47 protein-coding genes and 1 riboswitch (2 of these 48 running past the window's edge) are annotated in these 57,671 nt (G+C 34.6%); of the genes, 9 read left to right on the top strand and 38 right to left on the bottom strand.

Going from position 1 to position 57,671, the window contains the following annotated elements; genetic code table 11:
- From ISP08_RS01995 to ISP08_RS01975, 5 genes are all read right to left on the bottom strand, one after another.
- On the bottom strand, nt 1-498 hold the 5' portion of the coding sequence (locus ISP08_RS01995; RefSeq protein WP_195719174.1) for an amino acid ABC transporter substrate-binding protein. It extends 297 nt beyond the left edge of the window; only the first 498 of its 795 coding nucleotides appear in the window; its start codon is at nt 496-498; its stop codon lies beyond the left edge, outside the window.
- A 253-nt stretch (nt 499-751) separates the two neighbouring features.
- On the bottom strand, nt 752-1,054 hold the full coding sequence (locus tag ISP08_RS01990) for a PTS lactose/cellobiose transporter subunit IIA (RefSeq protein ID WP_196931192.1): 303 nt from the start codon (nt 1,052-1,054) through the stop codon (nt 752-754).
- A gap of 28 nt (nt 1,055-1,082) precedes the next feature.
- Nucleotides 1,083-1,403 carry a PTS sugar transporter subunit IIB gene (locus ISP08_RS01985; RefSeq protein WP_195719172.1) on the bottom strand — a complete coding sequence of 107 codons (321 nt, stop codon included), beginning with the start codon at nt 1,401-1,403 and terminating at the stop codon, nt 1,083-1,085.
- Nucleotides 1,404-1,417: 14 nt separating this feature from the next.
- Nucleotides 1,418-2,314, bottom strand: coding sequence for a DUF7916 family protein (locus ISP08_RS01980; RefSeq protein WP_195719171.1), 897 nt, complete (start codon nt 2,312-2,314; stop codon nt 1,418-1,420).
- Between the two features lie 24 nt (nt 2,315-2,338).
- Entirely contained in the window at nt 2,339-3,667 is a 1,329-nt protein-coding gene (locus ISP08_RS01975) for a PTS sugar transporter subunit IIC (RefSeq protein ID WP_195719170.1), read from the bottom strand.
- A 134-nt stretch (nt 3,668-3,801) separates the two neighbouring features.
- Here ISP08_RS01975 and ISP08_RS01970 point away from each other — a divergent pair, with 134 nt between their 5' ends.
- The gene (locus ISP08_RS01970) at nt 3,802-4,998 is read left to right on the top strand and encodes an ROK family transcriptional regulator (RefSeq protein ID WP_195719169.1); all 1,197 of its coding nucleotides are present in this window, start codon (nt 3,802-3,804) and stop codon (nt 4,996-4,998) included.
- 48 nt (nt 4,999-5,046) lie between these two features.
- Here the strand turns inward: ISP08_RS01970 and bioB are convergent, their stop codons facing one another.
- The 11 genes from bioB to xylB form a co-directional block, all read right to left on the bottom strand.
- Nucleotides 5,047-6,033, bottom strand: coding sequence for a biotin synthase BioB (bioB, locus tag ISP08_RS01965; protein ID WP_048793809.1), 987 nt, complete (start codon nt 6,031-6,033; stop codon nt 5,047-5,049).
- 131 nt (nt 6,034-6,164) lie between these two features.
- Nucleotides 6,165-7,298, bottom strand: coding sequence for a zinc-dependent alcohol dehydrogenase family protein (locus ISP08_RS01960; RefSeq protein ID WP_048793808.1), 1,134 nt, complete (start codon nt 7,296-7,298; stop codon nt 6,165-6,167).
- A 44-nt stretch (nt 7,299-7,342) separates the two neighbouring features.
- Complete coding sequence (gene ahlS / locus ISP08_RS01955; RefSeq protein ID WP_048793807.1) at nt 7,343-8,191, bottom strand: AhlS family quorum-quenching N-acyl homoserine lactonase; 849 nt, start codon at nt 8,189-8,191, stop codon at nt 7,343-7,345.
- Nucleotides 8,192-8,351: 160 nt separating this feature from the next.
- On the bottom strand, nt 8,352-9,398 hold the full coding sequence (gene argF / locus ISP08_RS01950) for an ornithine carbamoyltransferase (RefSeq protein WP_267904790.1): 1,047 nt from the start codon (nt 9,396-9,398) through the stop codon (nt 8,352-8,354).
- Nucleotides 9,399-9,643: 245 nt separating this feature from the next.
- Complete coding sequence (locus ISP08_RS01945; protein ID WP_195719168.1) at nt 9,644-10,903, bottom strand: MFS transporter; 1,260 nt, start codon at nt 10,901-10,903, stop codon at nt 9,644-9,646.
- Nucleotides 10,904-11,110: 207 nt separating this feature from the next.
- Entirely contained in the window at nt 11,111-12,112 is a 1,002-nt protein-coding gene (locus tag ISP08_RS01940; protein ID WP_195719167.1) for a ThiF family adenylyltransferase, read from the bottom strand.
- Complete coding sequence (locus ISP08_RS01935) at nt 12,109-12,876, bottom strand: thiazole synthase (protein ID WP_195719166.1); 768 nt, start codon at nt 12,874-12,876, stop codon at nt 12,109-12,111. The genes ISP08_RS01940 and ISP08_RS01935 overlap by 4 nt, the downstream gene beginning before the upstream one ends.
- 1 nt (nt 12,877) lies before the next feature.
- Nucleotides 12,878-13,078: a sulfur carrier protein ThiS gene (thiS, locus tag ISP08_RS01930; protein WP_195719165.1), complete on the bottom strand. Its 201-nt coding sequence runs from the start codon at nt 13,076-13,078 to the stop codon at nt 12,878-12,880.
- The gene (gene thiO, locus ISP08_RS01925) at nt 13,062-14,180 is read right to left on the bottom strand and encodes a glycine oxidase ThiO (RefSeq protein WP_195719164.1); all 1,119 of its coding nucleotides are present in this window, start codon (nt 14,178-14,180) and stop codon (nt 13,062-13,064) included. Before thiO ends, thiS begins: the two co-directional genes overlap by 17 nt.
- Entirely contained in the window at nt 14,173-14,757 is a 585-nt protein-coding gene (locus tag ISP08_RS01920; protein WP_195719163.1) for a thiamine phosphate synthase, read from the bottom strand. The genes thiO and ISP08_RS01920 overlap by 8 nt, the downstream gene beginning before the upstream one ends.
- Before the next feature lie 79 nt (nt 14,758-14,836).
- A riboswitch (TPP riboswitch) is annotated at nt 14,837-14,946 on the bottom strand.
- 91 nt (nt 14,947-15,037) lie between these two features.
- Nucleotides 15,038-16,546: a xylulokinase gene (gene xylB, locus ISP08_RS01915; RefSeq protein WP_195719162.1), complete on the bottom strand. Its 1,509-nt coding sequence runs from the start codon at nt 16,544-16,546 to the stop codon at nt 15,038-15,040.
- A 361-nt stretch (nt 16,547-16,907) separates the two neighbouring features.
- Here xylB and ISP08_RS01910 point away from each other — a divergent pair, with 361 nt between their 5' ends.
- A complete protein-coding gene (locus ISP08_RS01910; RefSeq protein ID WP_195719161.1) occupies nt 16,908-18,134 on the top strand; it encodes an ArgE/DapE family deacylase in 1,227 nt (408 codons plus the stop codon).
- Nucleotides 18,135-18,198: 64 nt separating this feature from the next.
- Here ISP08_RS01910 and argB read toward each other — a convergent pair whose 3' ends face one another.
- The 6 genes from argB to ISP08_RS01880 all read right to left on the bottom strand — a co-directional run bounded on the left by argB (nt 18,199) and on the right by ISP08_RS01880 (nt 26,426).
- Complete coding sequence (argB, locus tag ISP08_RS01905; protein ID WP_195719160.1) at nt 18,199-18,957, bottom strand: acetylglutamate kinase; 759 nt, start codon at nt 18,955-18,957, stop codon at nt 18,199-18,201.
- 12 nt (nt 18,958-18,969) lie between these two features.
- A complete protein-coding gene (gene argJ, locus ISP08_RS01900) occupies nt 18,970-20,208 on the bottom strand; it encodes a bifunctional ornithine acetyltransferase/N-acetylglutamate synthase (protein ID WP_195719159.1) in 1,239 nt (412 codons plus the stop codon).
- Between the two features lie 16 nt (nt 20,209-20,224).
- A complete protein-coding gene (gene argC / locus ISP08_RS01895) occupies nt 20,225-21,250 on the bottom strand; it encodes an N-acetyl-gamma-glutamyl-phosphate reductase (protein WP_195719158.1) in 1,026 nt (341 codons plus the stop codon).
- Nucleotides 21,251-21,287: 37 nt separating this feature from the next.
- A complete protein-coding gene (rocD, locus tag ISP08_RS01890) occupies nt 21,288-22,472 on the bottom strand; it encodes an ornithine--oxo-acid transaminase (RefSeq protein WP_195719375.1) in 1,185 nt (394 codons plus the stop codon).
- 329 nt (nt 22,473-22,801) lie between these two features.
- Entirely contained in the window at nt 22,802-24,451 is a 1,650-nt protein-coding gene (locus ISP08_RS01885; protein WP_048793795.1) for an APC family permease, read from the bottom strand.
- A gap of 589 nt (nt 24,452-25,040) precedes the next feature.
- Nucleotides 25,041-26,426 carry an MFS transporter gene (locus ISP08_RS01880; RefSeq protein WP_048793794.1) on the bottom strand — a complete coding sequence of 462 codons (1,386 nt, stop codon included), beginning with the start codon at nt 26,424-26,426 and terminating at the stop codon, nt 25,041-25,043.
- A 348-nt stretch (nt 26,427-26,774) separates the two neighbouring features.
- Here ISP08_RS01880 and ISP08_RS01875 point away from each other — a divergent pair, with 348 nt between their 5' ends.
- Together ISP08_RS01875 and ISP08_RS01870 are read left to right on the top strand one after the other, a co-directional pair.
- Nucleotides 26,775-29,693, top strand: coding sequence for a CDP-glycerol glycerophosphotransferase family protein (locus ISP08_RS01875; RefSeq protein ID WP_195719157.1), 2,919 nt, complete (start codon nt 26,775-26,777; stop codon nt 29,691-29,693).
- Between the two features lie 109 nt (nt 29,694-29,802).
- Complete coding sequence (locus ISP08_RS01870; protein WP_195719156.1) at nt 29,803-30,744, top strand: nucleoside hydrolase; 942 nt, start codon at nt 29,803-29,805, stop codon at nt 30,742-30,744.
- 49 nt (nt 30,745-30,793) lie between these two features.
- On the opposite strand, the gene panD is transcribed toward ISP08_RS01870, so the two are convergent.
- The 3 genes from panD to panB are packed head-to-tail and all read right to left on the bottom strand — an operon-like array spanning nt 30,794 to nt 32,842.
- Nucleotides 30,794-31,177: an aspartate 1-decarboxylase gene (gene panD, locus ISP08_RS01865; protein ID WP_048793791.1), complete on the bottom strand. Its 384-nt coding sequence runs from the start codon at nt 31,175-31,177 to the stop codon at nt 30,794-30,796.
- A complete protein-coding gene (gene panC / locus ISP08_RS01860) occupies nt 31,170-32,030 on the bottom strand; it encodes a pantoate--beta-alanine ligase (RefSeq protein WP_195719155.1) in 861 nt (286 codons plus the stop codon). The genes panD and panC overlap by 8 nt, the downstream gene beginning before the upstream one ends.
- Complete coding sequence (panB, locus tag ISP08_RS01855; RefSeq protein ID WP_048793789.1) at nt 32,027-32,842, bottom strand: 3-methyl-2-oxobutanoate hydroxymethyltransferase; 816 nt, start codon at nt 32,840-32,842, stop codon at nt 32,027-32,029. Before panB ends, panC begins: the two co-directional genes overlap by 4 nt.
- Before the next feature lie 72 nt (nt 32,843-32,914).
- On the opposite strand from panB, the gene ISP08_RS01850 reads away from it, so the two are divergent.
- Nucleotides 32,915-33,775 carry an oxidoreductase gene (locus tag ISP08_RS01850; protein ID WP_195719154.1) on the top strand — a complete coding sequence of 287 codons (861 nt, stop codon included), beginning with the start codon at nt 32,915-32,917 and terminating at the stop codon, nt 33,773-33,775.
- Nucleotides 33,776-33,826: 51 nt separating this feature from the next.
- On the opposite strand, the gene ISP08_RS01845 is transcribed toward ISP08_RS01850, so the two are convergent.
- Nucleotides 33,827-35,134 carry an MFS transporter gene (locus ISP08_RS01845; RefSeq protein ID WP_195719153.1) on the bottom strand — a complete coding sequence of 436 codons (1,308 nt, stop codon included), beginning with the start codon at nt 35,132-35,134 and terminating at the stop codon, nt 33,827-33,829.
- 208 nt (nt 35,135-35,342) lie between these two features.
- Nucleotides 35,343-35,780: a GNAT family N-acetyltransferase gene (locus ISP08_RS01840; RefSeq protein ID WP_195719152.1), complete on the bottom strand. Its 438-nt coding sequence runs from the start codon at nt 35,778-35,780 to the stop codon at nt 35,343-35,345.
- A 120-nt stretch (nt 35,781-35,900) separates the two neighbouring features.
- Between ISP08_RS01840 and ISP08_RS01835 the strand changes: the two genes are divergently transcribed.
- Entirely contained in the window at nt 35,901-37,268 is a 1,368-nt protein-coding gene (locus ISP08_RS01835; RefSeq protein ID WP_195719151.1) for an MFS transporter, read from the top strand.
- 96 nt (nt 37,269-37,364) lie between these two features.
- Entirely contained in the window at nt 37,365-37,688 is a 324-nt protein-coding gene (locus ISP08_RS01830; protein ID WP_048793784.1) for a hypothetical protein, read from the top strand.
- 211 nt (nt 37,689-37,899) lie between these two features.
- Here ISP08_RS01830 and betA read toward each other — a convergent pair whose 3' ends face one another.
- Together betA and betB are read right to left on the bottom strand one after the other, a co-directional pair.
- Nucleotides 37,900-39,585 carry a choline dehydrogenase gene (gene betA, locus ISP08_RS01825; RefSeq protein WP_195719150.1) on the bottom strand — a complete coding sequence of 562 codons (1,686 nt, stop codon included), beginning with the start codon at nt 39,583-39,585 and terminating at the stop codon, nt 37,900-37,902.
- Between the two features lie 42 nt (nt 39,586-39,627).
- Entirely contained in the window at nt 39,628-41,124 is a 1,497-nt protein-coding gene (betB, locus tag ISP08_RS01820; RefSeq protein ID WP_195719149.1) for a betaine-aldehyde dehydrogenase, read from the bottom strand.
- Nucleotides 41,125-41,325: 201 nt separating this feature from the next.
- Between betB and cudC the strand changes: the two genes are divergently transcribed.
- On the top strand, nt 41,326-41,883 hold the full coding sequence (cudC, locus tag ISP08_RS01815; protein ID WP_195719148.1) for a choline uptake/conversion transcriptional regulator CudC: 558 nt from the start codon (nt 41,326-41,328) through the stop codon (nt 41,881-41,883).
- Between the two features lie 124 nt (nt 41,884-42,007).
- Here the strand turns inward: cudC and ISP08_RS01810 are convergent, their stop codons facing one another.
- Both ISP08_RS01810 and ISP08_RS01805 read right to left on the bottom strand, forming a co-directional pair.
- Nucleotides 42,008-43,624, bottom strand: a complete 1,617-nt coding sequence (locus ISP08_RS01810) for a BCCT family transporter (RefSeq protein WP_195719374.1) — start codon at nt 43,622-43,624, stop codon at nt 42,008-42,010.
- Between the two features lie 395 nt (nt 43,625-44,019).
- Complete coding sequence (locus ISP08_RS01805; RefSeq protein ID WP_195719147.1) at nt 44,020-45,252, bottom strand: acetylornithine deacetylase; 1,233 nt, start codon at nt 45,250-45,252, stop codon at nt 44,020-44,022.
- A gap of 264 nt (nt 45,253-45,516) precedes the next feature.
- Here ISP08_RS01805 and ISP08_RS01800 point away from each other — a divergent pair, with 264 nt between their 5' ends.
- The gene (locus tag ISP08_RS01800; RefSeq protein WP_195719146.1) at nt 45,517-46,410 is read left to right on the top strand and encodes a fructose bisphosphate aldolase; all 894 of its coding nucleotides are present in this window, start codon (nt 45,517-45,519) and stop codon (nt 46,408-46,410) included.
- Nucleotides 46,411-46,471: 61 nt separating this feature from the next.
- Here the strand turns inward: ISP08_RS01800 and ISP08_RS01795 are convergent, their stop codons facing one another.
- The 7 genes from ISP08_RS01795 to ISP08_RS01765 all read right to left on the bottom strand — a co-directional run.
- Nucleotides 46,472-47,851, bottom strand: a complete 1,380-nt coding sequence (locus ISP08_RS01795; protein ID WP_195719145.1) for an NAD-dependent succinate-semialdehyde dehydrogenase — start codon at nt 47,849-47,851, stop codon at nt 46,472-46,474.
- A gap of 141 nt (nt 47,852-47,992) precedes the next feature.
- Nucleotides 47,993-49,294 carry a 4-aminobutyrate--2-oxoglutarate transaminase gene (gabT, locus tag ISP08_RS01790; protein ID WP_195719144.1) on the bottom strand — a complete coding sequence of 434 codons (1,302 nt, stop codon included), beginning with the start codon at nt 49,292-49,294 and terminating at the stop codon, nt 47,993-47,995.
- A gap of 177 nt (nt 49,295-49,471) precedes the next feature.
- The gene (gene gabR, locus ISP08_RS01785) at nt 49,472-50,857 is read right to left on the bottom strand and encodes a MocR-like transcriptional regulator GabR (protein ID WP_195719143.1); all 1,386 of its coding nucleotides are present in this window, start codon (nt 50,855-50,857) and stop codon (nt 49,472-49,474) included.
- Nucleotides 50,858-50,997: 140 nt separating this feature from the next.
- Nucleotides 50,998-52,488, bottom strand: coding sequence for a cardiolipin synthase (gene cls, locus ISP08_RS01780; protein ID WP_195719142.1), 1,491 nt, complete (start codon nt 52,486-52,488; stop codon nt 50,998-51,000).
- A gap of 223 nt (nt 52,489-52,711) precedes the next feature.
- Nucleotides 52,712-53,542, bottom strand: a complete 831-nt coding sequence (locus tag ISP08_RS01775; RefSeq protein ID WP_195719141.1) for a pyruvate, water dikinase regulatory protein — start codon at nt 53,540-53,542, stop codon at nt 52,712-52,714.
- Complete coding sequence (gene ppdK / locus ISP08_RS01770) at nt 53,532-56,168, bottom strand: pyruvate, phosphate dikinase (protein ID WP_195719140.1); 2,637 nt, start codon at nt 56,166-56,168, stop codon at nt 53,532-53,534. Before ppdK ends, ISP08_RS01775 begins: the two co-directional genes overlap by 11 nt.
- A 394-nt stretch (nt 56,169-56,562) precedes the next feature.
- A protein-coding gene (locus ISP08_RS01765) for an FAD-dependent oxidoreductase (protein ID WP_195719139.1) crosses the window boundary here: on the bottom strand, nt 56,563-57,671 show its 3' portion. 40 nt of this gene lie beyond the right edge of the window; only the last 1,109 of its 1,149 coding nucleotides appear in the window; its start codon lies off the right edge, out of view — the gene reads right to left on this strand; the stop codon is at nt 56,563-56,565.

The following is a 57,671-nucleotide window of genomic DNA, read 5'->3' as shown; positions in this document are numbered from 1 at the left end:
AGCGCCTTTTGATTTCGCTAACTTACCATAGTTAGAAGTAAAGGTTTGTGCTAATTTTTTACCTTTAACGTCATCAAATGATTTAATATTTTTATTGTTTTTGTTAACTACTAATACCGCTTGTGAATATGTGTACGGCTCTGAAAATTGATACTTTTCTTTACGTTCATCGTTAATACCTACTTGGTTTGCAATTACATTGAAACGACCAGAATCTAAACCTGCAAACATTGAATCCCATTGTGTTTCTTTAAATTTAACTTTATAACCCATTTCTTTCGCTACTGCCTTCATTACGTCAACGTCATAACCAGTTAATTTATCGTTTTTATCATGGTATGAGAATGGCGCATATGTCCCTTCTGTACCTACGATAAATGTTTTTTGCTTACCAACTGTTTTAGTTTCACTACTCTTCTTATTGGAGCTATTATTACCACACGCAGCTACCGCTATAACAATAACTAAAGCTAATAAACCAAAAAGAATCTTTTTCATCACATTACCTCTATTCCTATTATTCTTATCAGATTAAAAATATTTTAGCCCCATCTACATCAATAGTCAATAAAAATTTTTAAAAATTACACAACTTTTTTATTGTGCTTAATTATTTGGACAAACTTTATTGTTATAAATGGGGTTATGCTACGCATATTTCTTTTGAAGCCACTAAAAAAGGCAATGACATAGATAGTCATTACCTTGTAAATGTATAACGTTACTTATATAAAACATTAAATATTTAAATTTATCCTTTGACTTCTTTATATAAATCAATCATTTCTTTAGCAATGTCATTGAAGGCGATGGCTGTCATTAAGTGGTCTTGACTGTGCACCGTTAATAAAGTAAGTTCTTGATGATTACCTTGAGCTTCTTCAGTTAACATAGTAGTTTGAATTTGATGCGCTTCTGTTAGTGACCGTTGTGCTTGTTCCACTTTTTGTTCCGCACTGGCAAAATCACCTTTTTTTGCAGCATAAATTGCTTCCATTGCACTGCTTTTGGCATCACCACCAAATGCGATTAATGACATTGCTTGTTCCGTCATTTTGTTTTCTTCCAATTTAAACACCACCTTATTCAGACATCAATTGTTCTGCTAATTTAATAACATTTTCTCCGTTCATCGTGCCGTAATCTGTCATCGGTATAACTTCGACTGGAATATTATGACCACTTGCTCTTTGTTCAAATTCATCTTTTTTATATCTTACTTGAGGTCCTAACAACAAGACATCTATATCTTCATTATTTATATGATCATCTGCATCAGTAGTAGAAACCGCAAATATTTCACGCTCTAACCCTTTGTTATTTGCTGCTTCTTCCATTTTCTTCACTAACATACTTGTACTCATGCCCGCGGCGCATACTAACATTATTGTTTTACTAGCCATATTCATCCCATCCTTTATCTATTAATAGAACGTGCCACCATGGAAACTGTGTGTCTTTGTCCTCGTATTGCTTTGCTCATTTCAAAAATATTATCCACTGGAGCCAATCCACCATAACCAGCGTCACCAATATGTTGAATATCCACTCCACAAATCTTATTTCTAATAGCAAAATCCCTAATTGTACTAGGATCAGAACTTTCTTGACTCGTACCAATTGCTGACATCACGAGGCCACCATTATGATGAACTGCTTTCACTACTTCTTTAAGTTGATGTTCATCAAAGCCAGGCACCGTACCAATTGAAGGGACGAGAATGATGTCTGCGCCAGCATTAATAAATTTTTCTACGTATTCTGTCGTAATTACCGGTTCATCGACACCTGCACTGTGCATTTTTCCCGCTATAATAAGTCCTGAAAAATGTTTATGTGTATTTTCTATTGCTCCTACTATTTTTTCATTTGTGACACCTGTACCTGGGTTACCTGTCATGCAAACAAAATTTAAACCTAATTGCTCAATAGCTTGTACAGTTTTCGTGTTAGCTTGACGGCCTTCAGCTATATTTAACTTTTCTTCCGCCATATTTGCTACTTCATCTACTGGTTCAAGGTTAACGCCAATTGGACGCGCTACTAAATGCTTTAATTCTTTTACTACCTGTTTATTTTCATCGACGTTAACTACTTTTGGTTCTAAGGCATCTAACCCATTTAATAAAATTAAATCCGCTCCAAAAGCCCGAGATAACTCAGCATTTGTAATATCTGGTATGACAGGCGTTCTCGTCACAACATTTTCTGCCAAAATAACCCTACCGTCACTGGCTTTAATACTTTGCTTCAATTCTGTAGGTGACATCTGTAAAATTTCCGATGCATTTGCGCTTATTAATCTTTTTACCATTGTAATAGCCTCCTAGAATTTAACTTAATTGGTTTCATGTTCTTCAGATACTTTGTTTTGTTCTTCTTGTTCAGCTATAATATTGTATTTTTCCATCGCACGATAAAATGGATAATATAATAAAATATCAATAATAATACAGGCAATTTGTACGAGCGAACCACTAATGTGACCTGTCGCTAAAAAGCCACTTAAAATGGGTGGCATTGTCCATGGCATTGCCGTCCCATTCGTTAGATGTACCAAACCTGTCGACATCGCAGTATAAGTTATCGTCGCATTAATCATAGGTGCTAAAACAAACGGCAAGATAAGTCTGATATTTAATACAACAGGTATTCCGAACATCGTAGGTTCATTAATATTAAATAAACCCGGTATAAATGTTAATGGTGCCATCATTTTTGTCACTTTACTTGCACGGTGTTTTAACGCGAGTATGCTTATTACTACAATGAGCCCTATTGTCGAACCACTACCACCCATAAACACAAAGTTATCGATAAAAGGTTGGGTAATAATATGTGGTAAATCTCCGTTTGGATCTGCTTGATATGCTAAACGATTCTCATCAATGTTTTTTAACCAAATCGGTTGCATAACAGCATTTACGACGTTCGCACCATGTATGCCGACAAACCAAAACATACTATTAAGACCTACTAAGATAATTGTTCCTATCAGCGAGCCGCCTAAGAAGCTTAACGGCACACCCAGCGTGTTAATAATCAATTTGTGGATGTTTCCAAAAGGTAATAAATCTAACGCCACATAAACACATAACCATAAAATAATAATGACTGCCCCAGGAATTAAGGCACTAAAACTTTTAGCAACTGCTGGCGGTACTTGGTCAGGCATCTTGATTTTGATGTCTCTATTTATAAACCATTGGAAAATAAGTCCCGAAATAATACCAATAATTAAAGCAACAAATAACCCCTGACTTCCCATATAAATTTGTGGAATCGCTTCTTCTGGATTTTTGCCGCCTGTCATTACATTAGGTGTAACGACTAAAAATGCAGCCATGGAAATTATCCCAGCCGATACGCCATCAGTATTATATTGCTTGGCGATACTATGTGCCACTCCAAAACAAGCTACTAATCCCATCAACCCAAAGGTTCCGTTTACTGCTTTTGTTAAATACTCTAAAATCCCCGTAGACGTTAACCATTCTATCCACCCCGGAATAGCAATACCGCTAATGACTAAAAAGATAGAACCAATAATAATTAATGGCATTGCTACGATAATACCGTCACGCAATGATATTAATATTTTATTCGACCCTATTTTAGAAGCTACCGGAAGCAGATGTTTCTCTAATGCATCATTAAATTTACTCATTCTATACACCTCCACTTTATGTAAGCGATTTCATAAGTTTAATTAATTATATTTTATAATTAATTAAGTGTCAATGTTCAATTATCCTGTTATAATCTTAATAACTATATCGATACAATAATGGTGGGGTTTTTATGACTATGACTGACAAACAAAAAGAGATTCGCGGAAAAATTTTAACTGAATTATATTTACGTGGTCCCATATCACGAAAAGATATCGCACATAATACTGGAATCACGCCAGCTACGACAACGGCAGTAACTGGGGAGCTTATAAACGAAGGCATAATTGAAGCTAATAGTTTAACGGACAACGATTCTAAATCAAAAAAACGTTCAGGTCGCAAAAAAGTAACGTTATCAATTACTAATAATCATAGTTATTATATTGGCATTGAATTGTCTCGTCATTTTTTAACATTATATTTAATAAATAATGCCGGTGAGCTTATAACTAAACAACACCACAAAGTTGAAATTTTAAATTTCACTAATGATGAGACCATAAATTACTTGTTAGCTGTACTAAATAATTGTTTAACAAACTATCACTCTTTCAATATTCGAGCGGCAGGTATCGCCATACCCGGACATTTCGATAAACAAAATCAACGCATTGCTTCTTCATCTGAATGGCAAAAGTTTGATCTAAGTCGCTTAATTAATGAAGCAGCAATACCACTATTTTTAGAAAATAATGTACATTGCATGAGTCTGCATGAACATCTCATCTCTACAACTAATAAAGGAGAAAATTTTGTATTTTTCCATGCCGTACAAGGTATTTTTTCATCTAGTATTTATAACGAAAGTTTATATGGAAATAATAATTTCTCTGTAGGTGAAATCGGCCATACTATCGTCTATCCTGACGGGGAGCAATGTGAATGCGGCAGATTTGGTTGCTTACAAAATTACTTAGGTGGTTTCAACATAATGAAAAAAGCGCAACGTAGTTATAATCAAAACCCGCATTCGATTTTAAAGAAAATCGTCGCTAATCCTGCTGATATAACACTGCCTAAAATTGCTGAAGCATATAGATTAGGCGATACAGCTATATCAGAAATCATCGAAGAAGCTATTAATGCGGTCGTCGTTACTTTGAATAATTTATCGATGCTGATTGATACTTCAAAAATCTATTTACACGGCCCTTTATTTAACGAAATGATTACACACCAAATTTTGACTGAGTATTTAAGTTACAAAAATTTATATCAAGGTTTACCGGAAATTGATTTTGATATCATTCCTTATGAAGTAACGAATGGGGCGCGTGGCGCAGCAGCCCTAGCATTGTACCATTCATTGATTTGGTCCCAATAAATAAAAAAGTAGCTTAACGAATACTCTATTCGATAAGCTACTTTTTTATTATTTTTGTTGTGCTAATTCATTAAAACCATAATCAATCTCAAACCCCATATCTTGAATCATATCGTAATCCAACTTATTCGGTTGACCACCGGTAATTAAATAATCACCCACGAAGATTGAATTAGCGACTAATAAAGCTGTTGATTGTAAGGAGCGTAAATTCACTTCTCTGCCACCTGCAATACGAATTTCTTTCGTCGGATTAATTAATCTAAACATCGCCAATATACGTAAGCAAATCATTGGTGTAAGTTCATCCATAGTTCCAAATTTTGTCCCTTTAATTGGGTGTAGGAAGTTGATTGGTATGCTATCAGCATCGATTTCTTTTAAAGCAAAAGCCATATCAATTCTATCTTCATCTGTTTCTCCCATGCCACAAATCACACCTGAGCAAGGAGATATATTATTCTGTTTCATGACCTCAACAGTATTCACACGCTGTTCGTATGTATGCGTCGAAACGACTTCACCGTGGTAACGTTCGCTCGTATTAAGGTTATGATTGTAACGGTCTACGCCAGCAGCCTTAAGTTGTGCCGCTTGTTGTTCATTAGCTAACCCTAAACATGCACAAATTTTAAGTTGCGGATGATTGTGTTTAATATTTTCTACTGTACGTGAGATATGGTCTACTTCTTTATTGCTCGGCCCTCTACCACTCATTACGATACAATAAGTACCAATATTATTTTCATCAGCTGCCGCCGCCCCTTTTTCTATTTCTTCTTGAGAAACTAAAGCGTAACGTTCTTTATGTTTCATATCTCTAGACTGACCACAGTACCCACAATCTTCAGGGCATATGCCACTTTTGGCATTTAAAATCATATTTAATTTCACTTTTTTACCATAATAGTGATGTCTCAATTTATATGCTTCATTTACTAGCTCCATTGTATCGATATCATTATTAGTATAAATATCGTAGGCCTGTGCCTTTGTTAACTGTCCTCCTGCTAAAATATTATCAGCTAAATTCATATACCTTCCCCCTTTAAGATATATAGATTATAGCATAAATGTAAACCTAAAATAAAATTTAGTTTACATTTGAATACATTAGCTTTTCGCAATAAAAAAACGTTACCACCATGTGATAACGTCTTGATATATTAATTATCCATTGTCACGACCAAACGTGCCGCTTCACCTCGAGCCAAACGATCAAAACCTTCATTAATATCATCGAGTGACAATGTATCCGTGAGTAATTCATCTACTGGTAAACGTCCTTGTTTATATAACTTAATAAAATGTGGGATGTCTCTGTCTGGTACACAACTTCCTACATACGAACCTTTAATCGTTCTTTCTTCCGCTGCCAATGTAACTTGCGGAAATGCAAATTCATGTTTCGGGTCTGGTAGCCCTGTAGATGTCGTTGTACCGCCTCTTTTTGTTATTTTGTAGGCGACGTCCATGGCAGGTACTACACCAGCTGTTTCGAACGCAAAATCTACCCCACCTTGTACATAATCTTTAACTGCTTCAACAATATTATCATCGCTTGAGTTAAATACTGCAGTAGCACCTAGTTTTTTAGCCAAATCAAATTTATCTTCATTAATATCTAAAGCTATAATTTCACTTGCACCGGCTAATTTTGCACCCATAATCGCATTTAATCCTATACCACCTAAACCTATTACGGCGACGGTACTCCCTGAACGAACTCGGGCTGTATTAATCACTGCTCCAATACCTGTAATAACGGCACACCCAAAAATTGCTACCTTTTCAAACGGAATGTCTTTATCTACTTTCACAATAGAATTAGTTGAAACTACAGCATAGTCAGAAAATCCAGCTACGCCTAATAAATGATGCATGACATCATCTTTTTCAGATTGTAAACGATAGCCACCTTCTATCATTTCACCTGTGGCATTTGACGCTGCCCCCGTTTCACACAAAGCGGGTCTTCCTTCTTTACATGGAATACAGTGACCACAACTTGGAATAAATGTACAAACTACATGGTCTCCAATTTCATAGTCAGTCACTCGGTCACCTATTTGAACAATTTCACCAGCCGCTTCATGCCCTAATACCATCGGCATAGGTCTTGGTCTACTACCATTTATCACTGATAAGTCTGAATGACATAAACCCGTCGCCTTAATTTTGATTAACACTTCATTTTCTTGTGGTTCAGATAAATCTAATGTTTCAATGGTCAATGGCTTACTTTCTGAATAAGGCGTAGTGGCACCCATTTCGTGTAACACTGCTGCTCTTGTCTTCATAGTTAATCTCTCCCTTTTTCACACATTAATAAAAACGGATATTACTATTCATAATACCCCTCTGTTGATTTACGGAACCCTTCAAATTGTTCGCCATCATGTCCAAACCAAATTTGCGCATTTTTATCTTCGGCAAGTTTCTTAATTTTTTCTACTGATTTTGTCCAGCCAATAGAATCATATAAAATGCCTGGTGGTTTAGGTGGATTGCCCATGCTTTCTTTAGTATAAATGGCATCAGACGCTAAAATTATTGTACCTAGTTCTGCACTTTCGATTTCTAAGCCAATAATTCCCCAAGCATGACCACTACCAAAGTTTAAAACTTTTACACCATCAACAAGTTTAATATTGTCGTCCTCTTTTTGAATTGTTTTCCAAGTTAAATTATTTTTTATCCACGCATCTATATCTGCCCATATATATGCACCTTCTTGTTGGTTACGTGCATAAGTTTTCATAGTACCGCTTAATTCATCATCATGTACGATTACTGTTGCATTCGTAAAATACTCCAAACAACCTGCATGATCCAAATGCAAATGTGAAGCAACTACAAAATCTACTTCTTTAGGATCGACGCCTATTTGTTCTAATCTATTAGGTAAATGACAAGATTCATCGGCAAAATATGGAAATGCTTTTTGCGTGGCATTAATCCATCTACCATTTTCTCCCATAGCATTAGGATTACATGCGGTATCAAATAATATCTTTGCCTCTGGATGATCAATAAATACAGTGTAAATAGGAAATTCATGCATTTCATTAGGTGCTTCTGGATGATCTAACGTAGCTTGGTTCGAATTGGCAATCATTAAATTTTTATCCATCTTCATGCGACCATTGTCTAAAACATAAATCTTCATACGTTCCTTATTGTAGTTCACCATAACTATCATCTCCTTAGATTTATAGTTATATTTTACACTTTAATGTAAACGTTTACAAATAGATGCACATTTTTAACTTTCAAATTAAAACATTTATCGAAATATAAAAAAGTAGCATGACTTTTTACAAGTCACACTACCTTTAACTTACTATTTAATTTTAAAAAACATCGCCTAACGTCACAGACAAAATTGATTTTATTGAATGTAATCTATTCTCTGCTTGATCAAATACTACGGAATGATCTCCACGGAATACTTCATCGCTAATTTCCATTTCGGTAATACCGAACTTTTCAAAAATTTCTGCACCAATTTGTGTGTTCATATCATGGAAAGCTGGTAAGCAATGCAACACTATAATATCAGGATTACATGTATTGGCTAACATCGCACTATTTATTTGATACGGCAACAACTGCTCTATACGTTGTTGGTATACAGAGTGATCTTCACCCATAGAGAACCATACGTCTGTATAAAGTGCATCAGTTTGATACACTGCCGCTTTGATATCTTCGGTAATTAATATTTTACTCTTAGATTGTTGTGCATATTGTTGCGCTATTTGTTGAATATCCTCATGGGGTTGTAATGCTTTCGGTGCAGCAATATTAATATTAACACCTAAGATTGCACCAGTTACTAATAAATCATGTGCTACATTGTTACGTGCATCTCCAACATATGTTAAAGTTTTACCTTCAAAAGTGCCCCAATTTTCTTTCAACGTAAAGAAATCAGCAATCATTTGTGTCGGATGCCATTCATTCGTTAAACCGTTCCATACTGGTACATTCGCGTATTTAGCTAACATTTCTACATCAGCTTGATTGAATCCTCTAAACTCGATACCATCATACATTCTACCTAACACCTTCGCAGTGTCTTCAGTAGATTCTTTGGCACCTAAATGAATATCACCTTGTCCAAAGTATTCAGCAGTAGCACCTAAATCAAAAGCTGCAACACTGAATGCCGAACGTGTACGCGTAGATGGTTTTTCAAAAAGTAGCGCCAAATTTTTTCCTTTTAAATATGGATGTGGAATCCCTCTGTTTTTCTTTTCTTTTAATTCACCTGTGAAATCTATTAATGTCATTAATTCCTCATAAGAAAAATCACAAGTTTTTAAAAAGCTTTTACCTTTAAAGTCTTGCAATTGTTTTAGTGTAGTCGTGTACGCCCCATCTAAATCACTCTCCAATATTTGTAAGATTACTTACTATCATAACGACATAAACAGTAAAAATCAAGTATATTTATACTATTTATTGTATATTATTGAATATTTATATTCAGGAAATTATTATTAAACCCTAAACAAAACCAACTAATACCAATATTCTTGTTAGCAACTAATTAAAAACGAAGTGTTATAATACACAATTTTGTATACATTAAGACATAAAAAAAGATGAGTGCTTTCACCCATCTTTTATCAAAGCTATTTTAAGACGTTGCTTGTTTTCTTTTACTATTTCTAGCTCGTTCTTCTGGTGTTTTTAAGAAGCGTGTCATAATTGCACTCGCTGCATAAAGTCCGAAAATCAGGAACATCATACCTTTTACACCTATTGTACTATAGAATAAGTAAACAAGTCCTGGTCCTGCGAATACACATAGACCTGCACCTAAGTTTAATATTGCCATAGCTGGTCCTTTGTCTCCTTCACCTACAAGTGATGGTACTAATGCAGAAATTGGCACGAAGCCTGCTAAACACATACCCCATAAGAAGCCAACAAGTCCTACAACAAAGACATTGCCTGTAAATAAATCCGGTAAGAAGTATAAACCTAATGTAAATACGGCACAGCCTACGCCACCGATATAGCTAATTGTATTTTTCCAACCAATCTTGTCACTTAATGCACCAAAAATTAAATTAAAAATAATGTTTGCGATAAAGATAGTGCCCCAAATATTTAACCAAGTCGTTGTTTCAATCCCTCTTTTAGATAAATAAAGCGGTAAGAATAAAGGAAACGCATATTGTGCTGCTTGATTAATAATACGTACGATACACGCAATGGCAACTCGAGGTTCTCTATATAAAATAGAAATACCTGCGAAGATTTCTCTCATATGCTCTTTAGCGCCGCCTTCTCGTTCTTCTAATGAAAATTTATCTCTATTAACAAATACGGCAAGTACTGTTCCAATAAGCACCCAAATAATAGCAGTCCATAATGTACCGAAATAACCAATTTGCTTAATTGCAAATGAAGAATAAAATGAGCCTAATACACTTAATCCACCTGTAAAGACGAACCAGAACCAACCCACTGCTGCGCCTAAACGTTTTTGTGGAGAACGATAAGCGACCCAAACTAAGAATGAATATGCAAATAATGGATAACCAAAACCTCTAATTGCATATGTAGGAATCATTAAGCCAAATTGCTCTGAAGGTACTGCAATACCAGCAAAGACTGCATGTCCTATAATATATAAGGTTGTCCCTATTAACATAACTTTTCTAGGTCCAATAACTTCGACTAAGACCCCTGAAAGCCATGACCCTATTGCTATCGTAACACCATAACACGTCGTTAATGCTGCTGTTTGTTGTACCGATAAACCATGTTGTTGTAAATATGGACTTATCCAACCAAGTTCTAATCCATCACCCATCATAAAGATAAGCACGCCAATATATCCCCAAAGCAACGTCGGCGGCATACCCATTTTTTCTAATTTATTATGCATAAGTAACGACACCCCTTTACCTTTTACGTTTTAGAAAACGCTTTCATTTATTTCCTATATTCTATTTCATTTTTTCTTATAATGCAAATTTGTTTTTGTTTATTTTCATTTATTTTCGTTTTAATAGTTAATTATCTTTCACAATAAAAAAAGAGTGATAAGCTTATTCAGCTGCTTATCACTCTTTTTATAATTATCATTTTTCAATTATTTTAATTGCTTATTAAATTCTTCATATAATTGCTGCGCTGTTGAATCATCTTCAATGCCATGCACATTCATGCGACCATCTCGAAAGAGTGTACAATCCACATCTTTATATTGAATTAACTTAGCAAATGCATTTTCCTTAATAATATGGCCTGGGAAATACGTTGCATAATTAAATGCCTGTGTATTGAATCTAAATAAATATGCATTTCCACACATTGCTTCGATTTGACTAGTCTGACTCTTATTTAATACTTCATAATCGCCTTCTTTACATACATGACATTGGTCGTTTTTTAAGCTATCAATATTTATTGCTTGGTGTTTTAAATCAAACGTATCAATAGTAATTAACTTTCTTGAAAATCCTTCACCAGCGACATAACGCATTAATTCTGACACTTGTATACTAACGACTTGATTGATTACCGGTGGTAAGACGCCGTTGATGGCGCAACTTTCACCCGTACTGGGTATTGCTTGTAATAAACATTTTAAGCACGGCCCTTTATAATCGATAGCATACACAGTACCTTTGCTACCTACCGCTGCACCATAAATCCAAGGGATTTGTAATTTATGACAAGCTTCATTGATAAGGTATCTAATTTCAAAGTGATCCATGCCATCCATCACAATATCTGGATGGTGGTCACTTAATATTTTTTCAATATTTGTGGCAGTCAGTTCTTCATATAAAGTATTAATTTTTGTTGACGCATTAATTTTGTTTAATTTACTTTTTAATGCTTCAACTTTTGGTAACATTTGTTTGGCATCGTCTTCATCATACAATGCTTGTCTGTGTAAATTACTTAATTCTACAATATCCATATCAATAATAGATATTTCATGTACACCCATTCTCGTTAACATCTCTGCGATGTTACTTCCAAGCGCACCAGCTCCTAATATCATGACATGCATGGTCTGCAAGCAGTGTTGACCTTGTTCGCCAAAACGTTGATAACGCGTTTGACGATTATAACGATTTGTCATAAGAAGCCAATGCCTTCTACAGGGCTTGAAGCTTGTGCAGTATATTTAACTGGTATTCTCCCCGCTTCATAACTTAATCTACCAGCTTGGATGCCTAACTTCATAGCTTCGGCCATTTTAACAGGGTCTTGCGCACTTGAAATAGCTGTATTTAATAAGATGCCATCCGCACCCAGTTCCATCGCATGACATGCGTCTTTAGGAGAACCAATGCCCGCATCAACAATCACTGGGACGTCTACTTTCTCGATAATATAGCGTAGATTTAATGGGTTATTGATACCTCTACCCGTACCAATCGGTGATGCAAGTGGCATAACGGCATGTACGCCTAATTCTACAAGACGCTTCGCCAATACGACATCGTTAGAAACGTATGGACATACTGTGTAACCTTTTTCTAATAACACTTTACATGCTTCATACGTAGCTAACGGGTCAGGTAATAACGTTTCATCATCACCGATTACTTCTACTTTAATCATGTCACAAACGCCGGCATGATTAGCTATTTCCGCAATTCTAATTGCTTCTTCTGCCGTTTTGGCACCAGCTGTATTAGGGAAAGTAATATAATCTTGTAAATTTATATTTGCTAACGGATTAGGTAAATTTTTGTCGTATAAATTCATTCTTCTGACCGCAAAAGTTAATACCGAAGTTTCTGCAGCATTAATTGCCTTTGTTTGTATTGTTTCATTTTCAAATTTCCCAGTACCTAGTAATAATCTAGAATTTATTTCGAATTGTCCAATTTTAAACATATTAACCGCCTCCAACGAATTCTAATAGCTCTAATTTGTCATTTGCCGAAACAACTTGCGATGCAAATGTGTCTTGCTTGATTAACTTACTATTATGTTCAACAATGACGCGCTGTTCATCTATTTCTAGTTGCTGCAATACTTCTAATAACGTTAATTGTTCGCCAAATTTAAATGTGTCGCCGTTAATCATGACTTCCATTTAACACACATCCTTCTACAGTAAAATCATTTAGTATTTGTGGTTTCGTATCTGTAACAATCCATTTACTCATCAGTTCACCTACAATTGGTGATAATAGAATACCGTTTCGATAATGGCCAGTAATGACAAATAATCCTTTTTCAATTTCGTCCATAATCGGAATTTCATTGCCAATATGCGGACGAACGCCTGACCACTGCTTCAGTTTACGTGCATACTTCAGTTGAGGTATATGTCGCGTAGCACTTTCCATTAACCAATCTACACCACTTTGCGATACACCCACTGAATAGTCATCAAAATGACTTGTAGCGCCAATAAGCACTCTATTTTTATTTTTCGGTACTAAATAGCAACCATTCGTCATAAATATTGTTGACTGCAAATCTAAATCTTCTTGTTCCATCAATATGACTTCACCCTTAACGCCAGTTAATTGGCGTTCTTTTAATTGTGCTTGCAATAATTTATGACTCCACGCTCCACCTGCAACGACAACTTTCGGAGCGTAATAATCACCCTTATTTGTAATGACTTTATACATTCCTTTATCTTTTGTAATGGCTGTCACTTCTGTATGTCGTATACGTTCAACGTTGTTCTGTTCTAACGATTTATACAATGCTTTCGTATATTTATTTGCGTTTATTTGATGATCATTTGGAATATATAATGCCATGATGTCTTCAATATTTAGATTATTACTCGTTAAGCGATGCGCTTCTTGTTGTTCTAATAGTCTTACATTAGGATTAACATTTGCTAGAAAATTATATTGTGCTATCACTTTGTCATTGTCTTTAGGTTCATATGCTAATTTGATTAATCCTGTTTCTTTATATTCAATATCACTTCCAACTTCCGATAGAAGTTGTTCATTCAAGTGTTTAAAATACTGCTGAGATTTCAAAGCCAAACGATAAGTCGGACTATCGTTAGAAAACTCATTTTGTGCGCCTAACATCCCTCCCGCCTTATAAGAAGCATGCATACCGTCTATATCTCTATCAATGATGCCGATATTCAACTGATTATGCTTTAAATTACGTGCGACAGACATGCCCATGACGCCAGAACCGATAATGAGTACATCAAACATAATTTGACCACTCCTCTGTAAATTTTCGTAAAGTTTGGTTATCACTGTCATAAAATAATGAAATGCCAGCAACCCCAGCAAAACCTGCCGGCAATTGTGATAAAGTACGTCTATTCACCCCACCTAGTGCAATAACTTTAATTTCTTTGCTCAGCACTTGCCTAATTTCGCGTTGCGACCTTGGTTCTTGATTCGGTTTGGATGACGTACGGAAAACATGACCAAACAATACATAATCACAATGCTGTTGTTGTGCATAAATAACACTTTCTTCACTGTGAGTAGACATACTTACTATCGCTTGAGGATGTTGAGTTTTAAAATTTTTTAGGGCGCTATGATATTCACTGAAATGAATAGAAGTCATAGCACAAGCAATAAATACGTCTACATTGCTATGCACAGTTAATTTGTCTTTACTAATACCGTGTTTAATGGCTCTTGTTATCCAATCAATAAGCTGAGGCGTTGTCATTGGGGTGCGTATAATTAAGTGATCATAATATTCTAAAATAGCTTTGTAATGTTCAATATCTAGTTGATTCAATATTTTGTATGGTGTGATAGCTACAAACAACGGGTTTCACCTCTATATAAATAAAAAAACGTTATTTTTCTGGATAGAAAAATAACGTTTATACTCAAATATAAAAATCGTCTAAGTAACGCCACTTTCCTACGCCAGTATGAACTGGATCAGGTTCCGGGAATTTCGAAATGACGATTTCGATCTCAGCCTTTTGTAAAGGCACTTCCAGTGGTCTATATAAAATTGTTAATGTTTGGTTTGTGAAAATCAATGAATCAATAATGTTAATGTAACTCAAGTTTTTAGAAATTGCAAACTACTTTGTAAATTAATTATGCGTGCTTTGTTTAGTTAACTCAACTAACTTTTTAGTAAGAGGCTGCGTTTGATTATAAACTGCTTTATATACTTCAAAGTAGCTTTGGTAAGCTACATGCCGCTCTTTATTTGGCTCAAAGACTTGTTCTTTATGGATAAATTGTTCCACACATGCGCCGATGTCTTCGTACCATTTCAAACCCGTAGCAGCTATCATTGCTGCACCCATAGATGGTCCTTCTTCATGTTTTAATTTATATACTTTTGCATTAAATATATCCGCTTGCAATTGTAACCAAAATTCACTTTTCGCACCGCCGCCAATAGCTACAACTTCATTTATCTGCTTACCTTGCGTGCGCAAATATGCTATGGACTCGTATAATGAGTAAGTAACTCCTTCTACAACTGCACGAGCCATATCACCAAGTGAATGCATGCCACTTAATCCAATAAAACTACCTCGAATATTAGCATCTCCATGTGGCGTACGTTCACCCGCTAGATAAGGTGCAAAAATCAGTCCTTGTGCACCAATTTTAGATTGTTCGGCATATGACATAAGTTCATCAAATGAGTCGTTTTGTGCACACTGATTTTTAAACCAATTCAAACTATAGCCAGCCGAGAGCGTCACACCCATAGCATAAGATAAATTATTCACAGCATGCTTAAACATATGAATATTATTACCATATTCGGCATCTTGCTTTGATTCACAGGACAATATTACACCTGATGTTCCAATGCTACATAGCGATTGATTAGGTTCAATGACGCCTGCCCCAATTGCGCCACAAGCATTATCACCACCACCTGCAAATACTGCAACTTTATTTGAAATGCCTAGCTTTTCAGCAATCGACTGTTTCAAAAATCCTACTTGCGTATCCGAAGTAACCAGTGGTGGATAAATATTCGTAATACCAAATTGTCTACCTACATCTTCTGACCATTCATTTGTCGATGGATCTAATAACAACGTACTCGACGCATCGGACAATTCCATATTGATCGCACCTGTTAATTTGAAACGCACGTAGTCTTTAGGCAATAAAAATACTTTCGTCTTAGACCAATGGGCTGGTTCGTGTTGCTTTAGCCACATCAATTTAGTCAACGTAAACCCTTCTAACACTGGATTACCCAACACAATTTCACCTAGTCGGGATTTAATCATTTCGCATTGGGCGGTAGAACGTGTATCGTTCCACAATATTGCTGGTCTAATCACTTTGTATTCATTGTCCAATACAATTAAACCATGCATTTGACCAGAAAATGATATGCCGTTTATTTCAAAATCAGAGTGATTTTGTTTCAAATTATTTATAACGTTGTTCATCGTTTCAATCGTTACTGAAACCCATTCATCGGGATTTTGTTCACTATAACCAGGATAAGCATGTTGAATTGTTAACGGCGAACTCGCAGAAGCAATTATCTTACCTCTGTCATTAACTGCTAAGGACTTGATTGAGCTCGTCCCAACATCAATGCCTAATACTAATCTTTCCACATTAATTTTTCCTTTCTCAACTCAACACCTTAAATCCATTAATACATCATTAACATATTTTTGACAAGCCCTTTCTTTTACTAATTAAATACATTGTTTTACAACTTGATATCGTTTGTATTTTGGCCATCGGCTAAGACTACTGGACGTCTAAAAACCTGTATTAACAATATTTCAGACAATTGTTTTAACACATCCTATGCACTCTCTTTATATTTCAAAATGGCCAATTCACTCTAATAAAAGTTAACTAATAATATTAAATATGAAAACAAATTTAATTCATTATCAAAACGCTTTGCTTATCAAATTAATTAGAGAGGTGTATACTTTGTATAGTTTGTCAAAGGAGTGGTATAACATGAGTACATTTTCTAACGAAGAAAAAGTACAGATTTTATCAGATATTGTGGAAATTAACACAGTTAATGATAATGAACTTGAGGTTTGTAAATATCTTCAAAATCTTTTCCAAAAACACGGCATTGAATCTACAATCGACCAAGTCGATGAACGTCGTGCAAATTTAATCGCTGAAATTGGTGACCAAGGCCCCGTCATTGGCATTTCAGGTCACATGGATGTTGTGTCTGAAGGCGACCGTTCACAATGGTCATATGAACCATTTAAATTAACTGAAGATAATGGTTTTTTATATGGTAGAGGCGCCGCAGATATGAAATCTGGCTTAGCTGCATTAGCAATTTCACTTATCGATATTCACAATAGTAATGCATTAACTAATGGTAAAATTAGATTTTTAGCCACTACCGGTGAAGAAATGGAACAATTAGGTTCACAAAGCTTATACGAAAAAGGTTATATGGACGATGTTGAAGCACTTGTCATTGCCGAACCTTGTCAAGATATGCTCGTATATGCACATAAAGGCTCAATGGATTATCGCATTAAATCTAATGGCGTATCAGCGCATAGTTCTATGCCAATTATAGGTAAAAATGCAATCACACCATTACTTAAATTTATTCAAGATATTGATGATGCTGCACAACAAATTTCTAGAGACGTTAAAGGGGAAGCATTTGATTTCTCTAACTTAATTTCCAATTTTAATAAAACATTACCAAACAACGTTACTAAAGACGATGTTGAAGATGTGTTAAGTGGTTTAGTAATAAGCAATACATTAATTAACGGTGGCGTACAAGTCAATTCAGTACCTGAGTCAGCTACTGCCGACTTTAATATTCGTACTATACCTGAATATGATAACAATCAAGTTAAATCACTATTCAATGAAACTTTATCTAAACACAATGAAAATGGCGGTTCTTTAGAAAGTGATCTTTATTTAGATTTAGACCCTGTATTAACAACAGGTAAAAACTCATTAATCGATACTGCTAAATCAATTGGTGATCGTTTGTTCAATAGAGACTTCATCGCGTCACCTACAGTTGCTGTAACAGACGCATCTAATTTACTAAAAAGCAAAGATGAATCTTTCCCACTATTAGTATTTGGACCTGGTGAAAACCCTCACCAATTAGACGAATGTGTAAGCAAAGAAAAATATTTACAATTCATCGATTTTTATAAAGAACTTTTAACAACTTATACAAAATAATTTAGCTCTATAGTAAAAAGAGGTTAAGCCCCGACGCATTTACGTCGCAACTTAACCTCTTTTTTTAATGAATGGTAGTGCCTACAGATTGACCTTCATGCACTTTTTGAACAATGTGTTGTTCAGAACCTGCAGCAATAATTACCTTTTCACACCCATTATTAATAGCTAATACTGCATCTTCCACTTTAGGAATCATACCCCCATATATGTGGTTTTGTTGAATATAGCGTTTTATATCAGTAGCACTAAGAGAATGTTGAACTTTATCTTCTATTAAAACGCCGGGAATATCACTTAAAATATATAATGGCGCAGCTAATGCTTCTGCTATTTTATAAGCTAATGTATCAGCATTAATATTATATTGTTGCGTAGTCCCTTGTTTTAAACCAATAGATGCAATTACAGGAATATACTGGGCAGTTATGTGACTTAATAGTTCGGCATTAATACATGTAGGCGTACCTACATAACCATATTTGTCATCAAGTGGTTCAACATCGAAAAATTGTGCATCCATACCATTTAAACCTATTGCACTATGGGCTTTTTTGTTTAACTTGGTTACTATTTGCGGATTAACTTTTCCAATCAATGTTTGACAAGTAACATCAAGTACTTGCTCCGAAGTCACTCTCAAACCATCTTTAAACTCCGGTTCAACATTATAATGACTCAGCGCCTCATTAATAAATGGTCCACCACCATGCACGATAATGGGTTTATAACCTTGTTCTTTCAGTTTGTATATATCATCAATAATTGAATCATCTAAATTCGTTAATGTACTACCACCAATTTTTATCACTATATAATCCATAAAGATTCTCCTTTACGTTCTATACGAAGCATTAATTCTTACGTAATCGTATGACAAATCGCAACCATAGGCCACGGCCTGACCTTCACCATTACCCACTTGAGCACTAATAACTATATTGTCTTCTCTTAAACGTTTTTTCATCTCTTCTTCATCAAATGATAAAAATACGCCTTTATCAACGACTGGCAATCCACATAAGGTTACAAATGTATCATTAGGGTTAACCATTTCCGAGGCATATCCAATTGCTGCTACAATTCGCCCAAAATTTGCATCCTCGCCATGAATAGCTGTCTTAACTAAATTAGATGACACTATGCTTTTAGCTATTTTACGTGCTTCATCAATATTCTCGGCCCCCGTCACTTTAGAAGTAACTAACTTAGTTGCGCCTTCACCATCTTTAGCTATAGATTTAGCTAAAGTGCTACAAACATATTGCACTGCAGCTACGAACGCTTCCCAATTTGGATGCTTGTCATCTAACTCATTGTGATTAACCTGACCATTAGCCATAAATAATACCATGTCATTCGTACTACAATCCCCATCCACAGTAATCATATTAAAAGAAGCATCAATGGCAGACTTTAATACTTGTTGTAACTTCGAAGCAGCTATATTCGCATCCGTAGTAATAAAACCAAGCATTGTAGCCATATTTGGATGAATCATGCCAGAACCTTTTGCCGTTCCACCTATAGTAACCTTTTGACCATCAATGTCTACTTCAACTGCAACATGTTTTGGAAATAAATCAGTAGTTAATATGGCTTTATTAAAATTTTCACTAACGTTATATTGTTCTTCGAGAACGTGATCGGCACCATATTGAATTTTATCCATCGGCAAGCAATCACCAATGACGCCTGTAGAAGCAACGCCAACATTATGTTTCGCAATGTTTAATTTAGTGGCAACCCAATTTTGCATATCTTGCGCGTCCTTCATACCTTGTTCACCAGTACACGCATTGGCATACGCAGAATTAACAGCGATGGCTTGTAATGTATGATTAACGGCAATACTATCTTGAGTTAATTGTAAGGGTGCGGCTTTAAATCGATTCAACGTATAAACGCCAGCCGCTTGCGCTTCTGTCGTCGAATATATCCACCCAAAATCATGTTTACTTTTTCTTAATCCAGTATGTAAACCACCGGAAATAAAACCAAGTGGCGAGCTTACATCTCCAGATTCATCTATTTTAAACTTACTTTCTTCATCTATTTTTTGTATATCTTGCATCCCATCTCTCCAATCTTTAAGGATAAACTGGTAATTGATTTAATCCAGTCATCTGTTCTAAGTTAAATACTTTATTTAAATTTTGAATCGCTTGGCCACTTGCACCTTTGACTAAATTATCGATCACTGACACGATGATTGCTTGATTATTCGATTCATCGACATAAACGCCAATGTCACAATAATTACTACCATATACTTCTTTCGTTTTTGGAAATTCTCCAATATCTCTGATTCTGACAAAATTGTCATTGCTATATTTATCTCGATACAAGTTGTATAGTGCTTCGACAGTCATCTTTTTATTTAAATTCACGTATATAGTTGCTAAAATACCTCTCGTCATAGGTATTAAATGAGGTGTAAATGTGACTCCGACATGTTGTCCCGCAATTCCAGATAAATATTGTTCAATTTCAGGCTTATGTTTATGCTTACCTATCGCATAGGCACTTAAGTTTTCATTCATTTCAGCATAATGAACATGTTGCGCTAATGATCTTCCTGCACCTGACACGCCAGTTTTGGCATCAACAATAATAGATTTTAAGTCGATTAATTGTTCTTCGACTAAAGGATGTAACCCCAATAAAGTTGCAGTGGGAAAGCAACCGGGATTCGCAATAAGATTCGCTTCTTTTATCGATGACCACTCTGCGATACTATAATGCGCTTCATCTAATAAAGCTTGAGGTGCCGCTTCTTCACCATAGAATTGTTGATATAAATCGCGATTTTTTAATCTAAAATCACCAGATAAATCGATAACTTTAATTCCTTGTTCTAAAAAACGAGGCGCAAGATGTTTACTTACGTTAGATGGCGTAGCGAAAAATACTACATCACAGTCCACAGTCGTTTCTTCAATAGATACAAATTGATATGTTAAGTGATTTAAATGTGGAAAAGTATGACTTAATGGTTCATTAGCTTTTGAATGTGAGAAGATGTATTTAATTGTCACTTCAGGGTGATGTTGTAATAAACGGATTAATTCGACCGCCCCATAGCCGCTACCACCTACGATGCCAACTTCAATCATTTCATTCATTCCTTTCAGAATATTCGGTCTTTTTTATTTATTTTTTTAATACATTTGTTATTACTTCAACTACTTTGTTGATTTCTTCTTCACTAATAACTAATGGTGGCGCTATTCTAATAATATTACCTTGTGTTTCTTTACATAACACGCCTTGGTTAATCATTTCTAAACAATGTGGTTGTGCGTTTTCATTTAGTTCAATACCGATAAATAAACCCCTACCTCTAACATCTGTAATTAAATCACTGTCGATGAGTTGTAATTGATTAAGTAATTTTTGACCTAATTCAGCAGAGCGATTAATTAAATCTTCGTCAACGAGTACATCGAGTGCTGCCATCGACACTGCACATGCTAATGGGTTACCACCGAATGTCGATCCATGAGTACCTGGTGTTAATACTTCCATAACCTCTTTATTAGCTAGTACTGCTGAGATAGGATAAAGTCCACCGCCTAAAGATTTACCAAGTAAATAGATATCAGCTTCTACACCTTCCCATTCTGTCGCTAGCATTTTACCAGTACGGCCTAAACCAACTTGAATTTCATCGGCAATAAATAAAATATTATGCTCATCACATAATGCTCTAACTGTTTCAATAAAGTAATCTGGCGGTATATTAACACCACCCTCACCTTGAATCGGCTCTAATATAATAGCAGTCGTCTTGTCGTTAATTAATGATTTTAAATGTTCAACATCGCCAAAATCAATATAATGTATGTTATCTAATAAGGGGCCAAAACCTTGCTTATAGCTATCTTGCGAAGACAATGACAAAGCACCTAATGTACGCCCATGAAAATTACCATTCATAGCGATGATCTCTGTTTCATTTTCAGGAATTTTTTTAACATCAGTTCCCCATTTACGTGCAATCTTAATAGCAGTTTCTATCGCTTCAGTTCCAGTATTCATCGGTAATACTTTATCTTTGTTCGTTAATTTACAAATCCTCTCTTCCCATTGCCCTAAATTTTCACTATATAACGCACGTGAAATCATTGTTATTTTTTGACTTTGCTGTTGAAAAGCTTCAACTATCTTAGGATGACAGTGACCATGATTGACTACTGAAAAGCCTGATATACAATCAATGTACTCATTACCATCGATATCCCAAACTTTAGAGCCTTTTCCTTCACTTAGTACTAATTTTGTCGGACTATAGTTGATTGAACTATATAAATCTGTATGTGCGATTAAATCGTTCATCATAACCCTCTTCCTTTTAATTATTTATTCTGAAAATTGAATTAATATTCGTTATCATACACCTCATTTTTTAATAAGTCAAACATGTTTTTGATATTTCACTCCCTTTTCCAAATTCTTTAAAATACCTAGATAACGACATTTTTATTTAATATTGTATGATTAGAAATAATATTGAGCACCAAATACTCATTAAATATAATATGCATTTCTTATGCAAATATATTAGAAGGTTGCATGTCCAAAGTAATACATATATTTTTTAAAATTAACAAAAAAGTACCAACGCGCATCAATGCACGTTGGTACTTTTTACTGTTCAATATTTATTAAGCTTTAGCTTCATTATTTTCTTCTGTAGCTTGTTGTTCATCTAAATCTTTTTTCATATCTTTATTGATCTTCTTAGCGCGTTTAAAGTAGATACTTTCGAAATGACTGATTGTACCTAATTTATAGAATATAAGCGCAACAATAGCCACTACTAAGAAATCATATGGATAGTGTATTAAATTGATACCATTAAATTCCTTACTACCAATAAATGATAGTAGTGAAAGTGCAATTAAATAAATAATTATCCATAGGCTACCACCAACTTGTTTTTTAGTGTTTTTCCAATTCATTTTATATTCATAGAAGAAATAAACTGGTAAACCTAAAATAATGATAAATATAACTTCTGCAGTCGTCGGCCATTTCGCCCAATAAATTGTTAATGAAGCGAGTACGAATGAAAGTGGCGCCATAACTTTCAGTAAATTTGCACGGAATGGTCTGTGCATTTTTGGCCCCATTTTACGTAAAGCAATTACTGTGGTTGGACCTGTTAAATAAGCAACTAATGTAGAAGTTGAAATAACACTTGCTAACACTGCCCAATCACGGAATAACGAAACCATTATCATACTAGTTATTGCATTAAAGATAATAGCAATACGTGGTATTTGATATTTTTTATTTATTTTACCTAAGAATTTAGGAATATGACCATTTTGTTCCATTGCTTGTAATACACGTCCTGTTACGGCAACAAATGATACGCCTGTACCAAATGGAGATACGAACGCTTCAATGTATAACAAGATTGCTAACCAGTTTAAACTTAATAAAATCGCCATGTCAGCAAATGGTGAATTAAAGTTAATGCCTGCCCAGCCATTATTATGCAACATAGATGATGGCATAGCAGTAATAAACGTACTTTGTAAAATAATGTATAGTACAGCACTTAATGTTAATGATATTGCAATACCACGTGCAATATTTTTATCAGGTTTTGTAATTTCAGAACCCATATTAATGATAGTTTGGAAAGCATTAAATGAGAAAATAATACCTGAAGCAGTTGTAGCTGCGAAAATAGGTGCACTACCATATGGCATAAATGTACTTGCTGAATGACCATAGTTACCTGTATCAAAACTAGAAATCATTAACATGATAATAGTTAAACACGGTACACCTAATTTGAAGATTGAAATTAAACTTGTAAATGAAGTTAATAATTTAACCGACCAATAGTTTAATAATGAAAAGATTATAATAATTACGAATGTTGCTAATAAACCAATGTTACTAATTGATCCATCTGCCATCAGATGATGCATAGGTTTCGCCCAATCCCAAGGCCATGAACTCATATATTGAACTGCAGATACAGCCTCAATAGGAATAATTGTTACTAGTGAAACCCAGTTTGCCCACGCGGCAATGAACCCTAATAAAGAGCCGTGGGTATATTGTGCATAGTTACTCATACCACCAGATTGCGGGAACATTGTTCCTATTTCAATGTAGTTATAAGCTATCGTTCCGATTACAATAAAACCAATAACCCATGAAATAATTGCGGCAGGCCCAGCTAATGATGAAGCCTCCCATGCCCCAAACAACCAACCTGAACCTATTAGTGAACCTAAACCTAATAGCACAAGTTGTGGCAGATTAATCTTGCTATTCGTTTCCTTTTTATCCATAAAAACCCCTACTCTTTTCGTCTTTAAAAACCGAAATTTTAAGTTGCACAACAACTATATTCAATTTATTGTATAGTCTGTAATTATACGCATATTTACAAATCAGTCAAATTGAAATTCGATATAACATTTTTTGTATTTTAATACATTATACAAGCGATAATTGCATATTTGACATTTTAAAGTAAATGAACTCTCAGCCGTTTGATTTGTAGTAATAAAGCAATTTCTTATGTTACTTATTTATTCATTTAACGGATAAAATTACCATAAGGTATTTCAAAAGAAATACCTTAACAAATCGCACAACACCAATGCTTAAACGTGTTTTCAAAGTTCCTAAAAAATATTATTGTAATTGTACACCTTTACTTATTTTTTTCTTTATTATAGTGAAATTTTGCTATTTCGACCTTCTTTCAAGCTTATATTTAGTACTTTTTCATGTAACTCAAATACCAAAAATCATGGTAACATTTAAACTTAATTTTTTGTACCTATTAACATATGCGTGTATACATAAAAAAATGCCTATATTTGTACAAGTGATGCTTGTACAAATATAGACCTATTATTCAAATTTTACTTCTTACTCTTTATCCCACCATAATGCATCTTTTGGATTTTTAATCACTTCTTCATAATCTGAACGATTTTCAACATTTGGGTAAGCTCCTCGTAACGATTTGTTTGAAGTAGATTTGAACATAAATGCAAATATAATCAAACCAACAACGTTTATAAACATTAAATAGTATGAAGGTGCGATTTTTTGTCCCGTTGTACTAACCAGTGTAGAAAGAATAAACGGCGTTAAACCTCCAAACACTGCTGCACCAATATTATATACTAAAGATAATGTTCTTAATCTTACTTTTGTATGGAACATACTAGGTAAGACGGAAGGCATAACACCTTCAAATGTTGACATAAATAAAGCGATGATAAATAGCCCTATCATGACAACGGGTATAGACGGAATACTCATTAAATAAAATGCTAAAATTGAAAATAAACTAAAACCTACTAATCCAAACATAGTTGCTCGTTTATTACCAATTTTATCACTATACCAACCAAAGAAGAAAACAGCTGGAATCATAACGGCCATTGTAATCGTACTTAAGATAGAACTCGTTGTGCCACCAAGATTCAATGTACTATTTAAAAACGATGGCATAAATGATAACACCATATAGTTAGCTACATTTAAAAATGCTACACCTGTAAAACAAACTAGCACGTCTTTCCAATAATATTTAAAAATATCCTTGTATGAATATTCTAATTCTTCTTTTTCTTCAAATGTTGATTCATAAGCCGGACTTTCATCTAAATTAGAACGTAGGAAAAGACCAATAATACCTAATGGCGCTGCGATAATAAATGGTATTCTCCAACCCCAATCTTGCATTTGTTGATCATTTAATAATGAATACATTATACCAGCTAATATAGCCGCCATAATACTTCCGCTAAGCGTACCAATCTCTAAACCACTACCTAATTTGCCTCGTGTTTTATCTGGAGAAGTTTCAGCTATATATGTCATTGCGCCAGCATATTCACCACCAGTAGAGAATGATTGTATCATTCTAACTACGAGTAACAATATCGGTGCCCATATACCTATTTGATGCTGTGTTGGTAATAAACCTAGCGCTAATGTAGACACTGCCATAAGTATAATCGTTGTCGCCAAGACTAATTTTCTGCCATGTTTATCCCCTAGATGACTGAAAAATATTCCACCCAATGGTCTAACAATAAACGCAAATGCAAAGACTGCGAATGTTGATGCCATTTGAATTTCCTGTGGCATATTGCCAAAGAAATTGTGACTTATAATAACTGCTAATTGTGCATACAATCCAAAGTCAAACCACTCTATAGCGTTACCTATCCCTGTAGCAACGACACTTTTCGTAGTCTTATCTGAATCGACGTAATTAACGCGTTCCTTTTTAAATTTCAAATTAATACACCCCTTATTTGTATCTATATAAACAAATAACCTATTAAAGTTTTAATAAACACAATATTGCCAAAAGTAACAATTTAATTTTACGATTTTTTAATTATATTTAGTTACGCTTATTTTTAAATTTTAAGTATGCTATATCTATTTAATATAAAGTATTTATAGTTTTCGGGAATATTATAATTACTATAATTAGCACTTTATATATTGTTTAATTTTATTTTTCATACTTTTTAATATTGCATAAAATGTAGTATAATTCGTCTGAGATTCTATTAAATCAAATACGATTAGCTATTCATAAAAACAGCTAATATGTAGTAGAGACGAGGATGTATGCAAGTGCCTATTCAAAATAATTTAAAAAAAGTTAAAAACATTATGAAACTGCCTGGGGCTTACTATTCATATAAAACGCACAAGGGCCCTACAGACGATGCAGCTAAATATGACAGTTTAAAAAATTTATATCCCTTGTTAAAGAAACAAGCTAGTTATTATGCTGAACTTTCACAGTTAGCATTTAATCAACAAAAATGGAAAGAAGCATTGCATTATATTAATAAAGCAATAAATCAAGAAACTAAAGAACAGCAACATTTATTTTATAAACAAAAGGCATTCATTTTTGAACAACTAAATAATAACGAACAATTAATAAAATGCTTAGAGGATTATTTAAAGTATTCCCCTCAAGATAGCCAAGCTTTATTAAAACTCGCACAAACTCATTTGAAACTTCATAATACTAAAACGGCAGTTAGTTATTTATCTCAATATTTAACACAACACCCTAATGACTATGATTTAAATTTAGAAATAGCGCATTATTACTTAAAACTGAAACAATATGATGAAGCAATTCAACATGCTAATCGTTATTTAGCACGTTATACAGCAAATTCAGAGGCTTTATTATTAATCATAGACGCTTATAAAAAGAATAAGCAATATGAGAAAGCAGTACCATTTATAAAAAAATATTTAGCCTCTCATCCGACTGATGTCGTAAAATCGTTTCAATTAGCAGTTCATTTAGAACAACAGCATAACTATCAAGAAGCTGTTGAATACTATGAACACACAATTAATAACAATGTAGATCAATATTCAGCAAGAGAAGTTGGAAATATAAATTACGCGCTTGGCCTTTTACAGCTTAAACTAGATGCTACAAGTGATGCTGATAATCACTTTGATGAAGCAGTATATTTAAGCGAAGATGAGAAAGCTCATGTTTGGGGCATCGGCGTTATCCATGAAAAACATAAGCATTGGCAATTGGCAATCGATGCCTTTATTAATCAATTGGATGTCCTACCCGATGATGCCGATTTAATTTATGAAATAGGTTTACTTTATAGAAAATTAAAACAACCTCAAAATGCGATTCACTATTTTGAACAAGCGTTACAAAGAGATAAAGTATTATCTCCATGGCATTATAATTTAGCAGTTAGTTATGAAGATATTGGTGACTTTAAAAATGCAGAAAAATGGTTTGAAAGTGCTATAGAGCGTCAACAAACACATCGTCCTGGCAATTATCGTAGACTTGCGCGCATTTATAATAAATTAGGTAAATACGACCAAGCATTAGCTGCCTATGATGAAGCTGAACTTTTCAGTATGCCAAGCAATATGGGTAAAGCAACTTATGAAAAAAATATTAAAAAATTATCTATTCGTTACGGTATTAGTTACAATCACTACAACGTCAATGACAAAATGGTTTTCTATGAAAGTTTAAGTGGCGCACGCGTAATGTGTAACCCAGCCGGCGTTTTTGATTATGTATTAAATCATAAGGATTTTGAAGATTTTACACATGTTTGGGTTGTAAATAACTTTAATAACATTCCAAAAATACTTAGAGATAAAGATAATATTATTTTTGTAAAACGTAATTCAGATGCTTATTTTAAATATATCTCTATTGCTAAATACCTTATATGTAACTCGACATTTAGCGATTTTATTACACGTAAACCTGAACAAAAATATTTACAAACGACGCATGGTATCTTTTATAAAACTGTTGGTCGTGATAGCGCTGGTACACAGCTAGGTGTAGCTGGTAGTACGAGAAATCTTCTTCAAGCTACACATATTTTGTCACCAAATGACTTTATGGTAGGAAAACAAAAATCAGCGTATTCAATTGAAGGTATTCATGCGGGGGAAATGGCTAAAGCAGGTTATCCTCGTATTGATGTAACGTTAAATGCAAGTTCAGAATTACAACAATATATGAAAAATCATATTAATAATCTAGATAAAACTAAAAAAATCGTATTATATGCACCAACATGGCGTGGCGAAAATAAAAAAGGAAACAGCTTCGATACAGAAAAACTCGTCCATGACTTGTCACAATTGGCTAAATTGGATGCCAATATACTATTCCGTGGCCATACAATAACGCAAGGACTGTTAAAAGACATAAAACTTCCTGAAAATATTATTTTGCCACCGAATGATATTGCAACGAATGAGTTATTAAACATTACGGACGTAATTATTTCTGATTATTCAAGTGTTTTCTTTGATTTCATACCAACTGAGCGTCCTATTGTTCATTATATTTATGATATTGAAGAATACGTAGCTTTAAGAGGGTTAAATTTATCGACTGATGAATTGCCTGGATTTATTGCTAAAAATACAGAACAACTTGTTAAAGCTGTTCAAAAAGGTCTAGACGATCCTACACCATCTTCACAATATTTGGCGGCTAAAGACAAATTCTGTCCTTTAGATAATGGCCATTCGGGCGAAGCCGTTGCAAAATGGTTCTTTTATGGTGATACAAGCCAAGTTGAGATTATAAAAGATAGTAATTATCAACAACATGATTTATATCTAGGTGGTACATTCTCAGATAGTACTGTATTACCTCAATTTGTTAATGACGTAAATAGCAATGTTGCTAATCATCATAGTGTGTCAGTGATGTTAAAGAAACAGGTCGCTGAAGACACTGAAAAATTTGCTTACATGCAGCAATTAGATGACTCAGTTAATTTCTTAGCACATGCAGGTCCTATGCCAATGACTTTAAAAGAAATGATGGCAATTGCTGACCTCAATAAAGATGACGTATATCACGACGATACAATGACAGAAGCACGCCAGACAGCTTACGAAAGAGAAGCTCGACGCTTATTTGGAGATAGTACTTTCGATTACGTAGAGAACTTAGAACAAACCTCTCCTTACTGGCAAGGTATCAATGAAGTTATGACTAATAGAAATAAATAATATAAAAGCCTGAGACAACTTCACGTCTCAGGCTTTATTAATTATTCCGTGATTTTCCCCAAAAGCGTCATGCTATAATTAAAATAATAACTAAAGGGAGGGCTTATATATGCAGCACATCTATTTCAATCACGATGGTGGCGTAGATGATTTAATTTCACTATTTTTATTACTACAAATGGAGAATGTTAGTCTTATCGGAGTAAGCGCTATTGGTGCGGACAGTTATGTTGAGCCTGCCACGAGTGCATCTCAAAAAATCATAAATCGCTTTGGCCACAGTAAATTGGACGTGGCCGCTTCTACAGAGAGAGGTAAGAATCCTTTTCCTAAAGAATGGCGAATGCATGCTTTCTTCATGGATGCTTTACCTATTTTAAACGAAGCGTCTAATGAATTATCATCTCAAACCACTCATAGTGCAGCCGAAGATATTGTGCAGAAATTACAACAAGCGTCTAACAAAGTTACGCTATTATTTACCGGTCCACTCACAGATTTAGCAAAAGCTTTAACCATAGCGCCTACAATCGAAGATAAAATTGAACGCTTAGTTTGGATGGGCGGTACATTTTTAAATAAAGGAAACGTTGAAGAACCAGAACATGATGGTACTGCAGAGTGGAATGCATTTTGGGATCCAGAAGCAGTTTCGACAGTGTTTAACACTACGATACAAATAGATATGATTGCTTTAGAAAGTACGAATCAAGTCCCTTTAACATGGCAAGTAAGACAAATGTGGGCACAAGAGCGACATCATATCGGCGTTGATTTTTTAGGTGTTAGTTATGCTGCCGCGCCACCACTTACACATTTCCAAACCAATTCGACTTATTTTTTATGGGATGTATTAACTACTGCTTATGTAGGCAAACCTGAGCTTGTAAAACAACAACAAGTAAAAGCCTCTGTAATGACTAATGGACCTAGCCAAGGTAAAACATTTATAGATGAAAGTCACGGTCGCGACATCAATGTAGTCAATCACGTAGAACACGATGCATTTTTTAATTATATTACGTCATTAGCTAAAAAAGTAATTCATTAATAGACAAAAGAGACCTTAAATACTATGTTTAAGGTCTCTTTTTAATGTGTTATAACACAATTTCATTTTCACGCTCGTGTATCATTTGCGTAATCGTATTATGTTCATCCATTACCGCTACTTTCGGTGCATGATTGGTTAATTCTTCTTCGTTCAATTGAACATATGTCATGATAATAACTACATCATCAACTTCTACCAATCTTGAGGCTGCACCATTCAAACAAATTTTACCGCTACCGCGTTCTCCTTCAATCACGTATGTTTCAAAACGTGCACCATTATTGTTGTTAACAATCGCTACTTTTTCATTAGGTAAAATATCGACTGCTTCCAATATATCTTTATCAATAGTAATACTACCGACATAATTTAAATTGGATTCTGTTACTCTTGCTCTATGAATCTTAGCATTCATCATTGTTCTAATCATCTTTATTATCTCCTATTATAACGTTATCAATTAATCTAGCTTGCGAAAACTTTACTGCCAACGATATAAATATATTACCTGAAATGTTCTGTTGCTCGATTAATTCAGGATAACTATATACCGCAACTTCCTCGATATGACCACTTGTATTATGCGTTAAATATTTATTAATTTCAGCTATAATTGTATCACTGTTACGTTCGCCATTTTGATATAATCGTTCGGCCAATTTTAAACTTTGATACAAATGAGGCGCTTCTTTACGTTCTTGATCCGTCAAATATACATTACGTGAACTTTTAGCAAGTCCATCCGCTTCTCTAACTATATCTACCCCACGAATCAAAATATTATGATTAAAATCATCAACCATTTTTTCGACAATCGCCAATTGTTGTGCATCTTTTTTGCCAAAGTATGCGACATCTGGCTGCACAATGTTAAACAATTTATTGACGACAGTAACTACCCCATCAAAATGTCCCGGTCTTTTTTCACCTTCTAATACGGATGCTAATCTACCAACCGTAACATTAACGTCTATAGCGCCTGGATACATTTCTTCTGTAGTTGGATAAAATACATAATCGACACCGATATCCTTTACCATTGCCACATCTTGTTCAATTTGACGAGGATAAGCATCAAAATCTTCATTTGGTCCAAATTGTAATGGATTAACAAATACACTAATAATAGTAATATCTTGTTCTGCTATAGATTGTTTCATCATCGTTAAATGACCATCATGTAAAGCCCCCATTGTAGGAACAAAACCAATTGTCTTACCTTGCCTTTTAAACTTAGATGTTATCTTTTGCATCTCTGAAATATGCGTAATTACTTCAGTCAATCTGGTGTCACCTCATCCCAAATCTTTTTCTTATACGTGTGTTCTGCCGAAGGGAATGTGCCTTGCTTAACCTCTTCATGATATTGAGACAATGCAGCTATGCCATTGCTAAAGTCACCATATTGTTTAACAAATTTTGCTTGTCGTTCAACGCCATAATTTAAAACATCATGGTAAACTAACACTTGCCCATCTGTACCATTGCCAGCACCAATACCAATGACTGGTATCGATAACGTTGCACTAATCTTTTGTGCAAGATCACTCGGCACTGCTTCTAAAACAATCATCACCGCGCCAGCTTGTTCCATATTTTTGCAATCTTGTATTAACTTTTCAGCTGCTTCTAATGTCGCGGCTTGCATTTTATACCCCATAATACCAACACTTTGCGGTGTTAAACCTAAATGCGCTACGACTGGAATACCTATATTACTACAACGTGAGATAAAAGGCGCTATATGTGCCCCTTCAACTTTAATAGCGTTGGCATGACTTTGTTGGTATAACTGTTTAGCTAACGATAAATCTTGTGATTCACTAACACCAACCGTACCAAATGGCATATCCACTACTACAAAAGTATTTGGTGCTCCTCGACGCACCGCCTTACCATGGTGAATCATATCTTCGAGTGTTACTTCGACAGTACTATCGTAACCTAATACAGTCATTCCTAAAGAATCACCTACTAAAATTGTATCTATACTTGCTGCTTCGGCTTGTTTTGCACTTGGATAGTCATAAGCAGTAATCATTGAAATTTTCTCTTTTTGTTCTTTCATTGATAATAATTGACTTAAAGTTTTCAATATTATTCTCCTTGTTTGTTATAATATTAGCAATAGTATATAGAATTCATACGAAAAAAGGAAGTACTAAACATGACAAAATTTGCCATTATTGGACCTGGTGCAGTAGGTTCCACTATTGCTTTTGAGTTGCAACAACACTTTGATGATACGTTACTCTTAGGTAGACAGGAAGCAACACTTTCATATTACCCAGGAAATCATATGCCTATGCACCAACTACAGGTGCAGTCTTTAACAGCAACGACTGCTAAAGTTGATGTCTTATTTGTAGCAGTAAAAACATATCAACTCAATACAATAATAGAAGATATTAAACGCATTACTCACCAAGATAGCATTATAGTGTTAGCGCAAAATGGACGTACAAATTTAGAAACATTAACATTGCCGAACGTCTATCAGGCAGTCGTTTATATTAGTGGTCAAAAAGAGCAAAATACCGTGACCCATTTTAGAGATGAACGTTTACACGTTCAAGATAGCCCGCAGACACGTAATTTAGCCCAATTACTAGCTCCGACAAACTTAGAATTAAAACTTGAATCACACATAGAAGACACTATCTGGTATAAATTACTCGTTAACTTAGGTATTAATACTGTCACTGCATTAACACAATCGACGGCTAAAGTACTTAAAGATAATAAGGTTAATCATTTATGTCGCCAATTAATCGACGAAGGTGCACACGTTGCATTAGCAGAGGGCGTGAACCTACCAAAAGATATAGTGACGCAAATCATGTCTATATATGAAGGGTACCCAGACGAAATGGGTACGAGCATGTATTATGACATTATCGCTGGGAGAGCATTAGAAGTAGAAGCGATTCAAGGCTATATTTATCGTACAGGCCAAAAACATAATTTAGCTATACCCACTATTACGACGACTTATACTTTACTGCACGGTTATTTGCACAGTAAATAATACGAAAAAGAAGCTGAGACATTAAACGCGTCTCAGCTTCTGTTATATTTATTAATTTGTTTGTGTCTTAATTTTTTTAAGTCCCGGTTTAACGAAGCTCATTGCTATAATACCTATAACAGCTGCTACAACTGCTGATATGAACATAGAGCCATAACCATAAGCAGATACTAAAATACCTGTTAATGTTGGTGCAATAATCGTGGCAGAGTTGACGAAGAAATGCATAATACCACCAAATGTACCTGATTTTTTCGGAGCCGTATCGATAACAACTGACCAATACACTGCATTTGGTAAAAACACACATGCGTTACCTAACATCATTAATATTAAAATAAATGCAATATTGTCTGTAGTTGGAATGATAAGGAAACAAATTGCCGCTAACGTCATACCAAATATAGCTAAACCAGATCTTGCGATACGTAAACTACCTGTTTTTTGACGTAACCAGTCGGATAATTTACCACCGAAGTATGCTGTAAATACAGCACCTATCCATGGAATCATACCTAAATACCATAATGAATGGATTTCGAAGTGATATTCATCTTGTAAGTATTTAGGAGTCCAAGTTAATATTAAAAAGTTTATGTATTGGAAACCAAAGTACCCTATGGTGTTGAAAATGAGTGTTGGACTTTTAAAGAAGTGATACCACTTTTCGTGCGCGTTATGTTCTGTTTCTACAGTTTTCTCACCTTTAATCGTATCTTCAGTTGAACGAATTTCTTCAACTTCTCTAGCTGATACTTTTTTATTGTCTTCAGGATAGTCAGTAAAGACTTTGGCCCATATAACAACCCAAACCAATCCTAAAACACCCATTAATATAAAGAGTACGCGCCAATTTGTAACAGATAATAATCCAGACACAATCGGTGCAGTAATTAACGCCCCAAGTGGCACCCCTATTAAACCTAAAGCAGAAAGTAAACCACGCTCTTTAGGTGCTGCCCAATTGGCGTTTGTTTTACTAATTGTTGAAAAAATCGGGCCTTCTGCAAAACCAAAGATGATTCTTAACATACCGAACCCTGCTAATGCTGAACCACCAAAAATAGCCATACCTAATTCACCAGCAAAAGCCATTGCTATTTCGAATAGTGACCATAATGTTCCAGCGACAATCCATACGAATTTAGGCCCCTTTTTATCTGATAGCACACCACCAAATAAAGAACCTAACATATACCCGTAACCAAAGTAACCTAAGATAGCTCCCCAAGCGACATTATCAAATCCAAATTCTTTAATAATATCTTCTTGAGCGTAAGAGATACCTCCACGGTCAATGTAATTTATCATAGTCATAATAATAATCATAACGATGATAAAATAACGATAATTCTTCATCCTATATTCCCCCACCCTTTGAACATATAATTGAATTATTAAATATCAAAACTTTAACGCTATTTGAAAGCGTTGTCAATTTGATTTTTACCCTATTTAAATATGATTGAACCCAAATTGTTGTTATACCAACAATAAGTCAGTTACTAATTACACAATTTTCTGATAATTAAATCTACACTTTATACCTATTAAATTTATTTTTTAATTATAATTCCAATTGCATCGTTATGTTACGTTCTTCAAATCCACAACTTTTATAAAGTTGTTGCGCAGCGTTTCCAACATAAACATTTAAACGAATTTTATCATAACCTAGTTGTTTAAAATGTTGCTTGGTAAAAGCTATCAATTGTTTACCATAACCTAATTTTCTAAATTTCGGCATCACATATAATTCATAAATAAAGCCATACTTATCACCTGTTAAATTATCTTCTTTAACGGCTAGCATTGTATACCCAATTAGTTGATTGTCTTCCTTCAAAACATAATAATGAGCGCCATCTTCTAGTGCCATTTGAGATAAATTCTGAATTTCTTCTTTGCTTAAACGATGAGGCACAGTAACAGACGCTTCAAAGGCCTTTGGCTGTACTTTGTATATTTCATTCAAATCACTTTTAGTAGCAAGACTGATCGGCATAAAGACACTCCTTTCTATATATTGTGCTAAAAAACACAAGTTCAATCGTTTGTCTTTCTTAATTTATTAGTCTAACATATTGTAGTTGTTGAGAGTTCGAGTAGATAAGGAGATGTTAGAATGGGTAATTCATCAGGTGAACTTACATTTAACAAAAAATTATACCCTCCAATGATACTTGGCTCTATACTCAATCCTATCAATTCTTCTATGTTAGCCATAGCTATGATTCCTATAGCACATGCGTTTAATATTCCTTTTTATCAAACAGCATTGCTTGTTACTTCATTGTATTTGGCTACGAGTATAGGTCAACCTATTATTGGTAAATTAATAGACGTCTTCGGACCAAAAGGATTATTTCTATTCGCAACGAGTTTAGTTGGTTTAGCAAGCATACTCGCCATCGTCACCCCCTCATTTTATGGACTTGTATTAGCCCGTTTCTTAATAGGTATTGGTACATGCGCGGGTTATCCTTCATCAATGTATTTAATTAAATACGAAGGTGAACGCACTGGAAAAGATAGTCCGAGTAATATACTGACTGTCTTGGCCATTTCCAACCAAACTGTGTCTGTGATTGGCCCAACGTTAGGTGGTTTATTAATTAATTTTGGTGGTTGGAAAGCAATCTTTTTCGTTAATATACCATTATCAATATTATGTATCATTTTTGGTGTGTTATATTTCCCTAAAGTCACACAATCTTTAGGAAAAATAACTGCACTTAGAACACATATTGATTTTATAGGTATGACATTTTTCACAATCACTTTAGTTACATGGATAATATATTTCACAGAACCATCAATTCAAAACTTGTATTTATTAATTATTGGTATTGTTACTTTTATAATATTTATTTTTGTTGAATTGAAATCTAAAAAGCCATTTATCGACGTTAGATTGTTAGCGCATAATGCCTCATTAAACAATACGTATATACGTTCAACGCTAACTCAAACTATTTCTTACAGTGTATTATATGGCTATACACAATGGCTAGAAGAAGGTAGAGGCTTATCTCCTAGTCATGCTGGGTTGTTAATGTTACCTATGTTTATAATTGCAATTGTTGCATCAAAATATACTGGCAGTACTTTATCTTCTAAAAATAAATTATATGTAGGTACATTAGCCGGTATTGTTACTATGATAAGTTTTACATTAATCAATCACCAAACTTCATTAATAATACTTGTATTATTAGCCGCATTATTCGGTATACCTCAAGGATTAATGAATTTAGCTAATCAAAATGCACTTTATCATCAAGCACCAAAAGAAAGTATCGGTATGTCAGCCGGATTATTAAGAACATTTATGTATATGGGTGCTATTATTTCTTCTACAGCTAACGGTATCTTCTTTAAAGGTGGAGACATTACGGTAGGAATTCATAATGACGGTATTTTCTGTGCCACACTCGGCGTCATTATATTAATTATGACATTCGCAAATAGACGTTCATTAGCTAAATCGTAACGCTTAAATTTTGTCCCCCATTGAATAAGAAATCGTGAGATGGGGTAAACAAATATTGTGATTTTCAATCACATATTTGAGGAGGAATTTATAGTAATGAATTATTTTGTCGCACAATTCGGAGCTGAAGAAACGAAACTCGTTATTATCGATAAGCACAAGAAAGTTATTGATAGTAGTACTGCAACGCTTGATAATAATAACTATGTAAAACAACTTGCCGATAGTTTAATAGAACTTGCGCACAAAAACGACTTATATCATGATGATTTAAATGGCATAGGTCTTATCATTAATGATATTAAACAAATTAATTACTTTGATAACGAAACTTTAATTAATGATTTGGAATCTACGTTTAATTTCAAGGCAATACTTGAAGATGACTATGATGCCTTGATAGATAATATTGTTAAATAATTACAATATAAAAGCCAATCAACATGTTTGTTGTTACTACGTGTTGATTGGCTTTTTTTATACCGATAAAGCGCTAAACTTTTTGAGGATTAATTTAATTTGGATCTTTCAAAGATGTTTCTATCACCTCAATATAAAGAAAAGGACCATTGCTATTTTAAAAATAGTAATGGTCCTTTTCATGTTAGTCAGATATTGCACTGACTATATATTATTTTATTGTTCCAGCGTCTTTATCATGTACGCCATGACGGTAATAATCAATATATTCAGGGTCTAATGGTTTTTTACCACGGATGATGTCTGCAGCTTTTTCAGCCATCATTAATACTGGTGAATGAATATTACCATTTGTAGTACGTGGCATTGCAGAGGCATCTACGACACGTAAATTTTCCATACCATGAACTTTCATAGTCTCTGGGTCAACTACTGACATTGGGTCTGAAGCTGGTCCCATTTTCGCACTACATGATGGGTGTAATGCTGTTTCGCCATCTTTAGCAACCCAGTTTATTATTTCTTCATCTGTTTGCACTTCAGGTCCTGGAGAAATTTCCCCACCATTATATGGATCTAAAGCTTTTTGAGATAAGATGTTACGCGCAACTTTAATTGCTTCTATCCATTCACGTTTATCTTCTTCAGTTGATAAATAGTTGAAGACAAAGTCTGGTTTTTCAAATGGGTCTTTTGATTTAATTTTCAAGCTACCACGTGAGTTAGAGTACATTGGTCCAACGTGCACTTGATAACCATGTGCTGTAGGTGCTTTTTGTCCATCATATCTTACCGCAATAGGTAAGAAATGGAACATCAAGTTTGGATAGTCGACTTCGTCGTTAGAACGCACGAATCCGCCACCTTCGAAGTGGTTTGACGCTGCCGCACCTTTACGAGCGAAGATCCATTGTAAACCAATAAATGGCATCTTGAATTTATTTAAACTTGGTTGTAATGACACTGGTTGTTTACATTTATGTTGAACATATACTTCTAAATGGTCTTCGAAGTTTTCACCCACACCAGGCAAGTGAATACGAGGTTCAATACCTAATGATTTTAAGAATTCTGAATCACCAATACCTGATAATTGTAACAATTGAGGTGTATTGAATGCGCCACCTGATAAGATAACTTCTTTGGCATTAATCGTATGTTCTTTACCATTTTTCTTGAAAGTTACACCCGTTACTTTGTTGTTACCTTCAAAATTAATTTTAGTAACAAATGCACGTGTTTGCACATCCAAGTTTTTACGTCTCATAGCTGGATGTAAATAAGCTCTTGATGCTGATACTCGTCTACCATTGTGTACTTGGCTATCAAATGGTCCGAAACCTTCTTGACGGAAACCATTTACGTCTGGCGTTTTATTATATCCCGCTTCAACCCCAGCATCGAAAAACGCTTGGAATAATGGATTTGTAGCTGGTCCACGTTTTAATTTAATTGGACCATGATGACCACGGAATTCATCGTCTTTAGTTGCACCGAATGTTTTTTCTAAACGTTTAAAGTATGGTAGACAATGTGCGTAATCCCAGTTATCCATACCTTCTGGTTTCGCCCATTTTTCGTAGTCCATTGGGTTACCACGTTGATAAATCATACCGTTAATAGAACTAGATCCACCTAGTACTTTACCACGTGCATGTCCAACTTTACGGCCTTTCATAAATGGCTCTTCATTCGTTTCATAAATCCAGTCATATAATTTGTTTCCTGCTGGATACATTAATGCTGCTGGCATTTGAATTAATAAATCCCAGAAATAGTCACTACGTCCTGCTTCTAAAACAAGAACGTTTTTTGATTTATCTTCACTTAAACGACTTCCTAAAACTGATCCGGCACTACCGCCACCAATTATAATATAATCATATGCTTCTCTCATGTATATATCCTCCTGTATTATAATCTGTGTTTGCTATTTATTTTATTGTTTACCAAACCAATTTACGGGTTCAGGTTGTGTATTTCTTAAAATATGTTTTTCAATTTGGTATTCAGCTAATCCTGTTTTACCAAGTTCTCTACCGATACCTGATTGTTTGTAACCGCCCCAAGGCGCTTGAGCGAAGTAAGGATGGAAATCATTAATCCATACAGTACCCATTTTCAATTTGCTTGCTACACGTTCAGCTTTGCCAACATCTGTTGTGAAGACGCCACCAGCAAGTCCATAAATTGAATCGTTCGCTAATTCAATCGCTTCTGCTTCAGTAGAAAAACCTTCAATTGTTACGACAGGACCAAATACTTCTTCTTGAACGATACGCATTGAAGTGTCGCAGTCTGTAATTACAGTTGGTTCGAAGAAGAATCCATCTTGTAAGTCTTCTCTATCTGGTCGTTTACCGCCGATAGCGATAGTTGCATTTTCTTCTTTAGCAACTTCCATATATTTTTCAATTTTGTCACGGTGTTCTTGTGAGATAACTGGACCCATTTCAGTATCTTCATCAAAACCGTTACCTAATTTAATATTTTTAATACGTTCGATTAATTCCTGCTCGAATTTTTCTTTAATATTGTTATGAACAATGATTCTTGAACCTGCTGAACATACTTGACCAGCATGGAATAAGCCACCGTTTAGGGCTTGGTCTACAGCTAAATCGAAATCCGCATCATCAAAAATAACGTTAGGGTTTTTACCGCCTAATTCTAATGCAATATTCGTAACATGATCTGCAGCTTGCTTCATAATGTGCTTACCAGTTTTAATACCACCAGTAAATGATACTAAGTCTACTTCTTTGTGTGCCGATAATGGTTCACCAACTTCTGAACCTTTACCTAGCACTAGGTTAATAACACCTTTAGGGAAACCAATTTCTTCCATTAATTCGAATACGCGGATTGTTGTTAATGGTGTGATTTCACTTGGTTTCATTACTAATGAACAACCAGATGCTAATGCTGGTGCTATTTTCCAAGAAGCTTGTAATAAAGGATAATTCCAAGGTGTAATTTGTGTTACGACACCAACTGGTTCTTTAATAACTTTACTGTCAGTGTTTGGGATTGGAGAATCGATTATTTCTCCGCCTTCCTTATCTGCTAGCCCTGCATAATACATAAACACATTATGGATATCATCCATATCTGCATAAGACTCTTCCAACGTTTTACCAGTATCTAAAGTTTCTAATCTTGCTAATTCTTCTTTGTTGTTTTTAATCGCATCAGCGATAGCTCTAACTTTTTTTCCTCTTTCTTCACTTGTTGTTTGTTGTGAATATGCTCCGTCTTCAAATGCTCTTCTAGCAGCTAAGATAGCACGTTCTGAATCTTCAGCTGTACCTTCTGCTACTTCTAATATCGTTTCTTGGTTATATGGATTAATAATAGTACGTGTTGCTTTGTTTGCGCTGTCTACCCACTCACCATCAATGTATTGACGACGAGATAAATTGTTTACAAGTTGCATCAAATTACCTCCGTTAAGTTTGTTAAATTTTTATTTAACGAATTTTACAAAGTTATGTTAGCATAGTAATTGAAGTTATGTCAAATCTCTCTCAGAACGTTATAGATGACTGATATAGGTTTGTGCTATAGTATGTTAATATTGAGAAAAATATTACATACTAAAACTTAAGTTTAAAAACCAGATTCGGAGGTGCATCATATGTCAAATAAAGACCAACCTGAAGTTTTAATCGAACAAGCTAAAGATATTGTTATTAATGCAATTGGCGCGACAATGGATTTATACGGCATTAATCGTAGCGTTGGGAACTTGTATGGCACTATGTTATTTGAAGATAGCATGACGTTAGATGAAATGCGTCAACAACTTCAAATGAGTAAGCCAAGCATGAGTGCTGGCGTTAAAAGATTACAAGAATTTCATATCGTCAAGCAGCAGTTTACTCGTGGCAGTAGAAAACAACATTTCATTGCCGAAAAAGACTTTTTCAATTTCTTTAATAATTTCTTTAGTCAAAAATGGAATCGAGAAATTGAAATTAATAGGGACGGCGTTTTTAAAGCTATCTCTTTATTAGATAAAATCTTAGATGATAGTCAAACTGATGAAGATACTAAACAACAAGCTACAAAAATTAAAAACCAATTGATCGACACATTGCCATATTATGAATGGTTGGAAAATCTTAGTGACGCAATTGAGTCAGGAGAAATATTCAAATACTTCCCAATCCCTGAACCCCGTAAACCTGAATAAAAAACTTAACCAAGTCTTATAGATGCATTTGTCTATAAGGCTTTTTGTTATCTTTATTTAAATCGATAAAGAAAAAAACAGCGAAGAATTCAATGTAATATGAATTCCTCGCTGTTAAATATTTTTATAAGTTATCGTCTAAGTTTTCATCTTGGTGTCGTTCTCTTACTTGTGTAATACGTAACGATCTTCTTTCTACTTCTTTATAACGGTCGGCGCGACGTTGTAATTTTAGTCTGTCGTTCGATAATGTCTTCAAGAAGGCAACCATCATAACTACAAATATGACTAGCAATGGCACACTAGAAACAACCGTAGCCGTTTTAAGCACTTCTAATGACCGTTGACCTCCGACAAGCATTAATGAGAATGGTAATAAACATAATGCAAATGCCCAGAATAAGCGGTTAGGTTTTAATGGTTCGCCTACAACTTTTTTCTGTGAAGCCGCTGCTAATATATATGAACCAGAATCAAATGTCGTAGCCAAGAATAAAAATGCTGAAATTAAGAATAATGCAATGACTACTTTTGAAAATGGTAAATGACTTAATATTTTCATAAGTGTTGGTTCAGTACCAATTGTATTAATAGAATGCACAACATCAAATTGTCCTGATAATTGTAAGAACAGTGCATAGTTACCAAAAATACCAAAGAATAACATACAACCGAATGTTCCGTAGATTAACGTTCCTAGTACTAATTCTTTCAACGTTCTTCCTTTTGAAATTCGTGCAATAAACAGACCAATGAATGGTGCATAAACTAGCCACCATGCCCAATAGAATACTGTCCACTGTTCAGGGAATTTGTTGTCTGGTTGTCCTTTAATTTGTCCTAATGGTTGTGCATATGTTGCCATTTGGAAGAAATTCTTAAATAAGTTACCAATACTTGTTACAGAGTTTTCCAATATAAACATTGTTGGACCAGCAATAAGGACGAATGCCAGTAATACGAATGCTAATATAACGTTCCAGTCACTTAATACCTTAATACCTTTTTTCAATCCTGAATAAGAACTGTAGGCAAAAATAACAGTAATCGTAAATAGTACAACGCCTTTAGTAACAATACTGTTACCATCAATGCCAAATAATGTTTCTAATCCAGAAGAAATCATTGGGACACCTAATGCAAGTGAAGTTGCTGCTCCACCTACTAAACCAAAAATAAATAGTACGTCTATCAATTTACCTAAATAGCCATCAGTTTGGCCTTTAAGTACAGGTCTTAAAGTCTGACTTATTTTATAAACAGGTTTTTTCTTCACAAAAATTTGATAGCCAATAGCCAATGCAGGTAAGACGAATGTCGCCCATGCTATCGGTCCCCAATGGAACATGCCATACATAGAGGCGTATTCTAAGGCTTCATGACTCATTGGTTTTGCATTATGTGGTGGCGCTTGATAATAGAAAGCCCATTCCACTAATCCCCAATATAAAATATCAGATGCAATACCCGCACAGAAGAGCATCGCAGCCCAACTGAACGTATTAAATTCCGGTTTATCCGTTGCTTTACCTAAAGTAACATTGCCGTATTTACCAAATGCAATGTATAGCACGAATCCTAATACGGCTAGACCTAAAACTAAATAAGCTACACCTAATGAACTCGTTACAACTTCGTTCAATTTTGTAATTATATCTTGGCTGGCTTTCGGAAAGGCCATCATCGGTATAACTGCAATAAGTAAAATTGCAAATGCACCAATAAATGTAGGCCAATCCATTAGCGTTCCTTTTCTTTTGTTCAAAATCGAGCACTCCCCATTATAGAATTATTATGTATTGTGCATAACTTACTAAATTCAGTAACATATGCAATTGATTTAATTCATAATGAAGAGGTTAACGAACTTTATATAATAATGCAAATTACATACAATTTTATTTTCCGTTTTTAATGAATAAATATATAAAAAGTTAATTTTTATAACTCACAAAAATCGCCACAATCACAGTGTTAAATTTAAATTTAACGTAATGAACAAACCTTACAATGTATACATTATGCATTTATATTCATAAATGTGTAATAAATATTCATTTCAAAAAATTCTATTTTTAGGCGAAATCGATACTTTTCGTGTCTATTTTCAAAGAAAATTTAGGCGCTATTAACAAATTATTTTTGCGGATTATTGTACCAACTTTTTAGAAATTCAAATAATACCTCACTAAAGCTTTCTAATTCGCTTATAGCTATCTTTTCATCTACGCTATGTGCTTCTTCTAAACTACCTGGACCATATAAAATTGTCGGAATGCCAAAATAGGCAGTCCAACCTCCATCCGTCACTGTCGTACTTAATCCTACTTCTAAAGGCTTCCCATGGATTTTTTCATGCACATCCTTAATCAATGCATAACCTGAATGATCGGTGGGAACTACAAAACTCGGAAATATCTCTCCACGATCCTCAATCATGGATGCCCCTCCCCATTCAAATGTTAGCGGATTTTGTGCTAACCATAAGTCTGCTTGTGCTACTTTATTTAAATAATCTTCAATTTCGGCTACTACTTCTTCATAACTTTCATTCGGTAAATAATGAACTGTAATCCATAATCGACATTCGTCAGCTATGAATGCGGGATGTCTACCACCTTCGATTACAGCAGGATTTATCGTATTTGCGCCTGGTGTCATTCCATCATAAGATTTCATAACTGCCCAATGTTTTTCCAAGTCATTAAGTGCGCGAATAATCGTGGTCATCTTTTCGATTGCATTAGCACCAAATTTTCCTCCACCAGCATGTATCATGCTATGTCTAGCTCCATCATGAACAGTTTCTTTACTTTTTATAGTAATCCAACCCGTTATGACTCCACCTTGCCCTAACGCTTTTTGCTCACTTGTATCAAGTATTAATGCTAAATCAGCTTGTGGGCTATGTTCACACGCTAGTTTAGTCCCTGCTTCGCCTACTTCTTCGCCAACTACAGATTGAACAATAATGTCACCTTTAGGTCGTATTTGCTGTTGATGTAATTGTTCTAACACATAAAACAGTGTTGCCATTCCACCTTTCATATCACTGACGCCTCTTCCGTACAACCACTCATCTACTTGTGTCAGTTCAAATGGTGGATACTGCCAGTTACTATCATCTTCAACAGATGCAACGTCCATATGCCCATTTAATATCAATTTAGGTGCATTGGGGTCTTTCCCTTCTAAAGTTGCAATGATCACGCTATCGTTGTCGTATAATTTCTTTCGTTTAATGTTAAAACCTATATCGTGTAATAACACTTCTACCTCATCTTGAAGAGGATCTGTATTTCTACCAGGTGGACTTTCTGTTTGATGCGCTATAAGTTGTGCTAATAAATCTAAGTGTCGTTGTTCCATCTATACTTCACCCTTTATCATTTATTTATCGATAATGTTAACATAATAAATTAAACAGTTTACAAAATCGTGTCTTTAGTTATTTTCATACATTAAATAGTAAAATCGCTGTTCCTTATATTGCCTATAATTAAATTTTTTTGTCTCTACTTTTATTAAGCCGCGATGTAACATAAATATATTGCTATTTTACTAGTATAATGATTGCGTTCTTGCTCAAATTTCATCATACTAGAGATGAATCTAGTAAAAGGAGTGGAAGTAATGAATAAAGAACAACTTGAAAAAATCAAAACTGGTAAAGGATTTATTGCAGCGTTAGATCAAAGTGGCGGAAGTACCCCTAAAGCACTTAAAGATTATGGCGTAGCAGAAGATCAATATAATAGTGAAGATGAAATGTTCAAATTAGTTCATGATATGCGTACACGTATTGTTTCTTCACCTGCATTTACTTCAGATAAAATTATTGGTGCCATTTTATTCGAACAAACTATGGACCGTGAAGTTGAAGGTAAACACACTGGTGATTACCTAGCAGACAAAGGTGTTGTACCTTTCTTAAAAGTCGATAAAGGTCTTGACGAACAAAAAGATGGTGTTCAATTAATGAAGCCAATCCCAGACTTAGACGAATTGTTACAACGTGCTAACGACCGTAAAATATTTGGTACTAAAATGCGTTCTAACATTTTAGAATTAAACAAAGATGGCATTGATTTAGTCGTTAAACAACAGTTCGATATCGGTAAACAAATCATTTCAGCTGGATTAGTTCCAATTATCGAGCCTGAAGTTAACATTAACGCTGATAACAAAGATCAAATTGAAGCTTATTTAGCGGAATCAATTTTAACTGAATTAAATAAATTAAATGAAGATCAACTTGTAATGCTAAAATTAACTATACCTACAAATGCTAACCAATATAAATCATTAATTGAGCATCCAAATGTAGTACGCGTAGTTGCATTATCTGGCGGTTACAGCAGAGAAGACGCTAACAACCTACTAAAAGAAAATGACAACTTAATTGCAAGTTTCTCTCGTGCTTTAATTAACGACTTAAACGTTAATCAATCTGAAGCAGACTTCGATAAAATCTTAGGTGATACTATCGATTCTATTTACGACGCTTCAGTAAATAAAAACGCATAAATAATAAAAAAACACCGGTACTTTGTTTAAAAACAAAATGCCGGTGCTTTTTTATATTAACTTACTTTTTAATAGATAAATATTTAGTTTCCAAATAAGGTTCAATACCTTCTGTTCCACCTTCGCGGCCATAACCACTTTCTTTAAAGCCACCAAAAGGCGCGTGGGCTGCTGACGGTCCACCATCATTCCAACCAATCACACCATATTCGAGTTCATTATATAATTTTAATCCTGTGCGATAGTCATTTGTATAGAAGTATGCCGCAAGACCAAATGGAGTGTCATTTGCTATTTTTATCGCTTCATCAAGGTCATTATATGCCATTACTGGTGCAATCGGACCAAAAGTTTCTTCATTCATAACTTTCATATCTTGGTTTGCATTTGAGATAACGACTGGTTTCAAGAAATTGCCACCTAATTCCGTTATTTCATCTAATGCGCGTGACACATGTCCACCTTTACCCATTGCATCAGTAATTTGGTCTAATACTTTGTCTACCGCGCCTTGGTTAATTAGCGGTCCGACTTCAATGCCTTCATCCATACCGTTACCTACTTTTAAGCCATGTACTTTAGCCATTAATTTTTCGGTATATTGATCAACGATATCTTCGTGAACATAAATACGGTTAGCACAAATACAAGTCTGTCCCGCATTTCTAAATTTCGAAGCAATTGTCGCTTCAACTGCAGCTTCAATGTCTGCATCTTTGTGAATAATAAACGGTGCTAAACCGCCAAGTTCCATTGTGGCATTTTTTACAGAATCAGCCGCCTCTTTGATTAATGTTTTACCGACTGGCGTAGAACCCGTAAATGTGATTTTACGAATCGCTTCATGACTAGTAAATGCCTCACCAGCATCTTTACCAGAAGCTATAATGAAAGAAATAGCATCTTTAGGAAAACCTGCTTCATGCGCTAATTCAACAAGTCTAATCGTTGTCAAAGGTGTTTGGACTGCAGGTTTACAAACGATTGTACAACCTGCTGCTAATGCGGGTGCCATTTTTCTTGTAATCATTGCAGCCGGGAAATTCCACGGTGTAATCGCGCCAACTACACCAACAGGGAATTTGCCTACTAAAATTTCCTTATCTGGTGTGTTAGCAGGTATTGTACGTCCATAAATACGTTTCGCTTCTTCTGCGTACCATTTAACGTAAGAATTAGCGTAAACCACTTCACCTTTTGCTTCTGCTAAGGGTTTACCACCTTCTAAAGTAATAAGCTCAGCTATTTCATCAATATGTGCGTCAATTAATTCTGCCCATTTCAATAACTTAGCAGAACGTTCATGCGCATCGACATTTCTCCATTCTTGAAATGATTCATATGCGCGATCAATTTGAGCAGCAATCTCTTCAGTGCTTGTATATTCAAGTTCTTTAATAACGGCATTCGTTGCCGGATTTAATACTGATAATTTTGACATTTAAAATCCCCCTTATTTTAAGGTCTTTCTACTAGCTGCAGGTTACTATCTACAATTGTCATTCTATATGACGTTATAATATAGGCCACCCGAAAATTAAATTAAATTTTCAAAGTGACCTTAGTTATATTATACCCACTGTTAAGCGTTTATTTCAGCAAACGCCTTATTTAATATTGCAAAACCTTTTGCTAACTCATCTTCAGTAATTACTAATGGTGTTAAAAATCTAATAACATTACCTTTAATACCGGCAGATAATAGTAACAAACCGTTATCATTAGCAGCTTTAACAAGTTCGCCAGTTAATGCTTTATTAGGTTCACCCGTTTTTTCGTCAACTAATTCAAAAGCAACCATCGCACCAAGTCGGCGTGTTTTAGTTATGCAATGATATGTTTCACTTAAAGTGTTGATTTGGTTTTCTATTTTTCGTCCTATTTCTTCAGAACGTTCATTCAATTGTTCTTTTTCAATGATTTCGATTACTTTTAATGCAGCCTCACATGCCAGAGGATTCCCCGCATATGTGCCTCCAATTTCACCTGGATTTGCACTGTCTAATATTTCTTTTTTACCTACAACACCACTTAACGGGAAGCCTGCAGCAAGTGATTTTGATACAGTCATCAAGTCTGGTTCTACACCGAAATGTTCAATGGCAAACATCTTACCAGTACGCGCAAACCCTGTTTGAATTTCATCAGCCACAAACACAATACCATTCGCTTCACAAATTGCTTTCACTTCTTGAACAAAGGCTTTAGGAGGAATAACAAATCCACCTTCACCTTGTACAGGTTCCATTACGACACAAGCTACTTCTTCTGGATCTACCGTTTCAATAAAGAAATCTTTTAAGCGTGCAATACTTTGAGCTACAAAATCTTCTTCCGTTACGTTTGATGGCTTTTCAGATAAATTTGGGTATGGCGCTTGATATATTTCTGATGCAAAAGGACCAAAACCAAATTTATAAGGTCTTACTTTACTCGTCATAGACATAGTTAAATTTGTTCTACCATGGAAGCCACGTACAAATGAAACAACTGCCTGTCTGCCAGTATGTTTACGTGCTAATTTAACGGCATTTTCTACCGCTTCAGCACCGGAATTCAGTAAAACCACTTTTTTATCAAAATTACCCGGTGTAATTTGAGTTAACTTTTCTGCAAGGTTTAAATAACTTTCGTACATAATTACATTAAACCCTGGATGAATAAATTTATCTAATTGCGTTTTTAAATGTGCTGTTATTTCTGGATGTGAGTGACCCACATTCAACGTACCAATTGCACCTGCAAAATCGATAAATTCGTTACCATCGACGTCTGTAATCGTCGCCCCCTGCGCTTTGTCAGCAACGTGTAAATTACCGTTACCTACGCCTCTAGCTACAAATTGTTCTCTCTTATCTTTGAATTCTGTGAAATTATTAGACATACTGAAAACCTCCACCCTTTACATACAAATTGTGCATTTAGTCTAGTCGTTACTAAAATACACTATAATGCAAAGCCCTTTGTTTAATTCATACAAGTAGCTCTAACATTTAATCAAAATTTATCTGATTGTTGGTATTGTGTAAAGGACCAGTTATTTAATTTAGAGGGTACCAATTTAATGAATTAACACTTGCTTCAAAATATTTACCGCTTCTGGAATAGCTTCTATTTCTAATTGCGAAAAGCCAATGATTAAAGTTTTATATTTTGTTTGGTCGCTGACTGGCGCAACCGTAAAACGATTAATCGTATAAAGTTCAATGTCATAGCATTTTGCACGTGTTTCAATGTCGTCATAACTATATTCAGTTTCTACTTCAACAATAAAATGTAAACCGGCATGTGTATCATGTATTTTTATCTTCGATTCAAATGATTGCTTGAGTTGTTCAATTAATTGCGCCCTTTTATCTTCATATAAATGATGCATTTTTTTAATATAACGCTCATAATGACCATCTTTAATCATTAAATATAATGTTAAGGCATTAAGCATAGAAAAATCTGGTATAACATTATTGTTTATATGTTCAAATTGTTCTACTAATGAAGTCGGCAATATCATATAACTTAATCTTAAACCGGGCATCAAAGTTTTAGAAAATGTGCCTAAATATATCACACGATCACTTTTATCGAAACTATATAACGACGGAATATTGTCCGTATTGTATTTAAACTCACTGTCATAATCGTCTTCAATGACATAACCATTCGTTTTTGTTAACCAGTTTAACAAATCAATACGTCTTGAAATTGGCATAATCGTCCCCATCGGAAATTGATGCGATGGCGTGACAATGACTAAGTCTGGCGCAGCAGCTTTAATAGCTGACATTGAAATGCCTCTATCATCTAAATCAATTGGAATTGTCGTTCTATTAGTTTTGTGTAGTATATCTCTAAAGCGAAAATAACCAGGATTTTCTACGGCTATTTTGCTATCATCAGCCATCACATCCATAATTTGTTTCAGCAACACATTCGTGCCTGACGCGATTACGATTTGTTCGGCGTTGCATTGAATTCCGCGTTTATAAGAAACGAGTTTAGCAATGGCTTGTCTTAACTCAATTGGACCTTTCAAATCTGGAATCGCCGATAACCGATGGCTATAATTTTTAAACACTTGTTTCATTAATTTCGTCCATGTATCAACAGGAAATTGCGTAATATCAGTGCTCATATGAGAGAAAGAATAGCGATATTGTTGTTCTTGTGGTGGCGCTGTCGTCGTTAAAGTATGCGTTGTTTGTGGTTCAACGATTAATTTCTCAAGTGGCTCTATAAAATAACCTTTACGTTCAAGTGTATAAATGTAACCTTCTTCAAGTAATTGTTCATAAGCTGTTTTGACACTATTTACGCTTACATTGAGATTTTGTGCCATTTCTCTTTTTGACGGCAATTTTTCATTACTATCATATTTAAACGATAAAATATCTTCCTTCAAATTGTTATATAACTCTCGATAGATAAAAGTATTGTTGTTTTGATTCATAAGTCATCCCCCTGTTGCATCCCTTTATATCCCTGTCTTATAACTGTACTTAATCGAATTTATCTTATCATTACTTACTATTAAATGTATACGTTCCACATAAAAAAACCAGAAGCGTATCACTTCTGGTTTTGCGTTTATTATAATATTGGTGAAGCTAATTTAGCGATTGATTGTTTGAATTTTACCCATCCAGAACGTTTATCATAGCATTCTTTAGTTAATGCTTTAGAAACTTGCAAGTCTTTTTTAAACGCTTCAGTTAATTGAGTTGCAATATCTTCATTATAAATAAAGGCATTTACTTCAAAGTTCAATTCAAAACTACGTACGTCCATATTAGCAGAACCTACACTAGAAACTTCTCCATCAATAATCATCATTTTAGAATGGATAAAGCCATTTTCATACGTATACACTTTAACACCGTCTTGAATCAATTCTGCCACACATGATAGTGTAGCCCAATGCACTAGCGGTTGATCTGGTTTGTTTGGTATTATCATTTGCACGTCTATGCCTGATTTAGCTGCAATACGTAACGCGTTGATATAACCTTTATCCGGTACGAAATAAGGTGTGTGAATATAAATAGATTCTTTCGCACTCATAATCATTTTTAAATACCCAAATTCAATTTGATGCCATACATCGCTTGGTCCACTTAAACCTAACTGTAGCATCACGTTACCACCAGGGTAAGCATTGTCTGGGAAATATTTATCTGCGAATCCAAGTTGTTCATTATTTGTTTGTGAATTCCAATCTTCAATAAAGCTTAATTGTAAAGCATCAACGCCATCACCTTGTATTCTTAGATGTGAGTCTCGCCAATAACCAATTTTTTCGTCTAACCCTAAATATTCATCGCCAATGTTAAAGCCACCTACGTAACCTTTTTTACCATCGATCACTAATATTTTACGATGATTTCTGTTATTAACTCTAAAATTCAATAATGGTATAAATCGTGCTTTAAAGAAGGCTTCCACCTGACCACCGTCTTCTTGGAACTCTTTAAATTTATACTTATGTAAATTTTTCGAGCCAACTGCATCATATAATAACTTAACTTCTAGACCTTCTTTAGCTTTTTGTTCTAGAATTTCCACAATTTCTTTTCCTATACCTTCAAATTCTAAAATATAGTATTCCATATGGATATAGTTTTGTGCATTGCGTAAATCTTCTTTCATTTGATTAAATAAATCATGACCATCCGTAAAAATATCGACATGATTGTTATTACTTAAAAATGATTGGTCTTTTACTAACAATGAATGGACGATATCTTCATGCTTTTTAGTAATCGGGTCATCGTCAGCTAACACGTGATCTGTCGACTTTTCAATTTGATTTTTAGCACGTTGTCTACTATCTTCAACATTATCGCCTTTGCTAGAATAATAAGAACTTTTCAGTTTTACCGTACGGCCTAAGAAAATGTACAGTATAAAACCAAGGATAGGCATTACGAACAATAGTAATAACCAAGCCCATGTAGACGTTGCATCTCTTCTATCTCTATCTAAGAAAATAATGATAAAAGCTAAAATAATATTAATTCCAAAGAAAAAAAGTAAAACTCCTTTATAAATAGGGCTGATACCGGGATCTAACAGTATTTGCAAAAAGAACACCTCTTTTTATTCAACTTAAATCAATTTGTTGTCACATGTATTACTATTTAAACATATTTCAAAAAACAATGATATTCATATAATATGGGTTACATTTAATCCATATACACTTATATTAACCTTTACAAGTAACTTCTCGATAGTTCTTTACCCATATTTCATTCCAAAAACGCAAAAAAGTGCCATTGCACTTTGCAATAGCACTTGTCATTCATTATATAGTTTCATCAATAAGGAATTTTTCTATATAAAAAGCAGATTCCTCAATTGATCTATATTCCGTATTAATCACATGCGCATTCAATTTATGAAACACTTCTTCTGCATAAGCTAATTCCTCTTTAATTCGCTCCATACTATTATAGTTTGTAGGACCACTTAATCCTAATACTTTCACACGTTCACTACGAATATTCATAATATAGTTTGGACTAGCCGTTAATCCAAAGACTTTCATGTTTTTATTTTTATAAACTTCATCTGGAATATTCACTTCAGGTACTAGTGGAATATTGGCTATCTTGTAACCTTTATTAGCTAAATACATACTTAAAGGCGTTTTAGAAGTTCTAGACACGCCGATAATTAAAGCGTCCGCTTCTCCTATATCGGTAAAGTGTTTACCATCATCATATTTCACCGAATATTCAATTGCTTCAATACGTTTAAAATATTGTTCATCTAACTTACGCAAAGCCCCACTTTCTAAAATAGGTTCACTATGCGTACGATTTTGAATAAATTCAATCAACCCAGACATATAATCAATATACGCAATATCTTTTTCTTGTGCATAAGTAGAACCGACTCTATTAAAATCTGGATTCACTAACGTCGTTACAACGATAGCTGATTTAGCAATAGCACGATCTAATATATCAATTAATTCTTCTTCATTTTTAATGAAAGGAAATTTTTCTATAGCAATTTGATGTAAGTCTGGAAATTGCGACAAAGTTGCATGTATCATTCGTTGTGCCGTCTCACCGATAGAGTCAGAAATGACAAATATCGTTAGTTTGTCGTTATACTTACTATTTAACACTTAATCGCCCACTTTCTACTGCGCTTTGTGCCGTTGCTAAAATAGCTCCAGGCACTCTAAATGGTGAACAAGATACATAATCAATTGGCAATGTATTGAAGTATGCTATAGATTTCATGTCTCCACCTAACTCACCACAAACGCCTATCTTAATATTAGGGTTTACCGCTTTTGCTTGTTCAGATGCTAGCTTAATTAGTTGCCCAATACCATCGACATCAAGCGTTTGGAATGGATCAATTTCCATGATGCTTTGATCGGCATATGCGTTAATAAACTTACCGGCATCATCACGCGAAAAGCCGTAAGTTAACTGTGTTAAGTCGTTAGTACCAAAACTAAAGAAATCTGCTTCTTTAGCAATTTCATGCGCAATTAAACAAGCTCTAGGTGTTTCAATCATAGTGCCGATAGCATAATTAAGTTGATGTTCACTTGTTTGCGCCATTTTTTCAATTTTATCAATAATCATTGCTTTTAACGTTTTAAATTCTTCGACTGTAGAGACTAGAGGTATCATAATTTCTGGATTCGTTTCGATACCTTGTTCTTTCAAGCGAATAACGCTATTCATAATTGCTTCTACTTGCATCTCATACAACTCAGGGTATGTGATTGCCAAACGACAGCCACGATGACCTAACATTGGATTCACTTCATGCAATTGGTCAATATGCTGGTTCAATTCTCTAGTAGATACGTTTAATTGTGATGCAACACTTTCTTTTTCTTCTTCTGAACGAGGTAAAAATTCATGTAACGGTGGATCTAATAAGCGAATGATTGTCGGTCTATCTTCAGATTGTCGTAAAATATTTTCAAAATCATCGGTTTGATATGTACTAATTTTATTTAATGCTGCGACGCGTTGGTCTCTGTTATGGGCTAAAATAAAGCGACGCATTTCAACTAATCTTTCTGGAGCAAAAAACATGTGCTCTGTTCTAACAAGGCCAATACCGGTAGCATCAAATTGATATCCAGCTTCTATATCTTGTGGTGTTTCTGCATTCATACGTACGCTTAATTGAGCAATTTCTTTAGACCATTGCATAAACTGACTGAATGCTTCACTACGTTGCGCACTTATAGTATCAATTTCACCCACATAAATATCACCATTCGCACCATCTACAGACAGAACGTCACCTTCTTGTAACACGCCATGTGGAAATATCACTGTACGTTGCTGCGTATTAATTTCTAAATCTGCACATCCTGTCACACAACATTTACCCATGCCACGCGCAACAACTGCTGCATGTGAAGTCATACCCCCATGCGTCGTGACGATGGCTTCACTTGCTACCATGCCTTCAATATCTTCTGGAGAAGTTTCAGGTCGCATTAAAATAACTTTTTGTCCTTGTTCTGCTTGTGCTTTAGCATCTTCTGCAGAGAAAACAATTTTACCTGTTGCGGCGCCAGGACTTGCAGGCAAGCCAGTTTTCGAGATAACAGTTGCCTGTTCTAATGCGCGTTCATCGAAATTGGGATGCAATAATTGTTCTATTGATTTTACTTCTACTTGTTTAATTGCATCTTCTATACTGATAACACCCTCTTGCACTAAATCGACGGCAATGTTAATTGCCGCATTTGCTGTACGTTTACCATTTCTAGTTTGTAAAATATAGAGTTGCTCGTCTTCAATCGTAAACTCAATATCCTGCATATCTTTATAATGTAGTTCTAAACTTTCAGAAACTTCGACAAATTGCTGATGCACATGTGGCATTTGATCATGCAATGTTGCTATATCTTGAGGGGTACGGATTCCAGCCACTACGTCTTCACCTTGTGCATTCAGTAAATATTCTCCAAATAATTTTGCTTCTCCTGTTCCAGGATTACGTGTAAATGCTACGCCAGTACCACTACGTTCTCCACTATTACCAAAGACCATTTCTTGTACGTTAACCGCTGTACCTATGTCATATGGAATATCGTTTAATTGTCTATAAACGCGCGCACGGTCATTGTCCCAAGACTTAAACACCGCTTCAATTGCTTCTGTTAATTGTACGATAGGCTCTTGAGGAAATGGTTTATTAACTTTTTCTTCATATATCGCTTTATAGCGTTCACATATTTCTTGTAATCCTTCCGCTGGAATATCGGCATCAATTTCATAACCATGTTGCGCTTTATAATCATTAAAATATGTATCAAACGCAGTCATTGGTACGTCATAAACGACTTCTCCAAACATTTGTAATAAACGACGATAACAATCATAAGCAAAACGCGCATCATTTGTTTTACGAGCAAGTTTTTCTACATTGTCATCATTCAAACCTAAGTTCAAAATAGTATCCATCATTCCTGGCATAGAAATTTTGGCACCACTACGCACAGATACTAATAATAAGTTGTCACTAGACGAGAATGCTTTATTCGTACGTGTTGAAAATGACGCTAATTGATCTTGCAATTCAGACAGTAATACTTCAGATAATGTACCTCCCTGTTCAAGGTAGTCAATACAGGCTTGCGTCGTTATTGTAAATCCATCAGGCACTGGCAAACCTAGTCTTTTCATTTCGGCTAAGTTCGCACCTTTACCTCCCAATAAATCTTTCATGCCTTTTTTACCTTCATCAAATGCATATATTAATTTCGTCATACTAAACACCTCTTTAATTTTTAATATGTTATACTAATTTTAATGAGTATGTCATATTAATCGCTAAATAACAACTAAAATGTATAAATTTTTCAAAAATTTTAATGTAAAATACAACTATACTAACTTCCATTCTGTATATAGCGTCTATAAAACATTTGATTTTAGGCGATTTAAAAGGATTATCATTTTAATAATTCAATAATAATGACAACTTTATGACCTTCACATTTATTTAGCAAACTTTTAAAAATGCAGTCTATATACATAATTTAATATTAAAAGTGATGATTGTTTTTTACTAATATGTCATACTATTTTACGAATTCATTGTTTTTATTGAATTTATAGCAAAAAAACATTACTACCCTATATGGATAGTAATGGTTAATTTTTATTCTTCACTTTTTACAGAATTAAAGAACTCTCCCAATTGCTGTGCAGCATCAGGTGCAAACATTAATTCTAAATTGTCTTGTGATTCTTGTGCTCTTTCTTGTGCATGACTTAATATTTGTTGCTCATAATAGCTAATTGCTTCATCAAAATCATCATATTTTTTTAAAGCTTCTACAAAAATATACGCATCATATAATGCAGTATTTACACCTTCGCCAGCAAACGGACTCATTAAATGAGCCGCATCGCCTAACAATGTCAATTGTGCATCATGATTCCAATTAAACCCGATAGGTAATTTATATATTCTTCTAAATAAAACATCATCACTCATCGCGTGAATATATGCTTTTAAATCTTCATGCCAACCATCAAAATCACTTAGCAGTTGTGCTTTTAATTCACTAAGGGATAATTGTTTGTAAGTGTTTAATTGTTCTTTAGGCGCTCTGTATGACACATACACTTTTATACGTCCATCTCCATTTAATTGGGCTAATAACGCTTGACTACCACCTAGCGCCATTGCCTTACCATTTTTATTGTAAGCCGCCAACTCTGGATAGTTATTTTTAACGTCATCAATATTTATTTCAACCATCGAAATACCTGTATAGTCCAAATCTACCGTCGATAAATATGGTCTTACTTTTGAAAATGCACCGTCTGCTCCTACTACTAAATCAAAATGTTCCACTTCGCCATTTGTAAATGACACAGCTACTTTATTATTAGATAAACGTTCTAAAGATTCAAAAGCATAACCGTATTTAATATGTTCCTTATCAATTTGTTCAAGTATAATGTCACATAATTCACCACGGTCAATTTCTGGTCTGCCACCTTCACCTTCAGCATCTTCTTCAAAAATCACTGTACCGTCTTTAGCAATAACTTTAGTATCTTCACCTTCATATCTAACTAAAGATTTAAAACGGTCATATATACCCGTTTCGATAATTGGGAGCTGACCACTATCATCATGAATATCTAATGATCCACCTCGCTCATTATTAACTGTTGGGTTAGCTTTTTCAAAAATTGTATAGTCATAGCCTTGTTGTTGTAATAATAAACCAAGCATTAAGCCACCAGGACCACCGC

Source organism: Staphylococcus lloydii, from assembly GCF_015775975.1.
GTDB classification, from domain to species: domain Bacteria; phylum Bacillota; class Bacilli; order Staphylococcales; family Staphylococcaceae; genus Staphylococcus; species Staphylococcus lloydii.
Note: the sequence above shows the minus strand (reverse complement) of the source record. Positions and strands in the feature narration are given on the sequence as shown.

Coding starts and splice junctions, on each gene's coding strand:
- ISP08_RS01990 (WP_196931192.1), bottom strand. CDS start 1,054: ATGACGGAACAAGCAATGTCATTAATCGCATTTGGTGGTGATGCCAAA.
- ISP08_RS01985 (WP_195719172.1), bottom strand. CDS start 1,403: ATGGCTAGTAAAACAATAATGTTAGTATGCGCCGCGGGCATGAGTACA.
- ISP08_RS01980 (WP_195719171.1), bottom strand. CDS start 2,314: ATGGTAAAAAGATTAATAAGCGCAAATGCATCGGAAATTTTACAGATG.
- ISP08_RS01975 (WP_195719170.1), bottom strand. CDS start 3,667: ATGAGTAAATTTAATGATGCATTAGAGAAACATCTGCTTCCGGTAGCT.
- ISP08_RS01970 (WP_195719169.1), top strand. CDS start 3,802: ATGACTATGACTGACAAACAAAAAGAGATTCGCGGAAAAATTTTAACT.
- bioB (WP_048793809.1), bottom strand. CDS start 6,033: ATGAATTTAGCTGATAATATTTTAGCAGGAGGACAGTTAACAAAGGCA.
- ISP08_RS01960 (WP_048793808.1), bottom strand. CDS start 7,298: ATGAAGACAAGAGCAGCAGTGTTACACGAAATGGGTGCCACTACGCCT.
- ahlS (WP_048793807.1), bottom strand. CDS start 8,191: ATGGTGAACTACAATAAGGAACGTATGAAGATTTATGTTTTAGACAAT.
- ISP08_RS01945 (WP_195719168.1), bottom strand. CDS start 10,903: ATGCATAATAAATTAGAAAAAATGGGTATGCCGCCGACGTTGCTTTGG.
- ISP08_RS01940 (WP_195719167.1), bottom strand. CDS start 12,112: ATGACAAATCGTTATAATCGTCAAACGCGTTATCAACGTTTTGGCGAA.
- ISP08_RS01935 (WP_195719166.1), bottom strand. CDS start 12,876: ATGTTTAAAATTGGACAATTCGAAATAAATTCTAGATTATTACTAGGT.
- thiS (WP_195719165.1), bottom strand. CDS start 13,078: ATGGAAGTCATGATTAACGGCGACACATTTAAATTTGGCGAACAATTA.
- thiO (WP_195719164.1), bottom strand. CDS start 14,180: ATGTTTGATGTACTCATTATCGGTTCTGGCGTCATGGGCATGTCTGTC.
- ISP08_RS01910 (WP_195719161.1), top strand. CDS start 16,908: ATGAGTACATTTTCTAACGAAGAAAAAGTACAGATTTTATCAGATATT.
- argB (WP_195719160.1), bottom strand. CDS start 18,957: ATGGATTATATAGTGATAAAAATTGGTGGTAGTACATTAACGAATTTA.
- argJ (WP_195719159.1), bottom strand. CDS start 20,208: ATGCAAGATATACAAAAAATAGATGAAGAAAGTAAGTTTAAAATAGAT.
- argC (WP_195719158.1), bottom strand. CDS start 21,250: ATGATTGAAGTTGGCATCGTAGGTGGTAGCGGCTATGGGGCGGTCGAA.
- rocD (WP_195719375.1), bottom strand. CDS start 22,472: ATGAACGATTTAATCGCACATACAGATTTATATAGTTCAATCAACTAT.
- ISP08_RS01885 (WP_048793795.1), bottom strand. CDS start 24,451: ATGGATAAAAAGGAAACGAATAGCAAGATTAATCTGCCACAACTTGTG.
- ISP08_RS01870 (WP_195719156.1), top strand. CDS start 29,803: ATGCAGCACATCTATTTCAATCACGATGGTGGCGTAGATGATTTAATT.
- panD (WP_048793791.1), bottom strand. CDS start 31,177: ATGATTAGAACAATGATGAATGCTAAGATTCATAGAGCAAGAGTAACA.
- ISP08_RS01850 (WP_195719154.1), top strand. CDS start 32,915: ATGACAAAATTTGCCATTATTGGACCTGGTGCAGTAGGTTCCACTATT.
- ISP08_RS01845 (WP_195719153.1), bottom strand. CDS start 35,134: ATGAAGAATTATCGTTATTTTATCATCGTTATGATTATTATTATGACT.
- ISP08_RS01840 (WP_195719152.1), bottom strand. CDS start 35,780: ATGCCGATCAGTCTTGCTACTAAAAGTGATTTGAATGAAATATACAAA.
- ISP08_RS01835 (WP_195719151.1), top strand. CDS start 35,901: ATGGGTAATTCATCAGGTGAACTTACATTTAACAAAAAATTATACCCT.
- ISP08_RS01830 (WP_048793784.1), top strand. CDS start 37,365: ATGAATTATTTTGTCGCACAATTCGGAGCTGAAGAAACGAAACTCGTT.
- betA (WP_195719150.1), bottom strand. CDS start 39,585: ATGAGAGAAGCATATGATTATATTATAATTGGTGGCGGTAGTGCCGGA.
- betB (WP_195719149.1), bottom strand. CDS start 41,124: ATGCAACTTGTAAACAATTTATCTCGTCGTCAATACATTGATGGTGAG.
- cudC (WP_195719148.1), top strand. CDS start 41,326: ATGTCAAATAAAGACCAACCTGAAGTTTTAATCGAACAAGCTAAAGAT.
- ISP08_RS01810 (WP_195719374.1), bottom strand. CDS start 43,624: ATGGATTGGCCTACATTTATTGGTGCATTTGCAATTTTACTTATTGCA.
- ISP08_RS01805 (WP_195719147.1), bottom strand. CDS start 45,252: ATGGAACAACGACACTTAGATTTATTAGCACAACTTATAGCGCATCAA.
- ISP08_RS01800 (WP_195719146.1), top strand. CDS start 45,517: ATGAATAAAGAACAACTTGAAAAAATCAAAACTGGTAAAGGATTTATT.
- ISP08_RS01795 (WP_195719145.1), bottom strand. CDS start 47,851: ATGTCAAAATTATCAGTATTAAATCCGGCAACGAATGCCGTTATTAAA.
- gabT (WP_195719144.1), bottom strand. CDS start 49,294: ATGTCTAATAATTTCACAGAATTCAAAGATAAGAGAGAACAATTTGTA.
- gabR (WP_195719143.1), bottom strand. CDS start 50,857: ATGAATCAAAACAACAATACTTTTATCTATCGAGAGTTATATAACAAT.
- ppdK (WP_195719140.1), bottom strand. CDS start 56,168: ATGACGAAATTAATATATGCATTTGATGAAGGTAAAAAAGGCATGAAA.